This window comes from Curtobacterium sp. NPDC089185 (assembly GCF_040685235.1).
Lineage (GTDB): Bacteria > Actinomycetota > Actinomycetes > Actinomycetales > Microbacteriaceae > Curtobacterium > Curtobacterium citri.
The window spans coordinates 1-49005 of record NZ_JBFBHK010000017.1 but is presented as its reverse complement, the minus strand read 5'-3'; the positions used below and the strand labels follow the sequence as shown (position 1 = coordinate 49005).

The window sequence follows — 49005 nt, the reverse complement described above, 5'->3', positions numbered from 1 at the left end:
TGGTACTGCAAGGGGGACCTTGTGGGAGAGTAGGACGCCGCCGGACTCACCTTTGCAACACCAGGGAACCCCTGACCAGTCATGGTCAGGGGTTTCCTGCGTTCACGGGGCGATCCACAGGAGTTCGATCGACTGCGGTGCACGAGGGCACGCCGGTAGGATCGGGGGGTCATGACTGCGCCATTCACCACCGCCACCGGCTCCGACGTCCGAGTCCGCTTCTGCCCGAGTCCGACGGGGACCCCGCACGTGGGCCTCATCCGGACCGCGCTCTTCAACTGGGCGTACGCACGCCACACCGGCGGCAAGCTCGTCTTCCGCATCGAGGACACCGATGCTGCGCGCGACAGCGAGGAGTCGTACCAGCAGATCCTCGACGCGCTGCGGTGGCTCCGGCTCGACTGGGACGAGGGCGTCGAGGTCGGCGGCCCGCACGGGCCGTACCGCCAGTCGGAGCGGTCGGACGTCTACGACGAGGTCATCGGGAAGCTCAAGGCCGCCGGGCACGTGTACGAGTCCTACGTCACGCCGGATGAGATGGAGGCGCGCAACCGCGCCGCGGGCCGCGACCCGAAGCAGGGCTACGACAACCACGAGCGCGACCTGACCGAGGCCGAGCGGCAGGCGTTCCGCGACGAGGGTCGCGAGCCGGCGCTGCGACTCCGCGTGCCGGATCGCGACCTGAGCTTCGACGACCTGGTGCGCGGCGAGATCACGTTCAAGCAGGGGACGTTCCCGGACTTCGTGGTCGTCCGTCCGAACGGCAAGCCGCTGTACACGTTCACCAACCCGGTGGACGACGCCCTGATGGGCATCACGCACGTGCTCCGCGGCGAGGACCTCCTGTCGTCGACGCCCCGTCAGATCGCCCTGTACGAGGCGCTCGTCGAGGTCGGCATCACCGAGTTCGTCCCGCTCTTCGGGCACCTGCCCTACGTGATGGGCGAGGGCAACAAGAAGCTGTCCAAGCGCGACCCGGAGTCGAACCTCTTCCACCACCGCGCTGCCGGCATGGTGCCCGAGGGCCTCCTGAACTACCTCGCGCTGCTCGGCTGGTCGATCGGCCCGGACCGCGACGTCTTCTCGTCCGACGAGATGGTCGCGGCGTTCGACGTCGTCGACGTCAACCCGAACCCGGCCCGCTTCGACCACAAGAAGGCCGAGTCGATCAACGGCGACCACATCCGCCTGCTGCCGGCGGACGAGTTCCGTGCGCGCCTGGTGCCCTACCTGGCCGACCACCTGTCCGACCCGGTGACGGCGGAGCAGGAGCGGGTGCTCACCGCGGCCGCTCCGCTCGTGCAGGAGCGCATGCAGCTCCTCGGGGAGGCTCCGGGCATGCTCGGCTTCCTCTTCACCGCGGACGACGCGCTCGTGGTCGAGGACGACGCCCTGGCGACCCTCAAGGCCGATGCGGGCGACGTCGTCCGTGCGGGCGTCACGGCGCTCGACGGGGTCACCGACTGGACGACCGCGTCCATCGAGGCGGCCCTGCGCGAGGCGCTCATCGACGGCATGGGACTCAAGCCCCGGGTGGCGTTCGGGCCGCTCCGCGTCGCCGTCTCCGGCCGACGCGTGAGCCCGCCGCTCTTCGAGTCGATGGAGATCCTCGGCAAGGACTCCACGCTGACGCGCCTGCGCCGGCTCGCGGACCGCTGACGCCGCCGTGGTGACCGCTGCGGGGGAGCACGACGCTGACGGCCCCCTGGTCGTCGACGTCGCCGTGATCGGCGCCGGTCCGGCCGGGCTGAGCGCTGCGCTCAACCTGGTCCGGGCACGGCGGACGGTGCTGCTCGTGGACGCCAACCGTCCGCGGAACGCCGCGACCCTGCGCTCGCACGGCTTCCTCACGCGGGACGGCATCTCGCCGCTCGAGCTGCGGAAGCTCGGGCGGGAGGAGATCGAGGCCTACCCCGAGGCGACCGTCGTGCAGTCGGTGGTCGACCGGGTCGCCCCCGACGGTGACGGCTGGGCCGTGCACGGGACCCACCGCGGGGCGGAGCTCCACGCCCGTGCGCGCGCCGTCGTGGTGGCGACCGGGCTCCGGGAGGAGTTCCCCGCGCTGCCGTCCCTGCGGGCCTTCTACGGCACGTCCGTGCACAGCTGCGTCGAGTGCGACGGGTACGAGCACGGCGGCGCGTCGCTGGCGTTCCTCTGCGAGACGGCGGACGTGGTCGACCGAGCGCTGCTCGTCGCGTCGTGGACCGACGACCTGGTGGTCTACACGAACGGCGTTGCGACCCTCGACGAGCGAGGACGGGCACGCCTGGCGGCCGTCGGCGTCCTGGTCGACGAGCGGCCCGTCGCCGACCTCGAGGGGGACCGGACGGGCCTGACGGGGGTCCGCCTCGCCGACGGCGACGTGCGGGCGCACACGGGCGCGTTCGTCCGCCCGCTGTGGCACGCGGACCTCGACTGGGTCGACGCGCCGCTGGACCGCGACGCCGACGGGCTCGTCCGCGTCGACCGGCTCGGTCGGACCGGCGTCCCGGGTCTGTACGCGGTGGGCGACGTGACCCCGCCGGGGCCGGAGCAGCTCGTCGTGGCGGCCGGTCACGGGGCGTCCACGGCGGCTGCGGTGCACCGCGACCTCGTCGGTGGTCTCGAGGACCTCCGGGATGCTGTACAGTAGTTGATCGTGCCCCGGACAACGGGGAACACGAGGCCGACAGGCCTTTGGGGTATGGTGTAATTGGCAACACAGCGGTTTCTGGTACCGTCGTTCTTGGTTCGAGTCCAGGTACCCCAGCTCGAGAAAGGCCCCCGGGAGATCCCGGGGGCCTTTCGCGTTCCTCGACACGTGGATGTCCGTCGCTGGACGGTGGACACGCCCGACCGCCGTTCGAGGCGGAGATCCGGACGGTCAGTTCGCCTGGCGGTACGCCACGACCCAGTCGACGAGCACGTGTCCCGCGGAGTCGGCCGGCACGCGACGGTCGTCGACCGTGGTCTCCGCCTGCAGTGTCACACGCATCGGCGTCGAGGGCACGGCGCCGGTCGTGCTCGCCACGAGTTCCCCGTCCCACCAGAAGCGCACCGCCTCCGCCGTCCACTCCATCGTGGCGACGTGCCAGTCCTCCTGGCCCCCGGGGATCGTGGGGGCGTCCTCGGGCAGGAACGTCATCTTGCCCGTCGAGTGGTCGAGGCTGCCCGGCACGGCCGAGACCGGGCGCACGTCACCGCCGAGGTCGCCCTCGGGCCAGTCGATCTCGCCCTCGTCCCAGTTGCCGGAGAGCGGCCAGAGGAGCATCACGAACTTGTAGCCGGGCACGTCGTCGGCGCGGTAGCGGATGGACACGCGCTGGTGCGTGTACGACCGGTACCCGGCCGGCAGGACCGTCGCGACGAGCGGTTGACCACCCTCGGAGCGCAGGTGCAGGTCGAGGACGGAGTCGTGCACGGAGACGACCTCGTCCGGGTGGTACAGCCCCTTGCCAGAGGTGTCGCGGATGCCGGTGTACTGCGCCATCGCCGGGTAGACCGAGAGGAGCTGCCCGTGCGCGGCGTCACGGTCGAAGTCCTGTGCCAGGTACGGTACCCAGCGGACGCCGTCCTCCTCGAGCGCGCCGGTCGGCATGCGCTCGGCCTCGGCCTGGTCGGCACGACGGGCGCTCGTCGGCAGCACGACGGCCACCGTCCCGGTCAGCGCCGCGGCGCCGACGAGCCCGGCGACGACGGCGCCGCGCCGCAGCACGGAGCGTCGGGTGTGCAGCCGGTGGCGCGCACCGGGTTCATGCTGCACGGGTGACCTCGTAGATGCGGACGCCGTCGCGGTCGTACCGGAGGGTGCCGTCGGCGGCGACGGACCGCTCGAGCGCGTCGACCTCCGCGCCGGTGAGGACGCCGCGCCGCACGACGTCTGTGCGCTCGGTGTCCGAGAACACGACCCAGTCGTCCCCGCCGTGGGACCGTCCGGCGATCGCGTCGTCGAGGTCGGCCGGCGTCATCGCGCCGTGGTACCACGGCATCATGTCGCTCAGGGACAGCACCTGCCCCCAGCGCTCGAGGTAGGCGGGGTAGTCGGCACCGATGATCGCGGGGAACCCGCCGACCGTGGTGAGCGTGTCGTCCGCCGCGAACCGGCCGTCGAGCCAGCGTGCGGCGGTGACCTCGCTCGCGGGCGTCTGGTTCGCCTGCTCCGCCTGGAACGTCGTCCCGACGAAGAGCAGGGCCGTGACGGTGACCAGCGCTCCGGTCGCGGCGAGGCGGAGTCGTCGTCCGTGCAGGGCGTGGACGGCCGCGATCGCGAGGAAGGGCGCGGAGAAGAGCACGACACGGAACTTCCCCTCGCCGCCGTAGCTCTGCCCGAGGACGAGGACGACGGGGCAGGCCGCGAGCCAGAGGACGAGCAGGGCGCGCTGCGCGTGACCGGCCCGCACCGAGCGGACCAGGCCGACCAGCGCGACGACCGCGACGAGCGCGGTGAGCGCCAGGACCCCGCGGCTCTGCAGGGTGGTCGCGAGCGACGGGATCGCGATCGACGTCGAGGCGGCGGTGACGTTGCTGACCGGGTCGAAGCCGGTCGTCAGCCCGAACTTCTCCTGCACGTAGTCGAGGTTCGGGAGCAGGTAGAGCAGCGGGGCGGCACCGACCGGCAGCGCGATCCACCAGGGGCGCACGACACCGACGAGGACGAGGGGCACGAGCGCGGCCACGAGCACGAACGGCGTGAGCTGGTGCGACGCGGTGATGACGGCCTGCAGCAGGACGACGAGCACGACGGCGGTGACGGTCGCGGTGCGTGGTGCCGGTGCGACCGCCGGCACGACGGGCGCACGACGGGCCCGCAGCACCCGGGAGACCCCGCCGACCAGACCCCGGCCGAGGGCGTTCGGCGCCCGGCGGAGGGTGGTCAGGACGACGAGCACGGCCGCCAGGAAGAGCGCGAACGCGAGGGCCTGCGGCGAGTAGTAGTCCTGCCCGACCCAGTTCGCCGCGCTGAAGAGCACCGCGGCGGTGACGGCCCAGCGGCCACGCAGGCCGAGTGCCCGCGCGATGCCGAACACGAGGGCGCCGTCGAGCAGCGCGAACGAGACCTCGACGTACCGCACCGGGTCCGACGGGTCGGCGGTGCCGGTCGCGGCGCCGAGGAAGGCGCTCATCGAGAAGAAGCCCGGCCACCGGTTGTAGATGTCGATCGTCGGGTCGACCGACCCGTGCTGCTGGATGTAGGCGGTGACCGCGATGTGCTTGAAGACCCACGGCGGTCGGGGTTCGGCGGCCACGAGGTTCGCGGTGCCGTAGGCGACGACGACGAGCACGGCCGCCGACACGACCCGCAGCGCCGCGGGGAAGCGCCGGTCGACCAGGGCGGTGACCGTCACGGCGAGGACCGCCCCGGCTCCGAGCCACCACGTCGGGGCGACGGCGGGGAGCAGGCCCCACTCGCCGAGGGCGGTCGCGTCCGTCTGTGCGGTGCCGACGGCCCACAGCGCCGTGCCGGTCACGAGCACGCCGCCGCCGACCACGAGTCTGACGAGCGTGCCCTCGTGCCGGGCGGCCCAGGCGGCGCGGACCGCTCCGGCGAGCGTGGCGCGCTGGCCCGCGCGGACGGTGACCACACCGTGCGCCAGGGCCGCCCAGCCGCTCACGACGAGGACGAGCCCCGCCGCCGGCACCGGGGTCCACCGGTCGGCCCACACCATGACGAGCGCGACGACGGCGTCGACGGCCGCGCTCGTGGCGACGACGAGGGCGGCACGCCCGACCGGCTCGGTCAGGCGCAACGGGCGCACGAGGGCGAGCCCCGGGACGACGAGGAGCGCGGCGAGGACGACACCCGTCCGCACCGGTCCCGTCGCACCCGTCACGAGGAGCGCGGTCGCGAGGAATGCGAGCGCCGCGGCGGCGAGGGACGGCACGGGGGAGCGGGGGACCACCCGGGCAGGCCGGAGCACGACCCGGTCCGGGGTCGTGGTCGCGGTCACGGAGCGACCACCGGGGTCGTACGACGCATCGGGCGTTCCTTCGTGTCGGGCGGCGTCCCGGGGTGGGGCGCGGGGCCGCCGGCGGGCCGGCGGAGCGGTCGGGCACGCGCCGACGGCGAGTCCGGCCGAGGCGGCGTGTCATGGCACGGTACCCACGGCCGCCGCCGCCCCACGAGGTCCGTCCGGGCACTGTGCGGGTGCCCTGCGGCATTGCGGGATCACGCACGGCCGAGGCACTGCGGGCGAGGGGAACCGCACGCTCCGGGGACCGGCGTTGACGGGCGTCCGAGCCTCCGGGGACCGTGGTCGCATGACCTCCACCGCGTCACGACCGTCGTCGTCCCGTCTCGTGCTCGAGCGCCCGATGACGAGCCCCGAGCCGCCGACCTGGTCCGGTGCCGTGTGGGTCGGCGCCGTCGACGTGCACGCGGTGCCTACCGACGACGCCCCGGTCCCGCTCACGGACGCCGCCGGTCACCGCACCGCACGGCTGCTCGTGCGCGAGGGCGCCTCGCCGCGCGGCTTCGTCGACCTGCCCGTCACCGACAGTGCCGTCGACGCCGCCGCCCTCCGTGCCGCGGTCGCCGCACTCCCGGCCGCCGAGCACCCGCCGGTCCCGGTCCACCTGCCCCGCACGAGCGTCGTCCTGTGCACCCGCGACCGTGCCGACCAGCTCGCCGCGGCGCTGCGGTCGGTGCTCGCCGTCGACCACCCCGACCTCGAGGTCGTCGTCGTCGACAACGCCCCGTCGGACGACGCCACCCGGCGCCTCGTGACCGCACCCGGCACGGACCCGCGTGTCCGGTACGTGCTCGAACCCGTCCCCGGACTCTCGAGCGCGCGGAACGCCGGGGTCCGCGCGGCCCGCGGCGAGGTCGTCGCCTTCACCGACGACGACGTCGTCGTGGACCCCGGCTGGCTCCGCGCCCTCGCCTCCGGGTTCGCCCGCGGCGAGGACGTCGTCTGCGTCAGCGGCCTGGTAGCCAGCGGCGAGCTCCGGACGCCGGCGCAGCGGTGGTTCGACGAGCGGGTGACGTGGTCGCGCAACCTGACGCCGCGGGTCTTCCGGCTCTCGGCACCCCCGGCGGACCGACCGCTCTTCCCGTTCTCGGTCGGCGACTACGGCACCGGTGCGAACTTCGCCGTGCGGCGGGACGCCGTCCTCGCCCTCGGCGGGTTCGACGAGGCGCTCGGGGTCGGCACGGTCACCGGCGGCGGCGAGGACATCGACATGTTCGCCCGCGTCGTGCTCGACGGCTCGGCACTCGTCGTCGAGCCGTCCGCCCTCGTCTGGCACCGGCACCGCGCGGACCTCGCCGCGCTCCGCACCCAGGCCGTCGGTTACGGCACCGGGCTCGGTGCGTGGCTGACGAAGACCGCGCTCCGTCCGCGCACGCTCGGGATGGCCCTGGTCCGCGCACCGCGCGCGCTCCGGCACCTGCTCGGCGGTCCCGTCGCGCCCGTCGCCGAGCCCGGCGGGGTCCCGGCCGCCGCACCCGCCGCCGGCGACGACGCCTTCGACCGCGAGGTCGCGGCGGTGCGGGGCACCGAGCTGCGCGCCGTCGTCCGCGGGGTCGCCCGGTACGCCCGCTCGCGTCGCGTCGTGCGCGCGCGTGCCGCCGCTGCGCGCCGCGCGCTCTGACGCCTGCCGGGGCGCCGCACCGACCCACCACCCGTCGGACGGGAGGCGCGCGGTGCGGCCGCCACGCGCCTCCCGGCCGTGCCGTACCGACCCTTCCGTGCACCGTCCGGATCGGCGCGTGGTTGCGGGTTTCCGTACGACGCGTGGCGGGGCCGCAACGCACCTCGCGCCGCATTGACCGACGGAGGCGGTGCGGACGAAGGTGGGAACGCCCAGGGAACGGTGTACCCCCGTTCCGGACGGCCGCCGAGGTCACTGCCTCGCCGCCGGAACCCCCTCGTCCCGCCGTCGCCCACCCAGCGACGGGCACCCCGGGACCCTGCCAGCGCCGCCTGAACCCGACAGGAGCACCATGACCACCACCGTCCGGCCCCGCGAACCCCGCGTCTCGGTCGTCATCCCCGCCCGGAACGAGGCGCGGAACCTCGAGATCATCCTGCCGATGCTGCCCGCCGTGCACGAGGTGATCCTCGTCGACGGCAACTCGGTCGACGACACCATCGCCACCGCCCAGCGGCTCATGCCCGGCATCACCGTCGTCCAGCAGACCCGCAAGGGCAAGGGCAACGCCCTGGCCTGCGGGTTCGAGGCGGTCACCGGCGACGTCGTCGTCATGTTCGACGCCGACTGCTCCGCCGACGCCGCCGAGATCCCCCGCTTCGTCGACGCGCTCGTCGCCGGGGCTGACGTCGCCAAGGGCACGCGCTACGCGCCCGGCGGCGGCAGCGACGACATCACCGTGATCCGGGGCCTCGGCAACAAGGGGCTCAACATGATCTCGAACCTGCTGCTCCGCGCGAAGTACACCGACCTCTGCTACGGCTACAACGCCTTCTGGGCGGACACGCTGCCGACGGTCGGCCTGCTGTCCTCGACGCTCCCGCAGCCGACCGACGGGTCCATGCGCTGGGGCGACGGCTTCGAGATCGAGACGATCCTGACCTGCCGCTGGTCGGCGGCCGGGTTCCGCATCACCGAGGTGCCGAGCCACGAGAAGCTCCGCGTGCACGGCACGAGCAACCTCAACGCCGTGAGCGACGGCATCCGCGTCCTGACGTCGATCATGCACGAGCGTCGTCGTGCCCGCGAGGTGGCCGCCCGCGCCCGCCTCGCACCGACCCCGGTGCGGGCCCGTCCCGTGGTCGAGCCCGTCGCCGTCCTCGACGAGGAAGCCGCCGCGTGACGCGCCCCACGGTCGCGGTCGTCATCTGCGCGTACACCCAGCGGCGCTGGGGCGACCTGCAGGCCGCCGTCGAGTCGGCGAAGCGGCAGCCCGAGGCGACCGAGGTGATCGTCGTCATCGACCACGAGCCGGAGCTCCTGCTCCGCGCCGCGGCCCGGTGGCCCGACCTCCAGGTCGTTCCGAACGCCGAGGACCGCGGGCTCTCGGGCGCGCGCAACACCGGCGTGGCGCTCGCCGCGTCGGACGTCGTCGCGTTCCTCGACGACGACGCCGCGGCCGACCCCGACTGGCTGGTGCACCTCGTCGAGGCGCTCGACCTGCCGGACGTCGTCGGCGTCGGTGGTCGGGCGACCCCCTCGTGGCCGGACACCACCGGTGCCGGACCGTACCCGGACGAACTGCTCTGGATCGTCGGGTGCAGCTACGCCGGGCTGCCGACGGCGGCCGGTGACGTGCGCAACGTCATCGGGTCGAGCATGGCCTTCCGCCGTGACGTCCTGCTCGCGGCCGGGGGCTTCCGCTCCGGGATCGGCCGGGTCGGCAACCAGCCGCTCGGGTGCGAGGAGACGGAACTCTGCATCCGGATCGCCCAGATGCGGCCCGAGGCGCGCATCCGGTACGAACCGCGGTCGAACGTGTCGCACCGCGTCTCGCCCGACCGGGTCACCATGCGGTACCTCCGTCGACGCAGCTACTACGAGGGCATCTCGAAGGCCGTGCTGAGCCGCCGGGTCGGTGCGAAGGACTCGCTCTCGAGCGAGGGCACGTACCTGACCCGGGTGCTCCCCGGTGCGGTCCTGCGGGAGCTCGGAGCGCTCGGACGGGGCGGGGGCGTCCGCGCCCTGGCGATCGTGACGAGCGTCGTGGCGACGGTCCTCGGGTACGCCGTCGGGCGGACCCTCGGCACGGTCGTCGTGCGGACGCCGGCGGCGGCCCCGGCCCCGGAGCGCGTCACGGCCTGACCCCTGGTGGCCCTGCGACACAGCGGCCCCGGCTCCCCACTCGGGGTGCCGGGGCCGCTGTCGTGTCCGGGGTCGGGGTCGGGGTCGTGTCCGGGTGCGGCGTCGTCGTCGTCGTCGTGTTCGGGTGCGGCGTCTCGTGGCGCGATGTGCCGCTGCACGACCGGAGGCACCTCGCGCCGCGTGATCACGTGGTGCGAGGTGCCTCCGGTCGTGCGGTGCCCGCCCGGCGAGCGTGCGTGGTGGGCTTGCGCGCGGGCACCGGCGCGCGGGCGCCGACGGTGTGGCGCCTGTGCGCCGGTCGGGTCAGGCGGTGCGGCCGCGTGCGGCACGGAGCCGCTGGACGAACCACGGCATGCAGGCGACGACGCCGACGATCCGCACGACGTTCCACGGCAGGTCCTGCGGCGCCAGCAGCGATGCGGCGGCCAGGACCACGGCGGGGACGACGACGAGGAACACGCGGCGACCGGGGCCGCGCCACTCGCGACGGTCCGGCAGCGCTGCCTGCTGCAGCACGGCCAGCAGCGCGTACGCGACGACGGTCGCCAACGCCGCGCCGGCGATGCCGAGCGGCGGGACGAGGAGCAGGTTGGCCCCGATGTTCGCGACGGCCGCGACGGCCGCGATGACCCCGACCGCGACACCGCGGCGCTCGACGATCAGCAGGCGCCCGGTCGCGCCGCTCGCGACGACCGGGAACGCGGTGAGCGCGACGACGAACACGACGACGGTGAGCTGCTCCACGCGGTACGACGCGGGGGCGAGGATCGGCAGCGCCACGGGGGACACGAGGGTCACGGCGAGCAGGACCGGCGCGAGCAGCAGGTAGAGCTCGTCACGTGCGTGCATCGCCAGGCGGCGACGGGCGACGGCGTCGCGGAGCGCGGCGAAGTGCGGCGCCCACGCGCTGTTCGTGAACGTCAGGAGCAGGATGACCGCCGATCCGACGACGTAGGCGATCTGGTAGCGGGCCACCTCCTCCGGGCCCAGCAGGCGCTGCACGATGATGCGGTCACCGGCGTTGAGGACGAAGTACGACAGGTTGCCGAGCGCGATCGGCACGCCGAGCCGGAACGCGCGGGCGGTGACCGCACGGTCGAGCAGCCCGCCGAGGCGGGGCCGGACGGCGACGAGCCCGATCACCATCGCCGTGCCCTGGGCGACGACCCCGCCCCAGGCGTAGGTGGTCGCGTCGGCGTGCACGAGGACCAGCAGGCCGAGGCCGATGATCGAGCCGCCGACCGAGGACAGCAGGCTCGTGACGGCGAAGACGCGGATGCGGTCCTGCGCGACGAGCAGGGCGAGGGACATCTGCACGAGGGCGGCGGGCAGCGTCCACAGCACGGCGACCAGGAGCAGCGGGTGCTCGCCGACGAAGCCGGCGGCGTCGCCCCAGACCGGGATCGTGCCGAGCGCGACGAGCGTGACGACGGTCGCGAGGACCGCACCGACGGAGACGAGTCCACGCGCGGCGCGTTCGTCGCCGTCCTCGGCCCGCTGGAGCACCGCGGCCTGGTCGAGGCCCGCGACGGCGAGCACGCCGAGTGCCTGGTAGAGGGCGATCGCCGAGGCGAGCACACCGAACTCCGACTGCGGCAGCAGGTGTGCGAGGACGGGGGAGACGAGCGAGCTGACGACGAGCTGCATCGACCAGATGACGACGTAGAGCATGCCGCGCCCGAACAGGACCGACGCGCCGCGCTGGACGGCGGTGCTGCCGGTCGACGTGCCCGGTCCGTCCGACGTCGACGTCGACGTCGACGCCGACACCGGTGTCTGCGTCGGCTCGGCGACGTGCCGTCCGGCGTGCGGCTCGGCGGGGACGGCGGTCGTCCCGGTCTCCGGTGCTCCGCTCACGGGGCGGTGACCTCCGTGCGACGCTGACCGCGCAACCCGACCGCCGCGTCGACGAGGTCGAGCAGGTCCGAGCTCCGCTCCGTGGAGAACTTGCGGGCGAAGACCTGGGGCAGCTCGTCGCCGGCACCGGTCCACCGGTCCAGCAGCCGCCCCGCGTCCGCCGTGGTCAACCACGGCGGGCTCTTCATCCGCGTCCCGTCCCAGCCGATGTACCACGGCGAGTGCTCGACGTGCTCGTCGGCGAACCCGGGCACCAGGGCGGGGGAGTTGAGGATCGACGGCACGAGCGACTCGTCCGCGATCCACGCGCGCCGCCAGAACCGGACGAGCCCCGGACGTGCATCGACGACGTCGAGCACAGCCTGTGCGTGCTCGCGGCTGATGAGCTTCATCTGCGACCCGCCGGTCAGGACGACGTCCCGCGGCAGTCGGCGCGGCACCGGCAGGCGCAGCATGTGCTTCCGCCAGGCCCAGTGCCGGTAGCGGAAGCGCGACCACCCGCCACCACGCCAGTCGGGGTGCGGCAGGGGGTGCGTGATGAGGAAGGACCGTCCGCGGTGCGCCTCGAGCAGCGCACGGATCTCGTCCGGGGTCGCCAGCGGGTAGTCGCTCCCCGTGAGGACGGCGACGTGGGTGGCGTCCGTCTGCGCGAGCGCGGCACGGTAGCCGGCGATCTCGGCGGCCGCGTTCTCCCACCGCGCCCATCCCGTGCGCTGCCGGTCGAGCAGCCGGACACGGGACGGCAGTCCCTCGGTCATGGCACCGTGCACGTCGTCCGGGGTGCGGACGTCGCAGTGCAGGAACACCGGGAAGGGGTCCAGTGCCTCGACGAGCCGGCGGACCTGCACCGGGTCCTCGTGGGCGAGGACGACGCAGGCGGGAGCCGCGGTGGGGATGGCCATGGACGCGACGCTAACCGCGCCGTTCCGGGCCGGACAAGGCGGCCCGGGGGTGGCTGCGGGGATGCGGCGGTTTCCCGCACGCCTCCCCTTGCGACGCTGTCAGCGCCGGCGGCGGAACCGCGGGCAGTCGCAGAGGGCGCAGTCGGTTCCGGGACGGTAGTGCTCGTGCGCCTCCTGCTGGTGGCCGCACACGCAGGTCGTGGTGTCGGTGTCGGTGCCCGGCAGCATGCGTCCTCCTCGTGCCCGGCGCGCGGTCGCCGGATCGCCCCTCGATCCTAGGGGGACGACCGACCGGGCGGCGGGAGGATCAGCGGGTCGGGAACCGGCCGGACTCCACGTCACGCCACCGTCGCCGACTCCGCACCCACGCGGCCGGACCCGCCGGGAACCCCCGGAACTCGTGGTACGCCAGCGACCGCGGCACCGGGACCACGGCGACGGGCGCCGCGGCAGCAGCAGCGCCGGCTGCGTCGTCGGTCCCGCGACCGCGTCGGAGGGTGGCCACGACGCCGCGGACCTTCCGGCCCGCGGCGAGCGGGACGAGGCGTGCGAGGACGGCGAGGTGCCGTCGGTCCCGTGCGACGAGCGCGCAGAGCAGCGCCGTGTAGCCGACGCCGTTGCCGCGGAGCTGCGCGTGCAGGGCCTCGACGGTGCGGCGGTGCCGGTGGTGCACGACCGCCGTTGGTTCGAAGCCGACCCGCCCGCCGCGCCACAGCGTCTCGACGAACATCGCGAGGTCCTCGCCACCGCGTGCGGGGGAGCCGGCACCGAGGGTGGTGTCGAACCCGCCCACGACCTCGAGCAGCTCGCGCCGGAACGCCATGTTGGCCCCGGCGCCGTACGCCCCGATGCCGTAGACCGGGAAGCGGCCGCGCACGCTGCCGTCGGGGCGCACGGCGGCGACCTGCGCGTGCCGCATCGTCCCCGGGACGTCGTCGGGCACGATCGTCACCGGGTCGAAGGTGCGTTCGCCGCTGAACCCGCCGTAGTACGCCTCGTACCAGACCTGCGCGGGCGTCGCGAGCTCGGTCGGCAGGATCACGCCGCTCACCGCGTCGAGCCCGGGTTCGGTGGCGAAGCGCTCGCCGAGGGCGCGGAGCCACCCCGCGTCGACCTGCACGTCGTCGTCGGTGAAGGCGACGACGTCACCGTGCGAGGCGGCCACGCCGGCGTTCCGTCCGGCGGAGAGCCCGGGCCGCCGTTCCGTGACGAGCCGGACGTCCCGCCCCGCGAGCACGGCGGGCAGCGGGTCGTCGGCGGGCACGCGGACGCGGTTGTCGACCACGACGACCTCGTGCCGGGGGTAGTCGAGGTGCTCGAGCACGTCGAGCAGCCGACCGAGGTCCTCGACCCGGTCGACGACGGTCGAGACCACGACCGAGATCGAGGGCAGTGCGTCGTCCGGCACCACGCGGGGCGTCCGGTGCGGGGCGCCCGCGGTGCCGACGAGGGGGGCGAGGACGCGTGCGGCGTCGGCCGGGTCGGCGGTGAGTGCCACGTCGGCCGTGCAGACGGGGTGGCCGGCGCGGTACCCGACGACCAGGGCGGACGACCCGGCATCGTCGGCGACGAGCTCGGGCAGCGGCGCGTCGAGGTCGACCCGGACGACCCGACGGGGCCCGGGCAGGGCGACGGTGGCGGTGGTGGTGGCCATGGTCGGGGACGCTACGGCCCTCGGGGCTGCCGGACAACGTCGGCGGTCGACGGAGGCGGGGACGGTGCGGAACCCCGCAGCGCCGCCCCCACCGCGGGCCGGCACGCGGGTGGATGCGGGAGCGTGCGCACGAGCGACGCCGAGTGAGCGCTCACCAGGGGAAAGGCGTCCGCGGTGCCGTGGTCACGAGCCGGTCACGACTTCGCGGCGACCGGTTGCGGAGCCGTCGCGAGCGGGCGTAGCTTCCTCCTCCAGCAGGCAGCGTCGCCTGCTCCAGGCGGTCGCCGTCCGCGTGCGGACGGCGTCCTCCCTGGTGATCTCGATGAGGAGACAACGCTGTGAACACAACCCGCACCAAGGTGCGCCTCGCCTCCGTCGCCGGGCTCGCCGCCGTCGGCCTCGTGCTGACCGGTTGCTCGGCCGGCGGTGCCGCGAACACGGACGACGCGAAGAGCGGCCAGGACAGCCGCGGTCCGATCACCTACGTCCAGGGCAAGGACAACTCGAACGTCGTGCGACCGCTGATCGAGAAGTGGAACGCCGCCCACCCGGACGAGAAGGTCACGTTCAAGGAGCAGTCCGACCAGGCCGACCAGCAGCACGACGACCTCGTGCAGCACTTCCAGGCCAAGGACGAGAACTACGACGTGGTCGACGTCGACGTCGTCTGGACCGCCGAGTTCGCCGCGAAGAGCTGGCTCACCCCGCTGACCGGCTCGATGGCGATCGACACCTCGAAGCTCCTGCCGTCCACCGTGAAGACGGCGACCTACAACGACACGCTCTACGCGGCGCCGCAGACCTCCGACGGCGGACTCCTCTACTACCGCAAGGACCTCGTCAAGACGCCCCCGACGACGTGGGACGAGATGATGCAGGACTGCGACATCGCGAAGCAGGCCGGCATCGGCTGCTACGCGGGGCAGTTCGCGAAGTACGAGGGCCTCACGGTGAACGCCTCCGAGGCCATCAACGGCGGCGGCGGCTCGATCCTCGGTAAGGACGGCGCACCCGACGTCGACACCACGGCCGCGAAGGCCGGTCTGCAGAACCTCGTCGACGCGTTCAAGGACGGCAACATCCCCGCCGAGGCGATCACCTACCAGGAGGAGCAGGGCCGCACCGCGTTCGAGGACGGCAAGCTGCTGTTCCTGCGCAACTGGCCGTACGTCTACAACCTCGCCAAGACCGACGGGTCGTCGAAGGTCAAGGACACGTTCGGGATCGCTCCGCTGCCCGGCAAGGACGGTGTCGGTGCCTCGACCCTCGGCGGGCACAACGCGGCGATCAGCGTGTACTCGAAGCACAAGGCGACGGCGCACGACTTCCTCGAGTTCCTGATCTCGAACGACACGCAGAAGTTCTTCGCGACCCAGGGCTCGCTCGCCCCGGTCGTCGGCGACCTCTACACCGACTCCGAGCTCACGAGCAAGCTGCCGTACCTGCCGACGCTCCTGAAGTCGATCGAGTCGGCCGAGCCGCGTCCGGTCACGCCGTTCTACCCGGCCGTGACGAAGGCGATCCAGGACAACAGCTACGCCGCGCTGAAGGGCTCGAAGAGCGTCGACGAAGCCGTGAAGGACATGCAGGCGGCCCTGCAGTCGGCCACCAGCAGCGGCAACTAGTCGCGACCACGTGCCGGACTGGAGGCGCGGGACCGTCCCGCCCCGCGCCTCCCGTCCGCCCCTTCCTGCGTCCCGACACCCGCCCGAGGAGGCCGTCGAAGTGTCAGCAGCAACCGAGATCCCCGCAGCGATCCCCGATCCCACCGGCACGGAGCCGAAGCGCCGCCGCGGCGGCCTGAACGCCGAGCACGGCCGCTGGGCCGTGTACCTGATCGGCCCGACGATCGTGCTCCTCGCCGTCGTCATCGGCTACCCCGTCGTCAGCGCCGTCGTCCAGTCGTTCCAGCTCGACCAGGGCCTCGACAAGGCGACCGGCCTGTTCGTGCAGGGCGGCTTCGCCGGCATCACGAACTACGTGCACTGGCTCGGCCAGCAGTGCGGCACCACCACCTGCCCGCCCGGCAGCCTCGGCTCCCAGTTCTGGGTGTCGATGGGCAACACGTTCTTCTTCACGGTCGTGACCGTCGCCCTCGAGACCGTCATCGGCGTCTGGATGGCGATCATCATGAACCGCGACTTCAAGGGCCGCGCCCTCGTCCGTGCCGCGATCCTGGTGCCGTGGGCCATCCCCACCGCCGTCACCGCGAAGCTCTGGTACTTCATCTTCGACGCGAACGGCGTGCTCAACCACGTGCTCGGCCAGCAGGTCCTCTGGACGAGCGGCGAGTGGGCCTCCCGCTGGGCGGTCATCATCGCGGACACCTGGAAGACGACGCCCTTCATGGCGCTGCTCATCCTGGCTGGCCTGCAGCTCATCCCCGACGAGGTCTACGAGGCCGCGAAGATGGACGGTGCCTCGACGATGCAGCGGTTCTGGAACATCACGCTGCCGCTCGTGAAGCCCGCGCTCATGGTCGCCGTGCTCTTCCGCGTGCTGGACGCCCTGCGCATGTACGACCTGCCGGCGATCCTGACGGGCGGCGGCGGTGGCTCCGGCAACGCGACGACGACGCTGTCCATCCTCGTCGTCGACCAGATCCGGCAGGGGTTCAACTCCGCGTCGGCCCTCTCCACCATCACGTTCCTGGTGATCTTCGTCGTCGCGTTCGTCTTCGTCCGGTTCCTCGGCGCGAACGTCGTGCAGACCCAGGCCGCCCAGCAGAAGGGTGAGCTCAAGTGACCATCGCAGCCGACCGTCCCCGAGCGGTCCCGAACCCCCGTGAGCGTGCAGCCGACCGTGCCGACGTGCGGGTCCAGCGGCACACCGGGCAGAAGTTCCGCACCGCCATCCAGGCCGTGGTCATCGCCGTGTGGTGCCTGCTGCCGTTCTACTGGATGGTCGTCACGAGCTTCCGCGACGTCGGCTTCACCTTCGACGCCACCCCGTGGCCGACGCACGTCACGCTCGACAACTACACGACGGCGTTCTCGACCGCCCTCGGCAACCACCTCGGCCGGGCGCTGCTGAACAGCCTGCTCATCGGCGGGGTCGTGACGGTCATCGCGCTGCTCGTCGGCACGAGCGCCGCGTACGCGCTGGCCCGGCTCGAGTTCCGGGGGAAGTCGCTCATCGCGGGCGCCATCCTGGCCGCGTCGATGTTCCCGGGCGTCGCGCTCATCTCCCCGCTGTTCCAGCTCTTCACGGACATCGGGTGGATGGGTACGTACCAGGCGCTCATCCTGCCGAGCATCTCGTTCGTGCTGCCGCTGACGGTCTACACGCTCGCGAGCTTCTTCCGCGAGATGCCGTGGGACCTCGAGGAGGCCGCCCGCATCGACGGGTGCACCCGGATCCAGGCGTTCCGGCGGATCATCATGCCGCTGGCCGCCCCGGCCGTGTTCACCACCGCGATCCTCGCGTTCATCTCGAGCTGGAACGAGTACCTCATCTCCTCCCAGCTGTCCTCGGACGCCACCCAGCCGGTCACCGTCGCCATCGCGTCGTTCGCCGGGTCGCAGCCGCACCAGGAGCCGTACACCGCGGTGATGGCGGCGGGCACGATCGTCACGATCCCGCTCGTCGTCCTCGTGCTCGTGTTCCAGCGGCGGATCGTGGCGGGCCTCACCGCCGGCGGCGTGAAGGGCTGAGCGACGTGGCCCAGCGCGCACCGCGGCGGCCGACCGCGCGGATCGAGGAGGCGATCGGCTTCGCCGGCACCTTCGGGCTCCTGTTCCTCGGCGTGACGGTGGCGTGCGAGGTCACCGGTCGGCCGGCGCTCGGGTGGGCGCTGGTGCTGCTCGTCTGCGTCGTCGCGGTGGTGGTGCTCGACCGGTGGCGGGTGGCCGTGCTCCGGCGGCACGCCGCGGCGACCGGCGTGGTGGACGGCATCGGGGCGGCGGGGCCCGCGCTGGGTCGGGTCGGACCGCGGGCCGTGGCCGGACCCGGGGACGGACGCGGTGCGACCCCGACGGGCCGTCCGTCGGAGGTACGGCGCGACGGCGACGTCGCCGGCGCGTAGGGTCGCCCGCATGGAGGTCGCCAAGCTCGAGCACGCCTGCCAGGTCGTCACCGCGGACGACGCCCGCCTCGTCCTCGACCCGGGCGGCTTCACCCGTCCGGTCGACGTGACCGGGGTCGTCGCCGTGGTCGTCACGCACGCACACCCCGACCACGTCACGCCCGAGCAGGTGCGGGGGATCCTCGACCGGAACCCCGACGCGGTCGTGCTCGGGCCGGCGGGCGTCGCCGACGCGCTGGGCGCGGCCGGCATCCCGGTGGACGTCGTCACCGACGGCGACCACCGCACGATCGGGCCGTTCGCGCTCGACTTCCACGGCACGCGCCACAACGTCATCCACGCCTCCGTGCCGGTCGTCGACAACACCGGTGTGCTCGTGGACGGCCGGCTGTTCCACCCGGGCGACGCGTACACGGTCCCCGGTGTCCCGGTCGAGGTCCTGGCCGCTCCCGTCGGTGCCCCGTGGTTGAAGGTGGGGGAGATGATGGACTGGATCGCCGCCGTCGCGCCCCGTCGTGCCTTCCCGGTCCACGAGGCGACGCTGTCCGAGGTCGGCCTCGGGATGCACATCGACCGCCAGCGCGAGGCGCTCGGCGAGGGGGAGCTCGTGGTGCTCCGGCCCGGCGAGACGCTCGCGCTCTGAGGCGGCACACCCGGGCGACACGCCTCGTTTTGGCAGCGCGGCACTGCTGTGCCATACTTATCGGGTTGTCGGAACGGCCCCATCGTATAGCGGCCTAGTACGTCGCCCTCTCACGGCGGTAACGCGGGTTCGAATCCCGCTGGGGTCACCACAGGTGGCTTGCCTCCGAGTCCGACAACACGTGTGCTCCGTCCGCGGAGACCACGGCCCCATCGTATAGCGGCCTAGTACGTCGCCCTCTCACGGCGGTAACGCGGGTTCGAATCCCGCTGGGGTCACACACGACACGAACCCCCGTCGAGCTCCGGCTCGGCGGGGGTTTCGTCGTCTCGGTCCGGGTCCCGTCAGCCGCCGGTCCGCGCACGCTGCGCCAGCCGCGCGTTCGCCGTCGTCGCCGCGCCCGTCATCCGGTCGAGGAACGCCAGTGCCGCCCGGGCGTCGTCCGGCTCCGTCGCGCGCAGCGTCCCGGCGATCTCGTGGCCGGCGAACCCGAGGAACGCCGCGTTCGCACGCCGGGCCCGCTCGGTCGTCCGGAGCGTGACCCGTCGCCGGTCCGTGCTCTCCCGGTGGCGGGTGACGTGTCCGGCGGCCTCGAGCCGGTCGACGAGCACCGAGGTCGCGCCGGACGTCATCCCGATCCGTCGCGCGAGCTCCGCGGGGGACAGCGGTTCCCCCGCGCGCTCGGCCCAGAGCACCTGGCCAAGGGCGTTCGCGTCGGAGGGGGTCAAGTCCACCCAGGCGCCGAGGTGCCGGTTGAGCTCGTCGAACGCGACGGCCCAGTCCCGGAGCCGTTGCATCACGGCGACCTCGACGTCGGTCCACGCGGTGTCGAGCGGGTCGACGTCCATCCAGCTTCCTCCACAGTCAAGTTGCTTCACTGTAAAGCACGGCGGCCGGACGGTCGTCCGACACCCCATCCCGAGGAGCAGGACATGTCCGCACCACACGCAGTGATCTCCGGAGCGAGCATCGCAGGTCTGTCCGCCGCCTGGTGGCTGCGCCGCACCGGGTGGGAGGTCACGGTCGTCGAACGCGCGCCGTCCTTCCGGACCGGCGGCCAGAACGTCGACGTCCGCGGGGTGGCCCACGAGGTGCTCGAGCGGATGGGCCTCGTCGACGCGGTCCGTGCGGCGAACACCACCGAGACCGGCACGGTGCTCGTCCGGCAGGACGGCTCGGTCCGCGCCGAGCTCCCGAGCGACGGGCCGGACGGCGCGACCGCCGAGCTCGAGGTCCTCCGCGGGGACCTCGCGCGGATCCTGCTCGACGACCTGCCCGACGGGGTCGAGGTCCTCTACGGCGACACCGTCGCCGCCGTGACCGACCGCGAGGACGCCGTCACCGTCGTCACGACCGGCCGACGACGGCTCGACGCCGACCTGCTGGTCGTCGCCGAGGGTGTGCGCTCGTCCACGCGTGACCTGGTCTTCACCGGACCGGGCGACGTGGACCCCCGGGACCTCGGCGTGACGATGGCGTTCGGCACGATCCCCCGCACCGCGGACGACGACGACCGGTGGCGGTGGTACACCGCGGTCGGGGGTCGGCAGGTGCACCTCCGGCCGGACCCGTACGGGACGACCCGCGCGATCCTCGCGTACGCCGGGGAGGACGACCTCGACGACCGCGACCGCGGCGACCTCGTCGACGCCCTATGCCGGCGGTACGAGGGGGTCGGGTGGGAGACCGACCGCGTGCTCGAGGGGTTCGCGGCCACCGACGACCTCTACGTCGACCGGCTCACGCAGATCCGGATGCCGTCCTGGCGGCGTGGACGCGTCGCCCTGGTCGGCGACGCCGCGTGGTGCGTCACAGCCATGGGTGGTGGCGGCGCGTCCCTCGCGCTCACGGGCGGGTACGTCCTCGCCGCTTCGGTGGTCGGGGCCGTGGACGGCGCGGCCGTGGACCGCGACATCGTCACCGAGCCGCTCGACCGTGCGACGGTCGACCGTGCGCTGACGTCGTTCGACGACTGGATGCGGCCCCTCGTCGATGACGTGCAGGGGATCCCGGACGGCATGATCCGCTTCGCCTACCCGCGGAGCCGGGTCGGACTGGCGGCCCGGCGAGCGGCCGACGCGGTCCTGCTCGGGACACCCCTCCGGAAGCTCGCGGCGCGCATGACGCAGGTCGCCGACACCGAGCGGCCGCTGCCGCCCCTCGTGACGGCGTCCTGAACGCGGACCGGTGCCGGTCCGGCGCCCGGTCGGTCGGCGCGACGGACGGGAGGCGCGGGACCGGCCCGCACCGCGCCTCCCGTCCGGTGCCCGCTCAGTCCGTCGGCGCCATGCGTCCGTCGACCAGGCGCGCGATCTCGCGGGCGGCCGCCCGACCGGCGCGGTTCGCGCCGATCGTCGACTGCGACGGTCCGTACCCGACCAGGTGGACGCGCGGGTCGGACGCCACGCGGGTCCCGACCATCGCGATGCCGCCCGACGGTCCGCGCAGACCGAGCGGGTCGAGGTGGTCGAGCGCGGCCCGGAAACCGGTGGCCCAGAGCACGACGTCGACCGAGGTGGACGACCCGTCCGCCTCGACCACGCCGTGGGGCGTCATGCCGGTGAACATCGGTCGACGCTCGAGCACGCCGCGCTCCCGGGCGGCGACGGCGTAGTCGGTCCAGAGCAAGCCCGTGTACGAGACGATGCTGCCCGGGACACGGCCCGCGGCGACGTCCGCGGCGACCCGGCGCTCGACGTCGACGCCGTCGAGCTCGTGCACGAACGCGCCGGGCAGGAACACCGGATCGCGGCGCGTGTACCAGACGGTGTCGGTCACGCGGCTGATCTCCTCGAGGAGCTGCACAGCGGAGATGCCCCCGCCCACGACGGCGACCCGGCGGCCCCGGAACCGCTCGGCGGCGACGTACTCGCGGCTGTGCAGCTGCTCGCCGAGGAAGCGCTCCGCGCCGGGCACCTCCGGGACGACCGGTGTGTCCCACGTGCCGGTCGCGTTCACCACGGCGGACACCCGCCAGTCGCCGCGGTCGGTCTCGATCGTGAGCGGGCCGTCGGTGGTCCCGGCCGGGGACCGCACGGCGCGGACGTGCACGGGGCGGTGGACCGGCAGGCGCTCGTGCTCCTCGTACGCCGCGAAGTAGCGGGGGACCGCGGAGCGGCTCGGCTCCTCCTGGTCGGTCTCCGGCAGCGGCATGCCGGGCAGCGCGAAGATGCCGTTCACCGTGCGCATCCGGAGCGACTCCCAGCGGTGCTGCCAGGCGCCGCCGGGGCGGTCCCCGGCGTCGAGCACGACGACGCTCGGAGCCGTCGGAGCCGTCGGAGCGGTCGGAGCGGTGTCGAGCCCGACGGGGGCGAAGCCGCGGGCGACCAGGTGGTGCGCGGCCGACAGGCCGGCCTGGCCGGCGCCGATCACCGCGACGGTCGCGGGGGACGGCGGGGTGGGCACGGTCCAACGGTAGTCGTGTGCGACCCGGGGGACAGTCCGGGCCGACCGAGCGTTCTTCCCCCACCGTGCTGTTCTGTCTGCCCCGAGTAAGGTTAGGCTTACCTAACGTGAACAGCACGCAACCACTGCTCGAGATCCTCACGTCCGACCGTGCCGACCGGTACCGAACGGTCGTCGGCGGTGCCGTCGACCGGACCGCGACCCGCCTGGCGGCCGTCACGACCCCGACCACCGACACCCCCGCGGCCGTCCTCCGCGACCGCGTCGCCGCCGTCGACCTCGACCGGCCGCTCGGTTCTGCCGAGGCCGCGGTCGACGAGGTCGACGACCTCGTCACGGCCGAGGCCGTCTGGTTCCACGACCCCGGCTACCTGGCGCACCTGAACTGCCCCGTCGCCGTCCCCGCGGTGGCCGCCGAGGCGGTGCTCGCCGCCGTCAACACCTCGGTGGACACCTGGGACCAGTCGCGGATCGGCACCGAGGTCGAACGCCGGGTCGTCTCGTGGGTCACCGACACGATCGGCTTCACCGCCGGTGACGGGGTCTTCACCTCCGGCGGCACGCAGTCGAACCTGCACGCCCTGCTCCTGGCACGCCAGGCGGCGACCCGGGCCGCCGGCCGCGGTCCCGCGCTCGACGACCTCGTCGTGTTCGCCACCGTGTCCAGCCACTTCAGCGTCCGGCGGTCGGCGATGGTCCTCGGGCTCCCCGAACGCGCGGTCGTCGACGTCGCCACCGACGCCGCCGGCCGGATGCGTCCGGACGACCTCGCCCACGCGATCGCCGATGCCCGACGTGCGGGGCTGACGCCGATGGCCGTCGTCGCCACCGCGGGGACGACCGACCGCGGCTGCATCGACCCGCTCGAGCCGATCGCCGACGTGTGCGACCTCGAGGACGTCTGGCTCCACGTGGACGCCGCCTACGGGTGCGGACTGCTCGTGTCCCCGACCCGACGGCACCTGCTGGACGGCATCGAGCGCGCCAGGAGCGTCACGGCGGACTTCCACAAGTCGTTCTTCCAGCCGGTGTCGTCGAGTGCCCTGCTCGTCCGTGACCCGGCCGACCTCCGTCGTGCCTCGTGGCACGCCGACTACCTCAACCCCGAGGACGCCGACGAGCCGAACCAGGTCGACAAGTCGCTCCAGACCACGCGGCGCTTCGACGCGCTGAAGCTCTGGACGACGCTCCGGGCGAGCGGCGGTCCGGCGATCGGGCGGGCCTTCGACCGGGTGCTCGACGTCGCCGAGCGCGTGCACGACCACGTCCGGCGGCACCCGGACCTGGTGCTCGTCGCGCCGACCCAGCTCAGCACGGTGCTGTTCCGCTGGCAGCCGGACGGCGTGTCCGACGTCGACGCGGACGCCCTCGTGGGACCGCTGCGCGCGACACTCCTCGCGGAGGGGCGGGTGCTCGTCGCGAAGACGGTCGTCGACGGTCGGCCGACCAGCAAGCTCACGCTGTTGAACCCCGAGACCACCGTCGACCAGGTCGTCGCGTCGCTGGACCACGTGGTCGCGACCGCCGCGCGGCTGCACGATGAGCGGGTCCGCGGCCGCGCCCACGCCGGCGCCCTCGGCGCTCCGACGACGGGAGCGGACCGATGACGACCAGCACGAGCACGAGCACGAGCACCACCGTCCACGACCTGGTCGGCATCGGCATCGGCCCGTTCAACCTCGGCCTCGCCTGCCTGACCGACCCGGTCGCCGACGTCGACGCCGTGTTCCTCGACCGGGCCGACGGCTTCGCCTGGCACCACGGCATGATGCTCGACGACGCCACCATCCAGGTCCCCTTCCTCGCCGACCTCGTCACGATGGCCGACCCGACCTCGCCGTACTCGTTCCTCGCGTGGCTCAAGGAGACCGGACGGCTCTACCCGTTCTTCATCCGCGAGGACTTCCACCCCCTGCGCGTCGAGTACGACGCGTACTGCCGGTGGGCGGCCGAGCGGCTCGACACCCTGCGGTGGGGTCGCCGCGTGGTGGCCGTCGAGCACGACCCGGACGCGGACCTCTTCACCGTGCACGCCGAGACCGCCGACGGACCGGAGCGGTACCTCACCAGGCACGTCGTGCTCGGCATCGGCACCGAGCCCGCGGTCCCCGACGCCCTCCGCGACCTCGACGGGCCGGTGGTGCACTCCGCCGGGTACCTGCCCGCCCGGGACGACCTCCGCAGCGCCGACTCGATCGCGGTCGTCGGCAGCGGGCAGTCCGCGGCGGAGGTCTACCGTGACCTGCTCGAGGGCATCCGCGACGGCGGCTACCGCCTCGACTGGATCACCCGCTCGCCCCGGTTCTTCCCGATGGAGGACACCAAGCTCACGCTCGAGATGACGAGCCCCGAGTACACCGACCACTTCCACGCCCTGCCCCGCGAGGTGCGTGACCGGCTCGGCCGCGAGCAACGCGGCCTGTACAAGGGGATCAGCGCCGACCTGGTCGACGAGGTGTACGACACGCTCTACCGGATCAGCGTCCGGGGGCCGGTGCCCACGACGCTCCGCACCGACACGAGCGTCGTCGCCGCCGACTGGGTGCCGGACCGCGATCGGTTCCGCCTGACGCTCCGGCACGGGCAGCTCGGCACCGAGGTGGAGCACGAGGTCGCCCGGCTCGTCCTCGCGACCGGGTACCGGCCGCGCACGCCCGACTTCCTCGCGCCCGTCGAGCACCTGGTCGCCCGTGACGACCGGGGACGGTTCGCGGTCGCCCGCGACCTGCACATCGACACCCTGGGTGGTCGCATCTGGGTGCAGAACGCCGAGGAGCACACGCACGGCCTGACCGCCCCGGACCTCGGCATGGGCGCGTGGCGGAACGCGTCGATCATCCGGTCCGTCACGGGTCGCGCCGTGCACGGCCTGGAGGAACGGATCGCCTTCCAGGAGTTCGGCCTGCCCGGCGGGCGGCCGGTCCCCGACCCCGCGGCGAGCGCCGACGGCGCGGCGAGCGTCCGCAGCGCGGCGAGCGCCGACGACCCTGCGGTGGACCGCCGGGACGCGACGGCCGGGATGACGGCGTGAGCGCCCCGGTGACGGTCGCCGTGCCGGCGGACGCGACGACGGGCCTCCCGTCCGTCCACCCCGTCGACCCGGACCGCGACGCCGCGCTCGTGCAGCGGTGGCTCGGGCACCCGGCGTCCTCGTGGTGGGCGATGACCGACCACGACGTCGACGCCGTCCGCACGTACCTGCGGGACGTGCAGGAGGACCCGGCGCAGGCGGGGTGGCTGCTCCGGTGGGGCGGCGAGCCGATCGCGTACGCGGAGACCTACGACCCGGGCGTCGTGCTCCTCACCGACGTGTGGGACGCGGAGCCCGGCGACGTCGGGATGCACCTGCTCGTCGCCCCACCGCCCGCGGACGGCCGGGTGCACGGGTTGACGAGCGCCGTGGTGCGGGCCGTGGTGGAGCACTGCCGCGACGCCCTCGGTGCACGACGGGTGGTCGTCGAACCGGACGTCCGCAACACGGCGGTGCAGCGGAAGAACGCCGAGGTCGGGTTCCGAGCGCTCCGCGAGGTCGACGTCGACGGGAAGCGAGCGCTGCTCTCGGTGCTCGACACCGAGCGGATCGGGGTACCCGACGACGACGGGCCCGCAGCACACCTGCGGCCCGAGCACCTGGAGCCGGCCCAGCGGCACCTCGTCGCGAAGGCGATCGCCGAGTTCACGCACGAGCGGCTCGTCGCACCGCGCGCGGACGGGGACGCGTGGGCGCTCGACGCGGGGGACTCGACCTACCGGTTCCGCGCCCGGGTGCACGCCCTCGAGCACTGGGTGGTCGACGAGGCGTCCCTGACCCGCAGCCGCCGAGGGACGTGCGGTCCGGTGCCGCTCGACGCGCAGCAGCTGGTCCTCGGGCTGCAGCGCGAGCTCGGGATCCCCGACGACCTGCTCGGCACCTACCTGGAGGAGATCGCCTCGACCCTGGCGTCCGCCGCAGCGAAGCACCGCCGCGGGGGACCGTCCGCGGCGCAACTCGCTCACGGACGGTCCGACGGCGACGTCGTCGCGGGGTTCCAGGACGCCGAGGCGGCGATGACCGAGGGGCACCCGGCGTTCGTCGCCGCGAACGGCCGGATCGGCTTCGGCCTCGACGAGTACCGGGCGTACGCACCGGAGTCGGGCGGTCGGTTCCGGTACCGGTGGCTCGCCGCACGACGGGAGCACACGCACCTGGCGCTCGCCGCGGACCGCACCGAGCAGCAGCACTGGGCAGCCGAGCTCGACGGCGCCACGGTCGACCGGTTCCGGGACACGCTCGAACGCCGGGGGCTCGACCCGGACGCGTACACGTGGTTCCCGGTGCACCCGTGGCAGTGGCAGCACCGGATCGCCGTCACCTTCGCGCCGGACCTCGGACGGCAGGACCTCGTCGACCTCGGCGAGGGGCCGGACGACCACCAGCCCCAGCAGTCGATCCGGACGGCTCTCAACCGCTCGTCCCCGGGCCGCTCGTACGTGAAGACGGCGCTCGCCGTGCAGAACATGGGGTTCCTGCGCGGTATGTCGCCCGGGTACATGCGCACGACGCCGGCGGTGAACGACTGGGTCGCCGGCCTGGTCGCGGCCGACCCGGTGCTCGCCGACGCCGGCTTCGGGGTGCTCCGGGAGCACGCCGCGGTCGGGTACACCGGGGACGCCTACCACCGGATCAGGTCGGGGTCGGCGCAGCGGGGCGCGCCGCAGCGGAAGATGCTCGCGGCGCTCTGGCGCGAGAGCCCCGTCCCGCGGCTGGCACCGGGGGAGCGTCCGGTCACGATGGCGGCCCTGCTGCACCGGGACGCCCGTGGCCGGTCGGTCGCCGACGCGCTCGTGCAGCGGTCCGGTCTCGACGCTGCCACGTGGGTGGGACGGTACCTCGACGCGTACCTCCGTCCGGTCGTGCACTGCCTGACCGAGCACCAGCTGCTGTTCATGCCGCACGGCGAGAACCTCGTGCTCGTCCTCCGCGACGGTGTGGTGTCCCGGGTGTTCATGAAGGACATCGGTGAGGAGGTGGTCGTCGTCGGCGACGTCGCGGTCCCCGCCGGGATCGAGCGGATCGTCCACCCCGTGGACGACGACGAGGCGGCGCTCGGCGTGTTCACGGACGTGTTCGACGGGGTGCTGCGGCACCTGGCGGCGATCCTCGACGAGGACGGGGTGCTGCCGGGTGCGGTGTTCTGGCGGCTCGTGGGATCGTGCGTGGACGCGGCGTCGGTCGGTCGCGCCCGGCCGCTCGACCTGCGCGTGCCGGACTTCGAGCACTCGTGCCTGAACCGCTTGCAGCTGCGGAACACCCTGCAGATGGTGGACCTGTCCGCCCAGACGGAGTCCCTCATCCGGGCCGGGCGGATGCCGAACCCCGTCGCTCGCTGAGGGTCCGGACACGAACCGGGGTCGCGAGCCGTCCCTGCGACTGCTCGCGGCCCCGGTTGTGCCAGGCTGGCCGGGTGACCAGCGCCGTGCAGCTCATCCGGACCGACCGCCTCAGCAGCGTCGCGGAGTACGCGTACGCCGCGACGGCTCCGGCCGGAGCACGACCGGTCTTCCTCGCCGGCGCCTGCCCGCTCGACGAGGACGGCCGGACCGTCGCCGTCGGCGATCCCCGCGGGCAGGCGGCGCAGTGCATGGCCAACCTCGAGACGGCGCTCGTCGCCGCCGGCGCCGGGCTCGCCGACCTCCTGCACACGCGGGTCCTCGTCGCCTCGTCCGACCAGGCGGACCTCGTCGCCGCGTGGCGGGTCGTCCGCGCCGCGATGGGCGACCACGACGTCCCGAGCACGCTGATGGGCGTCACCGTCCTCGGCTACGACGACCAGCTCGTCGAGGTCGAGGGTGTCGCCGCGGTGGTGGACTGACCGCGGTGGCGCTCGGGACGGGAACACGACCGCCGCACCTGCGCTGGCGGTCCCTCGGGCTGGTCGCCGTCGGCGGCGCGATCGGCACCGGCGTCCGAGCCGCGCTCGCCGCCGCGCTGCCCGCGGGCGACGGCATCAGCTGGACGATCCTCGCGATCAACGTCGTCGGCGCCTTCTGCCTGGGACTGCTGCTCGAGTCGCTCGCGCAGCGCGGTCCGGACGAGGGGCGTCGCCGGAGCGTCCGGCTGTTCGTCGGCACCGGGGTGCTCGGCGGCTTCACGACGTACTCGACGCTCGCCGACGACACCGCCCGGCTGCTCGACGCGGGCCGCTGGGGTGCCGGTGCCGGGTACGCACTGCTCTCGGTCGTGCTCGGTCTCGTCGCCGCGGCGGCGGGAGCGTGGATCGCCGGCACACGGCGCGCCCGCCGCTCCGGAGCGGGGCAGGGCCGGTGAGTCCGCTCGAACTCCTCCTGGTCTCCGTCGGCGGCGGTGTGGGTGCCGCGCTCCGCCTCTGGCTCGACGGCATCGTCAAGGCACGGGTGAGCCGGTTCCCCCTCGGCACGTTGGTCATCAACGTGACCGGGTCGCTCGTCCTCGGCTTCGTCACCGGGCTCGGGGAGACCGGTGCACTCGATCCCTCGACGGTCGCCGTGCTCGGGACGGGCATGATGGGCGGGTACACGACGTTCTCGACGGCGAGTGTCGAGACCGTCCAGCTGTTCCGGTCCGCCAGGCCCGGACCCGCCGTGCTGAACGGCCTCGGGATGCTCGTCGTCTCGGTCGGCGCAGCCGCGCTCGGCCTGTACACCGGAAGGAACACATGACCTCGGAACGCCCCGGCGAACTCGTCCTCGTCCGCCACGGAGAGACGGAGTGGTCGAAGAGCGGTCAGCACACCGGCCGCACCGACATCCCGCTCACCGAGCACGGCATCGAGCAGGCGGAGCGCGCCGGCCGGTACCTCGCCGACCGGACGTTCGCGCTCGCGCTGTCCAGCCCGCTCCAGCGTGCCCGCGACACCGCCGAGCTCGTCGGCGTCGACCCGGAGCTCGACGAGGACCTGTACGAGTGGGACTACGGCGCGTACGAGGGCCTGACCACCCCGCAGATCAAGGTCAAGCGGCACGGGCCGTGGGACCTCTGGACCGACGGCGTGCCCGCGGGGGACACCCCCGGTGAGAACGCGGCCGAGGTCCGCGTCCGCGTCGAGCGCGTGCTGAACCGCGTGCGGCCGGTGCTCGCCGAGGGCGACGACGCGATCGTCGTCGCGCACGGTCACGTCCTCCGCGCGCTCGGCGCCGCCTGGATCCGGCTCGCGCCGCAGGACGGTGCCGTGCTGAAGCTCGGGACCGCGACGGTCAGCTCGCTCGGGTACGAGCACGGGCGCCCCGTCATCGACTCCTGGAACGTCACGCCCGGCGCCTGACGCCTCCGCACGACGCAACGTGGGCGACTCCCCGCAGCGACATCACGCTGCGAGGAACCGCCGACGTTGCGTTCCGCGAGCCCGACGTGCCGCGGGTCAGACCGTCCGGATCGCGCTCGTCGCGCCGAGCGCGCGACCCCGCCGACGCTCGATGGCCCGCCCCAGCACGAGCAGCCCGACGCTCACCACGGCCCCGAGCGTCGTCTGCGCGATCCGGTCGAGCGCGAGGAGCTCCGGCGCCTCCGGCAGGCTCAGCCACGACACGGCGAGCGCGAGCGGCGTGAGGAACAGCAGCGTCACGGCGTAGTGCCGCGCGACGAAGATCTCCGCGAAGAACTGCCCGACCACCGCGATGACGACGATCCACCACGCCGAGGGCTCGAGCAGCAGGATCCCCACCGCGACGACCGTGCCGCCGATGGTGCCGACGAAGCGCTGCACCGCGCGGACGACGGTGTGGCGCTGCCGGATCGCGGGCAGCGTCGACACGACCGCGATGACGGCCCAGTACGGGTGCCCGAGTCCGGGGACGGTCTCGGCGACCGCACCGGCGACGAGGGCGCCGACGACGTTGAGCCCGACGGTCTCCCACACGGCGGCCGTGCGGAGGACGGCGAGCGACCGGTGCTTGCGCTGGGCGATCGGACGGAAGACATGGGGAGCCCGCGGGTGCAGCACGAGCCGGATCAGCCCGCCGGACATCGCGACGAGCCAGGCCCAGGCGAGCGAGGCGACGATGATCGTCGCGACGAGCGGCAGGTCGGCGGGACGGACGGGCACGAGCGCCGACACGCAGAACGCGAACACGGGGAAGATCGGCTGCGCGGGGATGGTCTGCAGCGCGCTGAGCGTGCAGACCGCGACGACGAGGACCACCACGAGCCCGGTGCCCTGCAGCCACAGCGGCGCACCGGACAGCGACACCGCGAGCCCCGCCGCCATGCACGCGCCCTGGAGCGCGGCCGCGATCCCCGTGGTCACCATCCGCTGCCGGTACGGCTCGGTCGCGCCGAAGATCGCGGTGAACCCGGCGAACATCGCGAAGGCCGCGTACCCGGGCATCCCGAGTGCGACGAGCAGCGCGAGCGGGACGCCGCCGGCGATCGCGGCGCGGGCTGCGCCCTCGAGGTTGGTGGTCCGGGTCGAGTGCGCAGGTGTCGTCATGTCGCTCCCATCCTCCCACCGCGACGGGTGTCGTCGACGCGGACCCGGTGCACCGGGCGAGGTCACGGCCGGACGGGAGGCGCGTGGCGGCCGTGCGCCGCGCCTCCCGTCCGGCTCCCGGGGGCGTCCGACCGCCCGACGCGCGTTGGTATACCATCCTGCTAGACTCGCCGGACCACGACGCACCCGCGGCGTGCCGACGTCAACGAGGAAGGGCCGGGCCGATGGGAAAGACGCTCGCCGAGAAGGTGTGGGACGACCACGTCGTGGTCAAGGGCGAGGACGGGAACCCGGACCTCCTCTACATCGACCTCCACCTCGTGCACGAGGTCACGAGCCCGCAGGCGTTCGACGGCCTGCGCCAGGCCGGCCGTCCCGTGCGCCGCCTCGACCTGACGATCGCGACCGAGGACCACAACACCCCGACGCTCGCGATCGACCGGCCGATCGCCGACCCGACGAGCCGCACCCAGATCGAGACCCTGCGCCGCAACTGCGCGGAGTTCGGCGTGCGCCTGCACTCGCTGGGCGACGAGGAGCAGGGGATCGTGCACGTGGTCGGGCCGCAGCTCGGCCTGACGATGCCCGGCATCACGGTGGTGTGCGGCGACTCGCACACCTCCACCCACGGCGCGTTCGGTGCGATGGCGTTCGGCATCGGCACGTCCGAGGTCGAGCACGTCCTCGCCACGCAGACCCTGCCGCTGAAGCCCTTCAAGACGATGGCGATCACGGTCGAGGGCACGCTGCGCCCCGGCGTCACGGCGAAGGACATCATCCTCGCCGTGATCGCGGAGATCGGCACCGGCGGCGGCCAGGGCTACGTGCTCGAGTACCGCGGGTCGGCCATCCGTGCGCTCTCGATGGAGGGCCGCATGACGATCTGCAACATGTCGATCGAGGCCGGGGCGCGCGCCGGCATGGTCGCGCCCGACCAGACGACCTACGACTACGTCCAGGGCCGCGACCACGCACCGACGGGGCAGGACTGGGACGACGCCGTCGCGTACTGGGACACCCTCGCCACCGACGACGACGCCGTCTTCGACGCCGAGGTGTTCATCGACGCCGACGCGCTCGAGCCCTTCGTCACCTGGGGCACGAACCCGGGCCAGGGCGTGTCCCTGTCCGAGAGCGTCCCGGACCCCGCGGGCTACGACGACCCGAACGACCGGGCCGCGGCGCAGCGGGCGCTCGAGTACATGGACCTGCAGGCGGGCACGCCGATGAAGGACATCGCGGTCGACGCGGTGTTCATGGGCTCGTGCACGAACTCGCGCATCGAGGACCTCCGCGCCTTCGCATCGGTCATCCGGGGCCGCGAGAAGGCACCGGGCGTGCGCGTGATGGTCGTGCCGGGGTCCGCCCGGGTGCGGCTCGAGGCCGAGGCCGAGGGGCTCGACAAGGTCTTCACCGACTTCGGGGCGGAGTGGCGCTTCGCGGGCTGCTCGATGTGCCTCGGCATGAACCCCGACCAGCTCGCGCCGGGGGAGCGCTGCGCGAGCACGTCGAACCGCAACTTCGAGGGCCGGCAGGGCAAGGGCGGGCGGACGCACCTCGTGTCCCCGCTCGTCGCCGCCGCCACCGCCGTCCGGGGCACGCTCTCGAGCCCGTGGGACCTGGAGCACGCCGAGTCGAACACCGTCCTCGAAGGAGCCGTCTGATGGACAAGACCACCACCGTCACCGGGATCGCCGCGCCCCTGCAGCGCTCGAACGTCGACACCGACCAGATCATCCCGGCGGTCTACCTCAAGCGCGTGACGAAGACCGGCTTCGAGGACGCGCTGTTCGCCGGCTGGCGCCAGGACCCGGAGTTCGTGCTCAACCAGGAGCGCTACCAGGGTGCCCGCGTGCTCGTCGCCGGACCGGACTTCGGCACCGGGTCGAGCCGCGAGCACGCGGTCTGGGCGCTCCGTGACTTCGGCTTCCAGGTCGTGGTCTCACCCCGTTTCGCGGACATCTTCAAGGGCAACGCGGGCAAGCAGGGCCTGGTCACGGCGATCGTGACCGAACCGGAAGTCGAGCGGCTGTGGGCCGAGATCGCGGCGAACCCGGGCATCGAGGCGACCGTCGACCTGGTCACGCAGCGCGTGTCGCTCGGCGCGGTGGACGTGCCCTTCGAGATCGACGCCTACACTCGTTGGCGGTTGATGGAAGGGCTCGACGACATCGGGCTCACCCTCCGTGACGAGACCTCGATCACGGAGTTCGAATCCCGCCGCTCCCGATGGCGGCCGAAGACATTGCCGGTGAAGTAGTGAACTCCCTCGTACAGGACGCAGCAGCAGCAGGGGCCCGCGTGGGCCTGAAGTCGGACGAGATCGTCATCCGGGGCGGCAAGCCGCTCGTGGGACGCATCGAGGTCCGCGGCGCGAAGAACCTCGCGACCAAGGCCATGGTCGCGTCGCTGCTCGGTGACACCCCGTCGATCCTCAAGGACGTGCCGGACATCTCCGACGTCAAGGTCGTCCGCGGCCTGCTCGAGGTGCACGGTGTGCGCATCACCGACCCTGCACGAGGCGAGCTCATCCTCGACCCGTCGAACGTCGAGTCGGCGCACTTCGCCGAGATCGACGCCCACGCCGGTTCGAGCCGCATCCCGATCCTGTTCTGCGGCCCGCTGCTGCACAAGCTCGGCGAGGCGTTCATCCCCGACCTCGGCGGCTGCCGCATCGGCGACCGCCCGATCGACTTCCACCTCGACGCGCTCCGCGCGATGGGTGCCGTCGTCGACAAGCAGGTCAACGGCATCCACCTGACGGCCCCGGACGGCCTCAAGGGCGCGAAGATCGAGCTGCCGTACCCGAGCGTCGGCGCGACCGAGCAGGTCCTGCTGTCGTCGGTCCTCGCCGAGGGCGTCACCGAGCTCCGCAACGCCGCGATCGAGCCCGAGATCATGGACCTCATCGCGATCCTGCAGAAGATGGGCGCGATCGTCACGGTCGAGCCGAGCCGCACGATCTTCATCGAGGGCGTCGAGTCGCTCCGCGGGTACACCCACCGCGCGATCAACGACCGCAACGAGGCGGCGAGCTGGGCCTCCGCCGCGCTCGCCACGAACGGCGACATCTTCGTCGAGGGCGCCGACCAGCAGGACCTCATGACGTTCCTCAACGTCTTCCGCAAGGTCGGCGGTGGGTTCGACATCCAGGAGGACGGCATCCGCTTCTACCGCGAGCGCGAGGTCCTGCGCCCGGTCGTCGTCGAGACCGACGTCCACCCCGGCTTCATGACGGACTGGCAGCAGCCGCTCGTCGTCGCGCTGACCCAGGCCGAGGGCACGAGCGTCGTGCACGAGACCGTCTACGAGAACCGCTTCGGCTTCACCGACGCGCTGAACGAGATGGGTGCCGACATCGTCGTGCACAAGGAGGGCCTGCCCGGGCACGACCGCCGGGTCGCCCGTCGCCCCTTCGAGCAGGCCGCCGTCATCACCGGCCCGACGACGCTGCACGCCGCGAACGTGCGCGTCCCCGACCTGCGCGGCGGCTTCAGCCACCTCATCGCGGCCCTGACCGCCGAGGGCGAGTCGCACATCACGAACGTCGGCATCATCAGCCGCGGGTACGAGCACTTCATCCCGAAGCTGCGGAAGCTCGGCGCCGACTTCGACTTCGCGGGCTAGCCCGGTGGCGGCTGACGCGACCGGTCGCGGTCCGGCAGACGGAGCAGGGGACGGCCTGGAGGCACGGCGCACGTCCGCGACGGACGTCACCACGGGCCTCCCGGTCCCGGGGCGCCGGTGGCGCCGCGGTGAGCTGAACACGGCGTTCCGCATCACCGCGTCCGTGGTCATCCCGATCTTCCGGTTCTCGGCGCGGTACCACTGGCACGGGCCGAAGCGACTGCCCGAGGACGGCGCCTTCGTGCTCGCCCCGAACCACTTCACGAACATCGACCCGCTCGTGGTGGGCACGGCCGTGTGGCTGTCCCGTCGCGCGCCGCGGTTCCTCGCGAAGGCGTCGATCTTCCGGGTGCCGGTGGTCGGCAAGCTCATGTCCGGCATGGGGCAGATCCCGGTCGAGCGCTCCGGCCGCACGCGCCTGAACGACCCGCTCGGCGGCGGGAGGTCCGTCATCGAGCAGGGCGGGGCGATCATCGTCTACCCCGAGGGCACGCTCACCCGCGACCCCGACCTGTGGCCGATGCGCGGCAAGACCGGCGCGGTGCGGATCGCGCTCGAGAACGACGTGCCGATCATCCCGATGGCCCACTGGGGCACGCAGCGGATCATGCCGCGGTACGCCAAGAAGCTCCGGCTCTTCCCGCCGTCGCGCGTCGACGTGATCGTCGGCGACCCGGTCGACCTGTCGGCGTACCGCGGTCGTCCGCTCGACCAGAAGACGCTCGTCGAGGCCACCGAGGTCGTCATGCAGCGCATCACCGAGCTGCTCGAGGAGCTCCGCGGCGAGCAGGCGCCCGCGAAGCGCTGGGACCCGGCGGCGAACAACCAGAAGGAGACCGGCAAGTTTGAGTGACCACCGCCCGGGCCTCCGCCCGCACGAGGACCACCCGGACCCCGCCGTCGCCGCGCGCGGTGCGGTCGACACCGCCGCCATCCGCGTGGTGATGCAGTCCACCGACAAGCCGCGGGTCGCCGTGATCGGTGCCGGCAGCTGGGGGACCACCTTCGCGAAGGTGCTCGCCGAGGGCGGGGCGACGACGGTGCTCTGGGCCCGGCGTCCCGAGGTCGCCCGCGAGATCACCGAGACGAAGCGCAACTCCGGGTACCTGCCCGGCATCAACCTCCCACGCACGCTCACCGCGTCGACCTCCCTCGAGCAGGTCCTCGCCGACGCGCAGCAGGTCTACGTGTCCGTGCCGTCGCAGTCGCTGCGGTCGAACCTCGACGCGATCGCGCCGCTGCTCGGCGACGACGTGCCGGTCGTCAGCCTGATGAAGGGCGTCGAGAAGGCCACGGGCCTCCGGATGAGCGAGGTGCTCCACGAGGGGCTCGGGATCGACCGCGACCGCATCGCCGTCGCGAGCGGCCCGAACCTGGCGCTCGAGATCGCGCGGCGGCAGCCGACCGCCGCCGTGGTCTCGTCCACGTCGATCGACACCGCCACCGCGGTGGCCGCGGTCGCCACGAACCCGTACTTCCGCTCGTTCACCAACACGGACGTCATCGGCACCGAGTTCGGCGGGGTGCTCAAGAACCTGATCGCCGTCGCGATCGGCATCGTCGACGGCGTCGGCTACGGCGAGAACACGAAGGCCTCGATCATCACCCGGGGCCTCGCCGAGATGACCGACTTCGCCGTGTCGCTCGGTGCGCAGCCCTCGACGCTGTCCGGGCTCGCGGGCCTCGGCGACCTCATCGCCACGTGCCAGTCGCCGCTGTCGCGGAACAACACGGCCGGCCGCCTGCTCGGCCAGGGGTACCGGTTCGACGAGGTCGTGCGGCAGATGGACCAGACCGCCGAGGGCCTGGCATCGGTCGCCCCGATCCTCGAGCTCGCGGCGGCGAACGGCGTCGACATGCCCATCGTCGGCCAGGTGGCCGAGGTCCTCGCCGGTAGGCTCGATCCGCGCAACATCGCGCCGCACCTCACCGAGACCGACGAGCCCCAGGGCGAGTGACCGGTCCGGGCCCGACCAGCAAGGGGACCCCCATGCCCACGATCGCCCCCGCGCCCACGACCGTCGCCGTGCTCTTCGGCGGCCGGTCCAGCGAGCACGAGATCAGCTGCGTCACCGCCGGCGGGATCATGGACGTCGTCGACCGCTCGGCGTACACGGTCGTGCCGGTCGGGATCACGAAGGACGGCGCGTTCACGCTGCAGTCCGACGACCCGGCCCAGTGGGCGCTCCGTGACGGCGCGCTGCCCACCGTGCCGGACAACGGCACGCGCGTGGCGTTCCCGACGTCGCCGGCGACGAACGAGCTCGTCGTCTCCCACCCGGACGGCACGGTCGCCACGATCGCGGTGGACGTGGTGTTCCCGATCCTGCACGGCCCGTTCGGCGAGGACGGCACGGTCCAGGGGCTCCTCGAGGTCGCCGGGCTGCCGTACGTCGGCGACGGCGTGCTCGCGAGCGCCCTGGCGATGGACAAGCACACCGCGAAGGCGGTGCTCGAGCACGCCGGGCTCCGGGTGGCCCCGTGGACGACGGTCCTGCGGCGCGAGTGGACGGCCGACCCGGACGGGGTCGCCGACACGGTCGCGGCGCACGGCTGGCCGCTGTTCGTGAAGCCCGCCCGAGCCGGCTCCAGCATGGGCGTCTCGCGCGTCGACGAGCCCGCGCAGCTCGCGGCGGCGATGGACCTGGCGTTCGAGCACGACGCCAAGGTGATCGTCGAACCGCGGGTCGTCGGGCGCGAGGTCGAGGTCGCCGTGCTCGAGGGCCGCGACGGTGTGCCGCGCACGAGCCTGCCGGGCGAGATCGTCGTCGCCGAGGACGGCTTCTACGACTTCGCCTCGAAGTACCTCGGCGGGGACGAGGCGCTGCTGTGCCCCGCGCCGCTGACCGACGACGAGACCGCGGCGATCCGGGCCATCGGCGCCCGCGCGTTCGACGCCATCGGCGGCGCCGGACTCGCACGCGTCGACTGCTTCCTCACCGAGGACGGGTTCGTCGTCAACGAGGTCAACACCATGCCGGGCTTCACGCCCCTGTCGATGTACCCGCGCTGCTGGGCGGCGTCCGGGGTGTCCTACGGCGAGCTCGTCACGGAGCTCATCGAGCTGGGCCGCACCGCCGTCCGCTGACGTCGCGGGCGCGGCAGCCCTGCACGCGGCACCTCTGCACGCGTCAGCCCTGCACGTCTCAGCCCTGCACGTCCGAGGGGTCGAGGCAGGCGTGCCCGTCCTTCGGCAGCAGCGACACGACGTCCGACAGGTCCTGGACGACCTGGTCCGTCGTCCTCGTGGTGTCGATGACGACCTGCACCGCGGGGGAGCGGCCGAAGGTCGTGTAGACGACCTGCGCCCCGCGGTCGTCGCGGATCCAGTCGACCCCGCCCTTGCTGAAGCACGGCAGGTCGGACACCGTCGGCACCGCGACGCCGCAGTGGTACAGCGCCGCGGTCGGGTCGCCCCACGCTGCGGTCGACTGCGCGTCGGTGTTCCGCAGCGCCTGGTCGTTCCCGACGACCGCCGGCAGCCGGACCTGCACGGCGGCGCACTGGGCGGCGTCGGCCGACGGAGCCGGGGCCATCGACACGGCGTTCGAGCAGCCCGTCAGCCCGGCGGCGAGGGCGACGAGGACGCCCGCGATCGCGGTCCAGCGGAGGGGGCGGCGCACGGTGTCCATCGACGTCCAGGCTACCGTTGCCCCGTGGACGCGACGTACGACGCCTGGACCGGACCGACCGCGGGGGACACGGTCGGCACGGCCGGTGAGCTGGCGGTCCTCGACCGGATCGTCCGGCGCCTGCCCGCCGGTACACCCCTGCTCGGCCCCGGCGACGACTGCGCGGTCGTCGCCGCTCCGGACGGCCGCTTCGTCGTGACGACGGACATGATGGTGCACGGGCCGGACTTCCGCTGGGCGTGGTCGTCGCCCGCCGACGTCGGGTGGAAGGCGGCCGCGACGAACCTGTCCGACGTCGCCGCGATGGGGGCGGTGCCGACCGGGCTCGTGATCGCCCTCGCCGCACCGCAGGACACCCCCGTCGCGGTGCTCGAGTCCTTCGCGGACGGCGTGCGCGAGGCGGTGACGGCCCTGTCGCCCGGCTGCGGCGTCGTGGGCGGCGACCTGTCGACCTCCGCCACGTTCACGGTCTCGGTGACGGCGTTCGGCGACCTCGGTGGGCGGCCGCCCGTGCTCCGGTCGAGGGCCCGCGTCGGCGACGTGCTCGCGGTGTCCGGCGAGCTGGGCCGGGCGGCGCGTGGACTCGCGCGGCTGTTCCGGGAGGGCGTCGACCCGCAGGGCGAGCCCTCGCGGGCGGCGACGGTCGCGAGCGGAGCCGACACCGACCCGGACGTCGCCCGGCAGCGCCGTCCGGTGCCGCCGATCGCCGACGGTCCGGCCGCGGCCGCCGCGGGGGCGACCGCGATGCTCGACCTCTCCGACGGCCTGGCGATCGACGCCGGGCGCCTCGCCCGAGCCAGCCGGGTGACGCTCGCACTCGACGCGGACGGACCGCTCGACGCGACCCGACCGCTCGACGCGACCCGACCGCTCGACGACCTCGCCCTCCACGGGGGCGAGGACCACGGCCTGCTCGCGACCTTCCCGTCGGACGTCGCGCTGCCCGGGGGCTTCCGCCGGGTCGGGGTCGTCGTCGACCGCGGCGCCGCGGACCTGGTGCGCGGTGGTGCGCCGGTCCCGACGACCGGGTGGGACCCCTACGCCGACTGGGACGGCGCCGCGGGCTGACCGCCGGAGTCGCGCCGTGCCTCCCGGCCGGCGGTACCACGTGACGCGACGTCCCACGCGTCGATCGACGCGCGTCGTGTCGCACCAGGCGCGCCCCGCAGCCGGCCGAACTCCGTCTCAGGACGGTGTGACGGCCTCCCAGGCCACCGTCTCCCCGTAGCTGCGCTTGCTGAACGGGGCGAGCCCCGTCGGCCACGTCGGCTCCGGCGACCGCTTGCTGCGCTCGACGACGACGACGGCCCCCGCCGTCAGCCGTGGCACGAGTGCCTCGAGCACGTCGGCGATCTCCTCCTCGGCGACGTCGTAGGGCGGGTCGACGAAGACGAGGTCGAAGGTCCGCACGGTGCTGCGCAGGTACCCGAGCGCGGGCTGCGGTTGCACGTCGATCCGGACCCGCGGGACCCGCTGCTGCACCGCCTTCGCGTTCGCACGACAGGCCTGGACGGCCGGTGCGGCGCGGTCGACGAGCACGACCTCGACCGCACCGCGCGACGCCGCCTCGAGCCCGAGCGCGCCCGTCCCCGCGTAAAGGTCGGCGACCGCCGCGTCGTCGACGAGCCCCCGCGCCTCGAGCGACGAGAACAGGGCCTCGCGGACGCGGTCGCTCGTCGGCCGGGTGCCGGACTTCGGCACGCGGAGCGCGGTGGATCCGGCGGCGCCGGCGATGATGCGGGTCATGCAGCCACCGTAGCGGCGTGCGTGCCGTCCACAGGGCGGTCGGGAGGCACCCGGTGCGTCGGTCGCGCCCGGTACCGTGGTCGCGTGGTCACCTCCGACACCTCCGACGCCGCGGCACCGACGGAGTCCGCCGACCCCGCGGGACCCGCTGACGCCGTCGGACCTCCGGACCTCGGGCCCGCACCCCTCGACGCGCGGCTGCGCGGCGTGCTCGGCGGCCGGACGGCCAAGGCGATCGAGAAGGCGTTCGGGTACCGCACGGTCGGCGAGTTCCTCGAGCACGCCCCGCGCCGGTACGCGGAGCGCGGGGCGCTGACGGCCCTCGACTCGCTCGCGATCGGGGAGTCCGTGACGATCGTCGCCGAGGTCATCGACGTCCGCGAGCGCACGATGCGCGCCCGCCGCGGCTCGATCCTCGAGGCGAAGATCGGCGACGGGAAGGGCCTGCTCACCCTGACGTTCTTCAACCAGGGCTGGCGCACGAAGGACCTCGTGCCCGGCGCCCGCGGCATCTTCGCCGGCAAGGTGGGCGACTACCGCGGCGCCCGCCAGCTCGCCCACCCCGACTACGAGCTGTTCGACGCCGACGACCCGCGCGCCACCGCCGACCCCGAGGACGAGGAGGCGATCCGCTGGTCCCGCCAGCCGATCCCGATCTACCCGGCGACGGCCTCGCTCACCTCGTGGCAGATCGCGAAGGCGATGGCGGTCCTCCTCGACACCCTGCCCGACCTGCCGGACCCCGTCCCGGCACCCGCGCGCACGCGCCTCGGCCTGGTGCCGTTCCGTCGCGCCCTCGAGCTCCTGCACCGGCCGGAGAAGGTCGCCGACTTCAAGCGGGCGCAGGACGCCCTGCGCTACCGCGAGGCGTTCGTGCTGCAGACGGCGCTCGTGCAGCGGCGGATCGCGGCCCGCGCGACGGCGGCGACCCCGCGGACGGCGTCGAGCGGCGGCATCCTCGAGCGCTTCGACGCCTCGCTGCCGTTCACCCTGACCGACGACCAGCAGGCGGTGGGCGCCGAGATCGCGCACGACCTGGCGGGCGAGTGGCCCATGCACCGGCTCGTCCAGGGCGAGGTCGGCTCGGGCAAGACCCTCGTGGCGATCCGCGCGATGCTCACCGTGGCGGAGTCCGGCGGCCAGTCGGCCCTGATCGCGCCGACCGAGGTCCTGGCGGCGCAGCACCTCCGCTCGATCGTGAAGTTCCTCGGTCCGGACCTCGCCGCGGAGCTCCGGCCGGTCATCCTCACCGGCTCGCAGTCGACCGACGAGCGGCGTCGTGCCCTGCTCGCGGCCGCCTCCGGCAGCTCCCGGCTCGTCGTCGGGACGCACGCGCTCCTGGGCGACCGGGTCGACTTCGCCGAGCTCGGACTCGTGGTCGTCGACGAGCAGCACCGTTTCGGCGTGGAGCAGCGGGAGGCCCTGCGGACGAAGGGCGCGACGCCGCCGCACGTGCTCGTCCTGACGGCGACGCCGATCCCGCGCACCGTGGCGATGACGGTGTTCGGCGACCTCGACGTCTCCACCATCACCGGGCTGCCGTCCGGACGCGCGGGCATCGAGACCTTCGCGGTGGGCCTCGCCGAGCACCCCGGGTGGGAGGGGCGGATCTGGACGCGGATGGCCGAGGAGCTCGCCGCCGGGCGCCAGGCCTTCGTCGTCTGCCCGGCCATCGACGACGCGCACGCCGAGGACGACGGCGGCCCCGAGCCCGCCGAGGACGACACCCCGAAGCGCGCCCCGGCGACGGTACTCGCGACGGCCGAGCGGATGCGCACGATGCCGGTCCTGCAGGGCCGGCGGATCGAGGTGCTGCACGGGCGCATGACCGCGGACGAGAAGGACCGCGTGATGACGTCCTTCGCGGCCGGCGACGTCGACGTGCTCGTGGCGACGACGGTGATCGAGGTCGGTGTCGACGTGCCGAACGCGTCGATGATGGCGGTCCTCGACGCCGACCGCTTCGGCGTCTCGCAGCTCCACCAGCTCCGCGGCCGCATCGGCCGCGGGCAGTACGCCGGCGTCTGCCTGCTCGTCACCACGGCCGAGGCCGAGACGACCGCGCGCGAGCGCGTCGACGCGGTCGCGGCGTCCGACGACGGCTTCGAGCTCGCCCGGGTCGACCTCGAGCTCCGGCGCGAGGGCGACGTGCTCGGCGAGCGGCAGTCCGGCGGTCGGTCGTCCCTCAACCTGCTGCGCGTCGTCGAGCACGCCGACCTCATCGTCGACGCCCGGGGCGAGGCCGAGCGGGTCCTCGAGCCGGACCCGGAGCTCCGGGGGCACCCCGCGCTGCGCGAGGCCCTGGCCCGGCGTCTGGACGAGTCCGACGCCGCGTTCCTCGGCAAGAACTGACACGGGCCGCCGGTATCGTCGGCGGCATGGCACAGATCGCGGTCGTCCCCGGTTCCTTCGACCCCGTGACCCTCGGGCACCTCGACGTGATCGGTCGTGCCGCCCGCTTGTTCGACGAGGTGCACGTACTCGTGGTGCACAACCCGGAGAAGCCGCCGGCGATGTTCGCCGCCGCCGACCGCGTGCGGCTCATCGAGCGGTCGCTCGCCGAGGTCGGCGTGCCGGACACCGTGCGGGTCGGGGAGTGGACCTCCGGGCTCCTCGTCGACTACTGCCGACAGGTCGGTGCCGGCGTGCTCGTGAAGGGCGTGCGGTCCGGCGAGGACGTGGCGTACGAGACGCCGATGGCGATCATGAACCGGCACCTGGCCGACGTCGAGACGGTGTTCCTCCTCCCGGAGGCCTCGCGGGCGCACGTGTCGAGCTCGCTCATCCGCCAGGTCGCCACGCTCGGGGGCGACGTGACCCCGTACGTGCCGGTCGTCGTCGCGGACGCGCTCGCGGAGCACCTCGCACGCTGACACGCCGCGACCCGGGCGTCCTCGACGTCCGCCGCAGATCGCGGTAGACTCGTCGATCGTGTCTTCCCCCGTGAACAGCCCCTACGCCCTGCGCGTGCGCGACCTCGCGCACCGTCCGGGCGAGATGCGCGAGCACTCGCTCGACGTCGCGGTGCCGGACGCGATGGGAGCCGGCCTGATCGCCGTGCGCGAGGGCGCCACGATGCAGCTCGACGTCAAGCTCGAGGGCCTCCACGAGGGCGTCCTGGTGTCCGGTCACGCGTCGGCCGAGGCGACCGGCGAGTGCTCGCGGTGCCTCATCGACATCAGCGAACCGGTCGAGGTCGATTTCGCCGAGCTCTTCGCGTACGATGTCTCGGAGGATTTCGACTTCTTCGTTCGCGATGACCACGTGGACTGCGAACCGGTCGTTCGAGATGCGGTGGTGCTGTCGCTGCCGTTCCAGCCGGTCTGCCGACCGGACTGCCCCGGCCTCGACCCCGTCACGGGTGAGCGGCTGGCTGACCTCGACGAGCACCCGGTGCACGAGGTCCTGGACCCCCGTTGGGCCGCACTGAGCGGATTCCAGGGTGCCGGCGACGACACCGACGGCAGCACCCCCACCCAGAGCCCCGAGGGCGACGGCCGCACGGCCTGACGCTCCTCGCCCCTGACCACCGACCAACCGAAAGAGAACCACCATGGCCGTTCCCAAGCGCAAGCAGTCCCGTGCCAACACGCACGCCCGTCGTTCGCAGTGGAAGGCCGCGCCGGTCCAGCTCGTGAAGACGATCGAGAACGGCAAGGTCACCTACAGCCTCCCGCACCGCGCGAAGGTCGTCGAGGACTCGGCCGGCACCGCCCTGTACATGGAGTACAAGGGCCGCAAGGTCGCCGACGTCTGATCGGACACCGCACATGACAGCGACGTCCGGCGCCGCGGGGTCCCGCCCCGTGGGGTCGGACGTCGTTCGTCTGCAGGGCATCCTGGGGGTCGACCTCGACCTCCAGCTGCTCCAGCTCGCCCTGACGCACCGCTCGTACGCGTACGAGCACGGTGGGATCGGGCACAACGAACGCCTCGAGTTCCTCGGGGACTCCATCCTCGGCCAGGCCGTGACCGTGAAGCTCTTCCGGTCCTTCCCCGACCTCGACGAGGGCGAGCTCGCCAAGCGGCGCGCGAGCCTCGTCTCGACGGTCGCCCTCGCCGAGATCGCCCGGATGATCGGGCTCGGTGCCTACCTGCGCCTCGGCAAGGGCGAGGAGCAGACGGGCGGCCGTGACAAGGCGTCCATCCTCGCCGACACGGTCGAGGCCGTCATCGGCGCGACGTTCCTGTCCGCCGGCCCCGACGACGCGACCGCGCTCGTGCTGCGCCTCGTCGAGCCGCTCCTGGTCGACCCCGCCCGCTTCGGTGCGGCGATGGACCCGAAGACGAGCCTGCAGGAGCTCGCCGCGAGCCTGACCCTCGGCAACCCCGCCTACCGCGTGACGGAGGAGGGCCCGGACCACGACAAGACGTTCCACGCCACCGTCGTGCTGCAGGGTGAGGACGTCGCGACCGGCTCCGGCTCGAGCAAGAAGACCGCCGAGATGGCCGCCGCGCTCGAGGCGTGGACGCGCCTGTCCGGCCGGGCGGCCTGACCGCGTGCCCGAACTCCCCGAGGTCGAGGTGGTCCGCGCCGGCCTCGAACCCGCCGTCAGCGGTGCGCGCGTGCTGCACGTGGACGTCGTCGACGACCGTGCGCTCACCCGGCACGACGGCCCCGCAGAGGACTTCGCCGAGCGGCTGACCGGCCGGACCATCGCCGCGGCCGTGCGCCGCGGCAAGTTCATGTGGTTCCCGCTGGTGCCCGAACACGACGGCGACCGTCCCGAGGCGCTCGTCACGCACCTGGGGATGTCCGGCCAGGTGCTGCTCGGCCGCGGTCGCCCGGCCGCGAAGCACCGCCGCATCCTGATCGACGTGCAGCCGACCGGTCCCGACCGCGACGGCCGTCCGGAGGAACCGGTCGAACTCGAGTTCGTCGACCAGCGCACCTTCGGGTCGATGGCGATCGACGCGATGGTCCCGACGATCGACGGTGCCCCGGCCGGTGCCGCCGGCGCGGTCGACGAGCGGGAGCCGGACGCGGCGTGGCGGCGGAGCATCCCGACGCAGGTCTCGCACATCGCCCGCGACCCGCTCGACCCCGCGTTCGACGACGACCGGTTCGTCGCGACGGCACGGAAGCGGTCGAGCGGCATCAAGCGCGTCCTGCTCGACCAGGGCGTCGTGAGCGGCATCGGCAACATCTACGCCGACGAGTCGCTGTGGGCGGCGCGACTGCACTTCGACCGGCCCGCGGAGCGCCTGCCCCGCGCCGACCTGCGCCGGCTCCTCGCCGAGGTCCGCAGCGTCCTCGGCCGGGCGCTCGAGGACGGCGGCACGAGCTTCGACGCGCAGTACGTCAACGTCAACGGGCAGTCCGGGTACTTCTCGCAGCGCCTGGCGGTGTACGGGCAGCAGGGGAAGCCGTGCCCGCGGTGCGGCACGACGATCGTCCGCGAGGCCTTCATGAACCGGTCGAGCCACCGCTGCCCCGTGTGCCAGCCCGCTCCGCGCCTGCGCAGGCGTTAGCCTGCCCGGAAGCGAGAGACTCCGGAGACCCGCATGCACTTGAAGAGCCTGACCATCAAGGGGTTCAAGTCCTTCGCGCAGCCGACGACGTTCGCGTTCGAGCCGGGTGTCACCTGCATCGTCGGGCCGAACGGGTCGGGCAAGTCCAACGTGGTGGACGCCCTCGCCTGGGTCATGGGGGAGCAGGGCGCGAAGACCCTCCGCGGCGGCAAGATGGAGGACGTCATCTTCGCCGGGACCTCGACGCGCGGCCCGCTCGGCCGCGCGCAGGTGCTCCTGACGATCGACAACAGCGACGGGCTCCTGCCGATCGAGTACGCCGAGGTGACGATCTCCCGCACGCTGTTCCGGAACGGCGGGAGCGAGTACGCCATCAACGGCGAGAACTGCCGTCTGCTCGACGTGCAGGAGCTCCTGAGCGACACCGGGCTCGGGCGCGAGATGCACGTCATCGTCGGGCAGGGCCAGCTCGACAAGGTGCTGCACGCCACCCCGGAGGACCGCCGCGGCTTCATCGAGGAGGCCGCCGGGATCCTCAAGCACCGCCGGCGCAAGGAGAAGACGCTCCGCAAGCTCGACGCGATGCAGACGAACCTGACCCGGTTGTCCGACCTCGCGGGGGAGATCCGGCGCCAGCTGAAGCCGCTGGGCCGACAGGCCGAGGTCGCGCGCAAGGCACAGTCCGTCGCCGCGGTCGCGCGTGACGCGAAGGCGCGCATCCTCGCGGACGACGTGGTCCGGCTGCGCCGCGAGCTGCACGAGCACCAGGCGGTCGAGACGGGTCGGAAGTCCGAGCGGGTCGTCCTGCAGGAACGCCTCGACCAGACGCGCGCCCGACAGCAGCAGGTCGAGCAGAGCATGGTCGGGGACGACGTCGATCGCGCCCGCACCGTGGTGCACCGCCTGGAGAGCGTGCAGGAGCGCCTCCGCGGCCTGTCGAGCCTGGCCAACCAGCGGCTCGTGTTCCTCGCGCAGCAGGCCGACGCCCCGCAGCAGGGACCGACGATCACCCCGGAGCGGGTGGAGGGTGTCCGCGCCGAGGCGGAGCGGCTCGAGGCGCGCGCTGCCGAGATGACCGCCGGCTCCGGTGCCGCCGCCGCGGCCGTGCAGGACGCCCGTGCCCGACTCGACGCACTCGACGAGGAGATCGCCGCGCAGGCCGCGCGTGTGTCCCGGCACGACCTCGAGGCCCAGCGGTTCGGCGCCGCCGTCGACGTCGCCCGCTCGCGTCGCACGTCCGTCGTCGCCGACCGCGACCGTCGGGCCCGTGCCCTCGCGGAGGCCGAGGACCGCGCCGCCCGTGCCACGGCGGCACTCGAGGAGATCGGCCTCGATCCCGCGGAGGGCGTCGACGTCGACGCCCTCGCCACGGCGCACGACGAGGCGCGGCAGGAGCTCGAGCGCACGCAGACCGCACGCGACGCCCTCCGCGACCGGCTGCACGCCCTCGAGCGCGAGCGGGACGCCCTGGACGCCCGCGTCGCCGCGCTCGGCATGTCGATCGACGTCCGTGACGGCTCGCAGGCCGTGGTCGACGCCCGGCGCGACGGCGTGCTCGGTCGCCTCGCCGACGCGCTGACCGTCGAGCCCGGGTTCGAGGCGCCGGTCGCGACGGCGCTCGACGGCCTGGCCGACGCCGTGCTCGCCGCCGACCGGGGCACCGCCCTCGCCACGGTCGCGCACGCCCGCGAGGCCGACCTCGGCCGCGTGGACGTCGTCGTCGCCGACGCCGTCGTCGACGGTCCGGGGCTGCCGAGCACGCTGCCGGCCGGTGTCCGGCCGGCGCTCGACGTGGTGCAGGGTCCGGCCGCGCTGACCGCGGTGCTCCGGACGACGCTGGTCGCGGTGGACGAGGACGTCGACCTGGAGTCCGTGCTCGCCGCCGCCCCGCACGCGACGGTCGTGACGCGCTCCGGTGACCTCGTGCGCACCGTCCGCGTGACCGGTGGCGGTGCCCGCACCGTGTCCCGCATCGAGCTCGTGGCCGAGCGGGACGACGCGCAGGGCCGTCGTGACGCGGTGGCGACGGACGCGGCCGACGCGGCCACGGGCCTCCAGGCCGCGCGCACCGCCGTCGACGAGGCCCGCCGCCGTGCCGAGGAGGCCGACCGGGCGCTCCGCGCGCACACCGCGGCGAAGGCCGAGTACGACCGGTCGAGCGCGTCCACGCGGGCGAAGGCCGAGAACGCCGTCGCCGAGGTGGACCGGCTGCGCGCCTCCCTCGCCGAGACGGACGGGGCGATCGAGACCGTCGACCGTGCCGTGCGCGAGGCCGAGGAGGCCCGGCGGGTCTTCGACGAGGGACCACGACCGGTCGTCGACGCCTCCGGGCGGCCCGCGCTGCAGGAGGCGCTCGAGGGCGCGCGTGCGGCGCAGATCGAGCAGCGGATCCAGGTCGAGACCGTGCGCGAGCGGGCGCGGTCGGAGCGGAACCGGGCGGCGGGGCTGCAGCGGCAGCTCGAGGCCGAGCGCGCTGCTGCCGAGGAGGCAGCGCGCCGGGCGGTCGTCCGGCGCGCCCAGATCGCGGTGGCCGAGGACGTGCTCGCGGACCTGCCCGGTGTGCTCGCCGCGGTCGACCGCTCGCTCGCGGAGGCCCGGGTCCGGCTCGCGACCGAGGAGTCGGAGCGCACGAAGCGCAACACCGAGCTGCAGGTGATCCGGAACGAGGAGCGTGAGCTCCGCGACCGGCTGCAGACGATCACCGACGGCGTGCACTCGCTCGAGATGGAGATCTACGAGAAGAAGCTGCACGTGTCCGGCGTGCTCGACCGCGCGCAGAGCGAGCTCGGGCTGGGGGAGGCCGTGCTCGTCGCGGAGTACGGTCCCGACGTCCCGGTACCGGTCGACGTGCTGGTCGACCCGCGGGTGCTCGCCCGCCGGCACCGCGAGGCCGAGCGTGCCCGGGCGGCCGACGCAGCGGCCCGGGGCGACGAGGACCCCGCGGAGGACGTCGACGACGCGGACCTCGTGCCGGCCGAGTCGACCCTGCCCGGCGGACCCGCGCTGCCCGAGTTCGACGCCACCGACGGAGTGGACCGCGCCGACGTCGAGACCGTGCCGTACGTCCGCGCCGAACAGGAGCAGCGGCTCGCGGCGGCCGAGCGGGACCTCGGCCGGCTCGGCAAGGTGAACCCGCTCGCACTCGAGGAGTTCCAGGCGCTCGAGCAGCGGCACGCGTTCCTCGCGGAGCAGCTCGACGACCTGCAGAAGACCCGGACGGACCTCCTCACGATCATCGAGGAGCTCGACACGAAGATGCAGACGATCTTCGAGTCGGCGTACAACGACACGAAGGCCGCGTTCGACGTGGTGTTCCCGATCCTCTTCCCGGGCGGGACGGGGTCCATCACGCTGACGAACCCGGACGACATGCTCGCGACGGGGCTCGACGTGCAGGTGAAGCCCGCCGGCAAGAAGATCGACCGCCTCACCCTGCTCTCGGGCGGGGAGCGGTCGCTCGCGGCGGTGGCGCTCCTGGTGGCGATCTTCACGGCGCGCCCGTCGCCGTTCTACATCATGGACGAGGTCGAGGCGGCGCTCGACGACGCGAATCTCGGACGACTGCTCACGGTGTTCGAGCGGCTCCGCGAGTCCTCGCAGCTCATCGTCATCACGCACCAGAAGCGCACGATGGAGATCGCCGACGCGCTGTACGGCGTCTCGATGCGGCAGGACGGCGTGTCCGCCGTCGTCGGTCAGCGGGTGCAGCGGCGCGAGCCCGAGCCGCAGCCGGTCGACGCGGTCGCGTAGCGGGCGGGCTGGCAGCGGACGGACGGGAGGCGGGGGGGGGGCGGGGCCCCCCCCCCCCCCCCCGCCCCCCCCCCCCCCCCCGGGGCCCCCCCCCCCCCCCCCCGGAGGGGTGAGGCCGGGGGGGGTGTGTGAATT

At 73.5% G+C, this 49005-nt stretch carries 42 protein-coding genes and 3 tRNA genes; 35 read left to right on the top strand and 10 right to left on the bottom strand.

Annotated elements, in window-relative coordinates; genetic code table 11:
• The first annotated feature begins 171 nt into the window (after nt 1-171).
• The 3 genes from gltX to AB0N84_RS14305 all read left to right on the top strand — a co-directional run bounded on the left by gltX (nt 172) and on the right by AB0N84_RS14305 (nt 2749).
• On the top strand, nt 172-1659 hold the full coding sequence (gene gltX, locus AB0N84_RS14315; RefSeq protein WP_363547453.1) for a glutamate--tRNA ligase: 1488 nt from the start codon (nt 172-174) through the stop codon (nt 1657-1659).
• 10 nt (nt 1660-1669) lie between these two features.
• Complete coding sequence (locus AB0N84_RS14310) at nt 1670-2632, top strand: NAD(P)/FAD-dependent oxidoreductase (protein WP_182048099.1); 963 nt, start codon at nt 1670-1672, stop codon at nt 2630-2632.
• A gap of 45 nt (nt 2633-2677) precedes the next feature.
• Nucleotides 2678-2749: transfer RNA gene (locus tag AB0N84_RS14305), tRNA-Gln, on the top strand.
• Between the two features lie 114 nt (nt 2750-2863).
• On the opposite strand, the gene AB0N84_RS14300 is transcribed toward AB0N84_RS14305, so the two are convergent.
• Nucleotides 2864-3742 (bottom strand): glycoside hydrolase family 16 protein, encoded by an 879-nt coding sequence (locus AB0N84_RS14300; protein ID WP_182048098.1) that lies wholly within the window; start codon nt 3740-3742, stop codon nt 2864-2866.
• Nucleotides 3732-5927 carry a hypothetical protein gene (locus AB0N84_RS14295; RefSeq protein WP_363547448.1) on the bottom strand — a complete coding sequence of 732 codons (2196 nt, stop codon included), beginning with the start codon at nt 5925-5927 and terminating at the stop codon, nt 3732-3734. The genes AB0N84_RS14300 and AB0N84_RS14295 overlap by 11 nt, the downstream gene beginning before the upstream one ends.
• A gap of 310 nt (nt 5928-6237) precedes the next feature.
• Between AB0N84_RS14295 and AB0N84_RS14290 the strand changes: the two genes are divergently transcribed.
• The 3 genes from AB0N84_RS14290 (at nt 6238) to AB0N84_RS14280 (ending at nt 9714) form a co-directional block, all read left to right on the top strand.
• Nucleotides 6238-7569, top strand: a complete 1332-nt coding sequence (locus AB0N84_RS14290) for a glycosyltransferase (RefSeq protein ID WP_363547445.1) — start codon at nt 6238-6240, stop codon at nt 7567-7569.
• A 352-nt stretch (nt 7570-7921) separates the two neighbouring features.
• Entirely contained in the window at nt 7922-8752 is an 831-nt protein-coding gene (locus AB0N84_RS14285; RefSeq protein WP_069710645.1) for a glycosyltransferase family 2 protein, read from the top strand.
• Nucleotides 8749-9714: a glycosyltransferase family 2 protein gene (locus AB0N84_RS14280; RefSeq protein ID WP_363547444.1), complete on the top strand. Its 966-nt coding sequence runs from the start codon at nt 8749-8751 to the stop codon at nt 9712-9714. The genes AB0N84_RS14285 and AB0N84_RS14280 overlap by 4 nt, the downstream gene beginning before the upstream one ends.
• Before the next feature lie 303 nt (nt 9715-10017).
• Here the strand turns inward: AB0N84_RS14280 and AB0N84_RS14275 are convergent, their stop codons facing one another.
• From AB0N84_RS14275 to AB0N84_RS14265, 3 genes are all read right to left on the bottom strand, one after another.
• Nucleotides 10018-11571, bottom strand: a complete 1554-nt coding sequence (locus AB0N84_RS14275) for an oligosaccharide flippase family protein (RefSeq protein WP_363547441.1) — start codon at nt 11569-11571, stop codon at nt 10018-10020.
• Nucleotides 11568-12473, bottom strand: a complete 906-nt coding sequence (locus AB0N84_RS14270; RefSeq protein ID WP_363547438.1) for a beta-1,6-N-acetylglucosaminyltransferase — start codon at nt 12471-12473, stop codon at nt 11568-11570. The genes AB0N84_RS14275 and AB0N84_RS14270 overlap by 4 nt, the downstream gene beginning before the upstream one ends.
• Before the next feature lie 307 nt (nt 12474-12780).
• Nucleotides 12781-14127, bottom strand: a complete 1347-nt coding sequence (locus AB0N84_RS14265; protein ID WP_363547436.1) for a glycosyltransferase — start codon at nt 14125-14127, stop codon at nt 12781-12783.
• Between the two features lie 401 nt (nt 14128-14528).
• Between AB0N84_RS14265 and AB0N84_RS14260 the strand changes: the two genes are divergently transcribed.
• From AB0N84_RS14260 to AB0N84_RS14230, 7 genes are all read left to right on the top strand, one after another.
• A complete protein-coding gene (locus tag AB0N84_RS14260) occupies nt 14529-15752 on the top strand; it encodes an ABC transporter substrate-binding protein (protein ID WP_223246512.1) in 1224 nt (407 codons plus the stop codon).
• Nucleotides 15753-15882: 130 nt separating this feature from the next.
• Complete coding sequence (locus tag AB0N84_RS14255) at nt 15883-16872, top strand: sugar ABC transporter permease (RefSeq protein WP_363547461.1); 990 nt, start codon at nt 15883-15885, stop codon at nt 16870-16872.
• Nucleotides 16873-16937: 65 nt separating this feature from the next.
• Nucleotides 16938-17780, top strand: a complete 843-nt coding sequence (locus AB0N84_RS14250; RefSeq protein WP_363547458.1) for a carbohydrate ABC transporter permease — start codon at nt 16938-16940, stop codon at nt 17778-17780.
• Between the two features lie 5 nt (nt 17781-17785).
• Nucleotides 17786-18151 (top strand): hypothetical protein, encoded by a 366-nt coding sequence (locus tag AB0N84_RS14245; RefSeq protein ID WP_363547433.1) that lies wholly within the window; start codon nt 17786-17788, stop codon nt 18149-18151.
• Between the two features lie 10 nt (nt 18152-18161).
• A complete protein-coding gene (locus tag AB0N84_RS14240) occupies nt 18162-18794 on the top strand; it encodes an MBL fold metallo-hydrolase (RefSeq protein ID WP_363547430.1) in 633 nt (210 codons plus the stop codon).
• A 75-nt stretch (nt 18795-18869) separates the two neighbouring features.
• A tRNA-Glu gene (locus AB0N84_RS14235) sits at nt 18870-18945 on the top strand.
• 54 nt (nt 18946-18999) lie between these two features.
• A tRNA-Glu gene (locus AB0N84_RS14230) sits at nt 19000-19072 on the top strand.
• Nucleotides 19073-19138: 66 nt separating this feature from the next.
• On the opposite strand, the gene AB0N84_RS14225 is transcribed toward AB0N84_RS14230, so the two are convergent.
• Nucleotides 19139-19642 carry a MarR family transcriptional regulator gene (locus AB0N84_RS14225; RefSeq protein WP_363547427.1) on the bottom strand — a complete coding sequence of 168 codons (504 nt, stop codon included), beginning with the start codon at nt 19640-19642 and terminating at the stop codon, nt 19139-19141.
• 84 nt (nt 19643-19726) lie between these two features.
• On the opposite strand from AB0N84_RS14225, the gene AB0N84_RS14220 reads away from it, so the two are divergent.
• Nucleotides 19727-20971: an FAD-dependent monooxygenase gene (locus AB0N84_RS14220; protein ID WP_363547424.1), complete on the top strand. Its 1245-nt coding sequence runs from the start codon at nt 19727-19729 to the stop codon at nt 20969-20971.
• 94 nt (nt 20972-21065) lie between these two features.
• Here the strand turns inward: AB0N84_RS14220 and AB0N84_RS14215 are convergent, their stop codons facing one another.
• Nucleotides 21066-22199, bottom strand: coding sequence for an NAD(P)-binding domain-containing protein (locus AB0N84_RS14215; RefSeq protein ID WP_363547421.1), 1134 nt, complete (start codon nt 22197-22199; stop codon nt 21066-21068).
• Nucleotides 22200-22306: 107 nt separating this feature from the next.
• On the opposite strand from AB0N84_RS14215, the gene AB0N84_RS14210 reads away from it, so the two are divergent.
• The 7 genes from AB0N84_RS14210 to AB0N84_RS14180 all read left to right on the top strand — a co-directional run bounded on the left by AB0N84_RS14210 (nt 22307) and on the right by AB0N84_RS14180 (nt 29479).
• Nucleotides 22307-23806 (top strand): pyridoxal-dependent decarboxylase, encoded by a 1500-nt coding sequence (locus tag AB0N84_RS14210; RefSeq protein ID WP_363547417.1) that lies wholly within the window; start codon nt 22307-22309, stop codon nt 23804-23806.
• Nucleotides 23803-25230: a SidA/IucD/PvdA family monooxygenase gene (locus AB0N84_RS14205; protein WP_363547414.1), complete on the top strand. Its 1428-nt coding sequence runs from the start codon at nt 23803-23805 to the stop codon at nt 25228-25230. The genes AB0N84_RS14210 and AB0N84_RS14205 overlap by 4 nt, the downstream gene beginning before the upstream one ends.
• Complete coding sequence (locus AB0N84_RS14200; RefSeq protein ID WP_363547411.1) at nt 25227-27569, top strand: GNAT family N-acetyltransferase; 2343 nt, start codon at nt 25227-25229, stop codon at nt 27567-27569. Before AB0N84_RS14205 ends, AB0N84_RS14200 begins: the two co-directional genes overlap by 4 nt.
• Before the next feature lie 74 nt (nt 27570-27643).
• On the top strand, nt 27644-28051 hold the full coding sequence (locus AB0N84_RS14195; protein ID WP_363547408.1) for a RidA family protein: 408 nt from the start codon (nt 27644-27646) through the stop codon (nt 28049-28051).
• A gap of 5 nt (nt 28052-28056) precedes the next feature.
• Entirely contained in the window at nt 28057-28506 is a 450-nt protein-coding gene (locus tag AB0N84_RS14190; RefSeq protein ID WP_363547405.1) for a CrcB family protein, read from the top strand.
• Nucleotides 28503-28877 (top strand): fluoride efflux transporter CrcB, encoded by a 375-nt coding sequence (gene crcB / locus AB0N84_RS14185; protein WP_363547402.1) that lies wholly within the window; start codon nt 28503-28505, stop codon nt 28875-28877. Before AB0N84_RS14190 ends, crcB begins: the two co-directional genes overlap by 4 nt.
• Complete coding sequence (locus AB0N84_RS14180) at nt 28874-29479, top strand: histidine phosphatase family protein (protein WP_182047926.1); 606 nt, start codon at nt 28874-28876, stop codon at nt 29477-29479. Before crcB ends, AB0N84_RS14180 begins: the two co-directional genes overlap by 4 nt.
• 96 nt (nt 29480-29575) lie before the next feature.
• On the opposite strand, the gene AB0N84_RS14175 is transcribed toward AB0N84_RS14180, so the two are convergent.
• Complete coding sequence (locus AB0N84_RS14175; RefSeq protein ID WP_363547398.1) at nt 29576-30643, bottom strand: FUSC family protein; 1068 nt, start codon at nt 30641-30643, stop codon at nt 29576-29578.
• 224 nt (nt 30644-30867) lie between these two features.
• Here AB0N84_RS14175 and leuC point away from each other — a divergent pair, with 224 nt between their 5' ends.
• The 6 genes from leuC (at nt 30868) to AB0N84_RS14145 (ending at nt 37358) form a co-directional block, all read left to right on the top strand.
• Nucleotides 30868-32307 carry a 3-isopropylmalate dehydratase large subunit gene (gene leuC, locus AB0N84_RS14170; protein ID WP_182047924.1) on the top strand — a complete coding sequence of 480 codons (1440 nt, stop codon included), beginning with the start codon at nt 30868-30870 and terminating at the stop codon, nt 32305-32307.
• Nucleotides 32307-32903 (top strand): 3-isopropylmalate dehydratase small subunit, encoded by a 597-nt coding sequence (gene leuD, locus AB0N84_RS14165; RefSeq protein ID WP_069710660.1) that lies wholly within the window; start codon nt 32307-32309, stop codon nt 32901-32903. Before leuC ends, leuD begins: the two co-directional genes overlap by 1 nt.
• Nucleotides 32903-34270, top strand: coding sequence for a UDP-N-acetylglucosamine 1-carboxyvinyltransferase (gene murA, locus AB0N84_RS14160; RefSeq protein ID WP_182047923.1), 1368 nt, complete (start codon nt 32903-32905; stop codon nt 34268-34270). Before leuD ends, murA begins: the two co-directional genes overlap by 1 nt.
• Nucleotides 34271-34274: 4 nt before the next feature.
• Complete coding sequence (locus AB0N84_RS14155; protein WP_363547395.1) at nt 34275-35123, top strand: lysophospholipid acyltransferase family protein; 849 nt, start codon at nt 34275-34277, stop codon at nt 35121-35123.
• Nucleotides 35124-35214: 91 nt separating this feature from the next.
• Nucleotides 35215-36228 carry an NAD(P)H-dependent glycerol-3-phosphate dehydrogenase gene (locus tag AB0N84_RS14150; RefSeq protein WP_069711316.1) on the top strand — a complete coding sequence of 338 codons (1014 nt, stop codon included), beginning with the start codon at nt 35215-35217 and terminating at the stop codon, nt 36226-36228.
• 32 nt (nt 36229-36260) lie between these two features.
• A complete protein-coding gene (locus tag AB0N84_RS14145) occupies nt 36261-37358 on the top strand; it encodes a D-alanine--D-alanine ligase family protein (protein ID WP_363547392.1) in 1098 nt (365 codons plus the stop codon).
• Between the two features lie 58 nt (nt 37359-37416).
• Here AB0N84_RS14145 and AB0N84_RS14140 read toward each other — a convergent pair whose 3' ends face one another.
• Entirely contained in the window at nt 37417-37902 is a 486-nt protein-coding gene (locus AB0N84_RS14140) for a DUF3515 family protein (RefSeq protein ID WP_182047921.1), read from the bottom strand.
• Between the two features lie 24 nt (nt 37903-37926).
• Between AB0N84_RS14140 and thiL the strand changes: the two genes are divergently transcribed.
• On the top strand, nt 37927-38970 hold the full coding sequence (thiL, locus tag AB0N84_RS14135; RefSeq protein WP_363547389.1) for a thiamine-phosphate kinase: 1044 nt from the start codon (nt 37927-37929) through the stop codon (nt 38968-38970).
• Nucleotides 38971-39087: 117 nt separating this feature from the next.
• Here thiL and AB0N84_RS14130 read toward each other — a convergent pair whose 3' ends face one another.
• Nucleotides 39088-39648 carry an RsmD family RNA methyltransferase gene (locus tag AB0N84_RS14130; protein ID WP_182047919.1) on the bottom strand — a complete coding sequence of 187 codons (561 nt, stop codon included), beginning with the start codon at nt 39646-39648 and terminating at the stop codon, nt 39088-39090.
• Nucleotides 39649-39855: 207 nt separating this feature from the next.
• Here AB0N84_RS14130 and AB0N84_RS14125 point away from each other — a divergent pair, with 207 nt between their 5' ends.
• The 7 genes from AB0N84_RS14125 to AB0N84_RS14095 are packed head-to-tail and all read left to right on the top strand — an operon-like array spanning nt 39856 to nt 48870.
• On the top strand, nt 39856-42000 hold the full coding sequence (locus tag AB0N84_RS14125) for an ATP-dependent DNA helicase RecG (RefSeq protein ID WP_363547455.1): 2145 nt from the start codon (nt 39856-39858) through the stop codon (nt 41998-42000).
• Between the two features lie 26 nt (nt 42001-42026).
• The gene (gene coaD / locus AB0N84_RS14120) at nt 42027-42521 is read left to right on the top strand and encodes a pantetheine-phosphate adenylyltransferase (protein ID WP_069710665.1); all 495 of its coding nucleotides are present in this window, start codon (nt 42027-42029) and stop codon (nt 42519-42521) included.
• Between the two features lie 58 nt (nt 42522-42579).
• Nucleotides 42580-43158, top strand: a complete 579-nt coding sequence (locus tag AB0N84_RS14115) for a DUF177 domain-containing protein (RefSeq protein ID WP_317614850.1) — start codon at nt 42580-42582, stop codon at nt 43156-43158.
• A 43-nt stretch (nt 43159-43201) separates the two neighbouring features.
• Nucleotides 43202-43405, top strand: a complete 204-nt coding sequence (gene rpmF, locus AB0N84_RS14110) for a 50S ribosomal protein L32 (RefSeq protein WP_058728177.1) — start codon at nt 43202-43204, stop codon at nt 43403-43405.
• A gap of 13 nt (nt 43406-43418) precedes the next feature.
• Nucleotides 43419-44144 (top strand): ribonuclease III, encoded by a 726-nt coding sequence (gene rnc, locus AB0N84_RS14105; RefSeq protein ID WP_069710667.1) that lies wholly within the window; start codon nt 43419-43421, stop codon nt 44142-44144.
• A gap of 4 nt (nt 44145-44148) precedes the next feature.
• Nucleotides 44149-45120, top strand: coding sequence for a bifunctional DNA-formamidopyrimidine glycosylase/DNA-(apurinic or apyrimidinic site) lyase (mutM, locus tag AB0N84_RS14100; RefSeq protein ID WP_363547383.1), 972 nt, complete (start codon nt 44149-44151; stop codon nt 45118-45120).
• A gap of 33 nt (nt 45121-45153) precedes the next feature.
• The gene (locus tag AB0N84_RS14095) at nt 45154-48870 is read left to right on the top strand and encodes an AAA family ATPase (RefSeq protein WP_363547381.1); all 3717 of its coding nucleotides are present in this window, start codon (nt 45154-45156) and stop codon (nt 48868-48870) included.
• The last annotated feature ends 135 nt before the right edge of the window (nt 48871-49005 follow it).

Excerpts from the sequence above, each read along its gene's own strand:
- AB0N84_RS14095 (WP_363547381.1), top strand. The coding sequence starts at position 45,154 with ATGCACTTGAAGAGCCTGACCATCAAGGGGTTCAAGTCCTTCGCGCAG.
- rpmF (WP_058728177.1), top strand. The coding sequence starts at position 43,202 with ATGGCCGTTCCCAAGCGCAAGCAGTCCCGTGCCAACACGCACGCCCGT.
- AB0N84_RS14240 (WP_363547430.1), top strand. The coding sequence starts at position 18,162 with ATGGAGGTCGCCAAGCTCGAGCACGCCTGCCAGGTCGTCACCGCGGAC.
- AB0N84_RS14150 (WP_069711316.1), top strand. The coding sequence starts at position 35,215 with ATGCAGTCCACCGACAAGCCGCGGGTCGCCGTGATCGGTGCCGGCAGC.
- AB0N84_RS14145 (WP_363547392.1), top strand. The coding sequence starts at position 36,261 with ATGCCCACGATCGCCCCCGCGCCCACGACCGTCGCCGTGCTCTTCGGC.
- leuC (WP_182047924.1), top strand. The coding sequence starts at position 30,868 with ATGGGAAAGACGCTCGCCGAGAAGGTGTGGGACGACCACGTCGTGGTC.
- AB0N84_RS14225 (WP_363547427.1), bottom strand. The coding sequence starts at position 19,642 with ATGGACGTCGACCCGCTCGACACCGCGTGGACCGACGTCGAGGTCGCC.
- AB0N84_RS14140 (WP_182047921.1), bottom strand. The coding sequence starts at position 37,902 with ATGGACACCGTGCGCCGCCCCCTCCGCTGGACCGCGATCGCGGGCGTC.
- AB0N84_RS14205 (WP_363547414.1), top strand. The coding sequence starts at position 23,803 with ATGACGACCAGCACGAGCACGAGCACGAGCACCACCGTCCACGACCTG.
- AB0N84_RS14220 (WP_363547424.1), top strand. The coding sequence starts at position 19,727 with ATGTCCGCACCACACGCAGTGATCTCCGGAGCGAGCATCGCAGGTCTG.
- AB0N84_RS14180 (WP_182047926.1), top strand. The coding sequence starts at position 28,874 with ATGACCTCGGAACGCCCCGGCGAACTCGTCCTCGTCCGCCACGGAGAG.
- AB0N84_RS14130 (WP_182047919.1), bottom strand. The coding sequence starts at position 39,648 with ATGACCCGCATCATCGCCGGCGCCGCCGGATCCACCGCGCTCCGCGTG.
- AB0N84_RS14270 (WP_363547438.1), bottom strand. The coding sequence starts at position 12,473 with ATGGCCATCCCCACCGCGGCTCCCGCCTGCGTCGTCCTCGCCCACGAG.
- AB0N84_RS14285 (WP_069710645.1), top strand. The coding sequence starts at position 7,922 with ATGACCACCACCGTCCGGCCCCGCGAACCCCGCGTCTCGGTCGTCATC.
- rnc (WP_069710667.1), top strand. The coding sequence starts at position 43,419 with ATGACAGCGACGTCCGGCGCCGCGGGGTCCCGCCCCGTGGGGTCGGAC.
- gltX (WP_363547453.1), top strand. The coding sequence starts at position 172 with ATGACTGCGCCATTCACCACCGCCACCGGCTCCGACGTCCGAGTCCGC.
- coaD (WP_069710665.1), top strand. The coding sequence starts at position 42,027 with ATGGCACAGATCGCGGTCGTCCCCGGTTCCTTCGACCCCGTGACCCTC.
- AB0N84_RS14290 (WP_363547445.1), top strand. The coding sequence starts at position 6,238 with ATGACCTCCACCGCGTCACGACCGTCGTCGTCCCGTCTCGTGCTCGAG.
- AB0N84_RS14265 (WP_363547436.1), bottom strand. The coding sequence starts at position 14,127 with ATGGCCACCACCACCGCCACCGTCGCCCTGCCCGGGCCCCGTCGGGTC.
- AB0N84_RS14175 (WP_363547398.1), bottom strand. The coding sequence starts at position 30,643 with ATGACGACACCTGCGCACTCGACCCGGACCACCAACCTCGAGGGCGCA.
- leuD (WP_069710660.1), top strand. The coding sequence starts at position 32,307 with ATGGACAAGACCACCACCGTCACCGGGATCGCCGCGCCCCTGCAGCGC.